48 protein-coding genes (1 of these 48 running past the window's edge) are annotated in these 57671 nt (G+C 65.6%); 34 read left to right on the forward strand and 14 right to left on the reverse strand.

Features of this window, described 5'->3' with window-relative positions:
* From ACFI9K_RS15265 to ACFI9K_RS15315, 11 genes are all read left to right on the forward strand, one after another.
* Positions 1-1268: cytochrome P450 (locus tag ACFI9K_RS15265; protein WP_462664287.1), on the forward strand; the 1268-nt coding region annotated here is incomplete at its 5' end.
* A complete protein-coding gene (locus ACFI9K_RS15270) occupies positions 1265-2284 on the forward strand; it encodes a cysteine peptidase family C39 domain-containing protein (RefSeq protein WP_462664288.1) in 1020 nt (339 codons plus the stop codon). The genes ACFI9K_RS15265 and ACFI9K_RS15270, both read left to right, overlap by 4 nt.
* A complete protein-coding gene (locus tag ACFI9K_RS15275; RefSeq protein ID WP_462664289.1) occupies positions 2281-4596 on the forward strand; it encodes a TOMM precursor leader peptide-binding protein in 2316 nt (771 codons plus the stop codon). Before ACFI9K_RS15270 ends, ACFI9K_RS15275 begins: the two co-directional genes overlap by 4 nt.
* On the forward strand, positions 4593-6830 hold the full coding sequence (locus ACFI9K_RS15280; RefSeq protein WP_462664290.1) for a hypothetical protein: 2238 nt from the start codon (positions 4593-4595) through the stop codon (positions 6828-6830). Before ACFI9K_RS15275 ends, ACFI9K_RS15280 begins: the two co-directional genes overlap by 4 nt.
* Positions 6827-7609 carry a lantibiotic dehydratase C-terminal domain-containing protein gene (locus tag ACFI9K_RS15285; protein WP_462664291.1) on the forward strand — a complete coding sequence of 261 codons (783 nt, stop codon included), beginning with the start codon at positions 6827-6829 and terminating at the stop codon, positions 7607-7609. Before ACFI9K_RS15280 ends, ACFI9K_RS15285 begins: the two co-directional genes overlap by 4 nt.
* 47 nt (positions 7610-7656) lie before the next feature.
* Positions 7657-7845, forward strand: a complete 189-nt coding sequence (locus ACFI9K_RS15290; RefSeq protein ID WP_462664292.1) for a hypothetical protein — start codon at positions 7657-7659, stop codon at positions 7843-7845.
* The gene (locus ACFI9K_RS15295) at positions 7832-8806 is read left to right on the forward strand and encodes an ABC transporter ATP-binding protein (protein ID WP_462664293.1); all 975 of its coding nucleotides are present in this window, start codon (positions 7832-7834) and stop codon (positions 8804-8806) included. The genes ACFI9K_RS15290 and ACFI9K_RS15295 overlap by 14 nt, the downstream gene beginning before the upstream one ends.
* Positions 8794-9579 carry an ABC transporter permease gene (locus ACFI9K_RS15300; RefSeq protein ID WP_462664294.1) on the forward strand — a complete coding sequence of 262 codons (786 nt, stop codon included), beginning with the start codon at positions 8794-8796 and terminating at the stop codon, positions 9577-9579. Before ACFI9K_RS15295 ends, ACFI9K_RS15300 begins: the two co-directional genes overlap by 13 nt.
* Before the next feature lie 2 nt (positions 9580-9581).
* Positions 9582-10997, forward strand: a complete 1416-nt coding sequence (locus ACFI9K_RS15305; protein ID WP_462664295.1) for a SagB family peptide dehydrogenase — start codon at positions 9582-9584, stop codon at positions 10995-10997.
* On the forward strand, positions 10994-14818 hold the full coding sequence (locus ACFI9K_RS15310; protein WP_462664296.1) for an NACHT and WD repeat domain-containing protein: 3825 nt from the start codon (positions 10994-10996) through the stop codon (positions 14816-14818). The genes ACFI9K_RS15305 and ACFI9K_RS15310 overlap by 4 nt, the downstream gene beginning before the upstream one ends.
* Positions 14815-16017, forward strand: coding sequence for a glycosyltransferase family 4 protein (locus ACFI9K_RS15315; protein ID WP_462664297.1), 1203 nt, complete (start codon positions 14815-14817; stop codon positions 16015-16017). Before ACFI9K_RS15310 ends, ACFI9K_RS15315 begins: the two co-directional genes overlap by 4 nt.
* A gap of 1 nt (position 16018) precedes the next feature.
* Here ACFI9K_RS15315 and ACFI9K_RS15320 read toward each other — a convergent pair whose 3' ends face one another.
* A complete protein-coding gene (locus tag ACFI9K_RS15320) occupies positions 16019-16921 on the reverse strand; it encodes a hypothetical protein (RefSeq protein WP_462664298.1) in 903 nt (300 codons plus the stop codon).
* 56 nt (positions 16922-16977) lie between these two features.
* Between ACFI9K_RS15320 and ACFI9K_RS15325 the strand changes: the two genes are divergently transcribed.
* Entirely contained in the window at positions 16978-18285 is a 1308-nt protein-coding gene (locus ACFI9K_RS15325) for a M18 family aminopeptidase (protein ID WP_462664299.1), read from the forward strand.
* 286 nt (positions 18286-18571) lie between these two features.
* Here ACFI9K_RS15325 and ACFI9K_RS15330 read toward each other — a convergent pair whose 3' ends face one another.
* Positions 18572-19336, reverse strand: coding sequence for a nucleoside phosphorylase (locus tag ACFI9K_RS15330; protein ID WP_462664300.1), 765 nt, complete (start codon positions 19334-19336; stop codon positions 18572-18574).
* Positions 19337-19439: 103 nt separating this feature from the next.
* Between ACFI9K_RS15330 and purL the strand changes: the two genes are divergently transcribed.
* The 10 genes from purL to purM all read left to right on the forward strand — a co-directional run bounded on the left by purL (position 19440) and on the right by purM (position 32945).
* Entirely contained in the window at positions 19440-21749 is a 2310-nt protein-coding gene (purL, locus tag ACFI9K_RS15335) for a phosphoribosylformylglycinamidine synthase subunit PurL (protein ID WP_462664301.1), read from the forward strand.
* 5 nt (positions 21750-21754) lie between these two features.
* Positions 21755-23572: an alpha/beta hydrolase gene (locus ACFI9K_RS15340; RefSeq protein WP_462664302.1), complete on the forward strand. Its 1818-nt coding sequence runs from the start codon at positions 21755-21757 to the stop codon at positions 23570-23572.
* On the forward strand, positions 23569-24192 hold the full coding sequence (locus ACFI9K_RS15345) for a CPBP family intramembrane glutamic endopeptidase (RefSeq protein ID WP_462664303.1): 624 nt from the start codon (positions 23569-23571) through the stop codon (positions 24190-24192). Before ACFI9K_RS15340 ends, ACFI9K_RS15345 begins: the two co-directional genes overlap by 4 nt.
* Positions 24193-24194: 2 nt before the next feature.
* Positions 24195-24581 (forward strand): sterol carrier family protein, encoded by a 387-nt coding sequence (locus tag ACFI9K_RS15350; protein WP_462664304.1) that lies wholly within the window; start codon positions 24195-24197, stop codon positions 24579-24581.
* Positions 24582-24706: 125 nt separating this feature from the next.
* Positions 24707-26269, forward strand: a complete 1563-nt coding sequence (gene purF / locus ACFI9K_RS15355) for an amidophosphoribosyltransferase (RefSeq protein ID WP_462664305.1) — start codon at positions 24707-24709, stop codon at positions 26267-26269.
* A gap of 140 nt (positions 26270-26409) precedes the next feature.
* Positions 26410-28053 (forward strand): ABC transporter substrate-binding protein, encoded by a 1644-nt coding sequence (locus tag ACFI9K_RS15360; RefSeq protein ID WP_462664459.1) that lies wholly within the window; start codon positions 26410-26412, stop codon positions 28051-28053.
* Between the two features lie 109 nt (positions 28054-28162).
* Positions 28163-29149: an ABC transporter permease gene (locus ACFI9K_RS15365; RefSeq protein WP_462664460.1), complete on the forward strand. Its 987-nt coding sequence runs from the start codon at positions 28163-28165 to the stop codon at positions 29147-29149.
* On the forward strand, positions 29149-30117 hold the full coding sequence (locus ACFI9K_RS15370; protein WP_462664306.1) for an ABC transporter permease: 969 nt from the start codon (positions 29149-29151) through the stop codon (positions 30115-30117). The genes ACFI9K_RS15365 and ACFI9K_RS15370 overlap by 1 nt, the downstream gene beginning before the upstream one ends.
* The gene (locus tag ACFI9K_RS15375) at positions 30114-31751 is read left to right on the forward strand and encodes an ABC transporter ATP-binding protein (RefSeq protein WP_462664307.1); all 1638 of its coding nucleotides are present in this window, start codon (positions 30114-30116) and stop codon (positions 31749-31751) included. Before ACFI9K_RS15370 ends, ACFI9K_RS15375 begins: the two co-directional genes overlap by 4 nt.
* Positions 31752-31844: 93 nt before the next feature.
* Positions 31845-32945, forward strand: coding sequence for a phosphoribosylformylglycinamidine cyclo-ligase (gene purM, locus ACFI9K_RS15380; RefSeq protein ID WP_462664308.1), 1101 nt, complete (start codon positions 31845-31847; stop codon positions 32943-32945).
* 104 nt (positions 32946-33049) lie between these two features.
* Here purM and ACFI9K_RS15385 read toward each other — a convergent pair whose 3' ends face one another.
* The 3 genes from ACFI9K_RS15385 to ygfZ all read right to left on the reverse strand — a co-directional run bounded on the left by ACFI9K_RS15385 (position 33050) and on the right by ygfZ (position 35248).
* The gene (locus tag ACFI9K_RS15385) at positions 33050-33244 is read right to left on the reverse strand and encodes a DUF3073 domain-containing protein (RefSeq protein ID WP_008719426.1); all 195 of its coding nucleotides are present in this window, start codon (positions 33242-33244) and stop codon (positions 33050-33052) included.
* A gap of 247 nt (positions 33245-33491) precedes the next feature.
* Entirely contained in the window at positions 33492-34130 is a 639-nt protein-coding gene (locus tag ACFI9K_RS15390) for an MOSC domain-containing protein (protein WP_462664309.1), read from the reverse strand.
* A complete protein-coding gene (gene ygfZ, locus ACFI9K_RS15395) occupies positions 34127-35248 on the reverse strand; it encodes a CAF17-like 4Fe-4S cluster assembly/insertion protein YgfZ (protein WP_462664310.1) in 1122 nt (373 codons plus the stop codon). The genes ACFI9K_RS15390 and ygfZ overlap by 4 nt, the downstream gene beginning before the upstream one ends.
* Positions 35249-35403: 155 nt before the next feature.
* On the opposite strand from ygfZ, the gene ACFI9K_RS15400 reads away from it, so the two are divergent.
* The 5 genes from ACFI9K_RS15400 (at position 35404) to ACFI9K_RS15420 (ending at position 42197) form a co-directional block, all read left to right on the forward strand.
* Positions 35404-36270 (forward strand): aminodeoxychorismate lyase, encoded by an 867-nt coding sequence (locus ACFI9K_RS15400; protein ID WP_462664311.1) that lies wholly within the window; start codon positions 35404-35406, stop codon positions 36268-36270.
* A gap of 131 nt (positions 36271-36401) precedes the next feature.
* Positions 36402-37871 (forward strand): cytochrome ubiquinol oxidase subunit I, encoded by a 1470-nt coding sequence (locus ACFI9K_RS15405; RefSeq protein ID WP_462664312.1) that lies wholly within the window; start codon positions 36402-36404, stop codon positions 37869-37871.
* 9 nt (positions 37872-37880) lie between these two features.
* A complete protein-coding gene (gene cydB, locus ACFI9K_RS15410) occupies positions 37881-38918 on the forward strand; it encodes a cytochrome d ubiquinol oxidase subunit II (RefSeq protein WP_462664313.1) in 1038 nt (345 codons plus the stop codon).
* Positions 38840-40603, forward strand: a complete 1764-nt coding sequence (gene cydD / locus ACFI9K_RS15415; RefSeq protein WP_462664314.1) for a thiol reductant ABC exporter subunit CydD — start codon at positions 38840-38842, stop codon at positions 40601-40603. The genes cydB and cydD overlap by 79 nt, the downstream gene beginning before the upstream one ends.
* A complete protein-coding gene (locus ACFI9K_RS15420; protein WP_462664315.1) occupies positions 40596-42197 on the forward strand; it encodes an ATP-binding cassette domain-containing protein in 1602 nt (533 codons plus the stop codon). Before cydD ends, ACFI9K_RS15420 begins: the two co-directional genes overlap by 8 nt.
* A 177-nt stretch (positions 42198-42374) precedes the next feature.
* On the opposite strand, the gene ACFI9K_RS15425 is transcribed toward ACFI9K_RS15420, so the two are convergent.
* Positions 42375-42995 (reverse strand): heme-binding beta-barrel domain-containing protein, encoded by a 621-nt coding sequence (locus tag ACFI9K_RS15425; RefSeq protein WP_462664461.1) that lies wholly within the window; start codon positions 42993-42995, stop codon positions 42375-42377.
* 388 nt (positions 42996-43383) lie between these two features.
* Between ACFI9K_RS15425 and ACFI9K_RS15430 the strand changes: the two genes are divergently transcribed.
* Positions 43384-44958 (forward strand): cutinase family protein, encoded by a 1575-nt coding sequence (locus ACFI9K_RS15430; protein WP_462664316.1) that lies wholly within the window; start codon positions 43384-43386, stop codon positions 44956-44958.
* A 66-nt stretch (positions 44959-45024) separates the two neighbouring features.
* Here the strand turns inward: ACFI9K_RS15430 and ACFI9K_RS15435 are convergent, their stop codons facing one another.
* The 5 genes from ACFI9K_RS15435 to ACFI9K_RS15455 form a co-directional block, all read right to left on the reverse strand.
* Positions 45025-45330: a DUF1416 domain-containing protein gene (locus ACFI9K_RS15435; RefSeq protein ID WP_032376387.1), complete on the reverse strand. Its 306-nt coding sequence runs from the start codon at positions 45328-45330 to the stop codon at positions 45025-45027.
* A gap of 1 nt (position 45331) precedes the next feature.
* Positions 45332-46168 carry a sulfurtransferase gene (locus ACFI9K_RS15440; protein WP_462664317.1) on the reverse strand — a complete coding sequence of 279 codons (837 nt, stop codon included), beginning with the start codon at positions 46166-46168 and terminating at the stop codon, positions 45332-45334.
* A 79-nt stretch (positions 46169-46247) separates the two neighbouring features.
* Positions 46248-46718, reverse strand: coding sequence for a DUF4395 domain-containing protein (locus ACFI9K_RS15445; RefSeq protein ID WP_462664318.1), 471 nt, complete (start codon positions 46716-46718; stop codon positions 46248-46250).
* Positions 46719-46969: 251 nt separating this feature from the next.
* A complete protein-coding gene (locus tag ACFI9K_RS15450; protein WP_462664319.1) occupies positions 46970-47389 on the reverse strand; it encodes a thioredoxin family protein in 420 nt (139 codons plus the stop codon).
* Positions 47386-48165: an LmeA family phospholipid-binding protein gene (locus tag ACFI9K_RS15455; protein WP_462664320.1), complete on the reverse strand. Its 780-nt coding sequence runs from the start codon at positions 48163-48165 to the stop codon at positions 47386-47388. The genes ACFI9K_RS15450 and ACFI9K_RS15455 overlap by 4 nt, the downstream gene beginning before the upstream one ends.
* A gap of 130 nt (positions 48166-48295) precedes the next feature.
* On the opposite strand from ACFI9K_RS15455, the gene ACFI9K_RS15460 reads away from it, so the two are divergent.
* From ACFI9K_RS15460 to pstB, 6 genes are all read left to right on the forward strand, one after another.
* On the forward strand, positions 48296-49057 hold the full coding sequence (locus ACFI9K_RS15460) for a winged helix-turn-helix transcriptional regulator (protein ID WP_462664321.1): 762 nt from the start codon (positions 48296-48298) through the stop codon (positions 49055-49057).
* The gene (mshD, locus tag ACFI9K_RS15465; protein WP_462664322.1) at positions 49058-49963 is read left to right on the forward strand and encodes a mycothiol synthase; all 906 of its coding nucleotides are present in this window, start codon (positions 49058-49060) and stop codon (positions 49961-49963) included.
* Positions 49964-50163: 200 nt separating this feature from the next.
* Positions 50164-51264 carry a phosphate ABC transporter substrate-binding protein PstS gene (pstS, locus tag ACFI9K_RS15470; protein WP_462664323.1) on the forward strand — a complete coding sequence of 367 codons (1101 nt, stop codon included), beginning with the start codon at positions 50164-50166 and terminating at the stop codon, positions 51262-51264.
* A gap of 87 nt (positions 51265-51351) precedes the next feature.
* Positions 51352-52389: a phosphate ABC transporter permease subunit PstC gene (pstC, locus tag ACFI9K_RS15475; RefSeq protein WP_462664324.1), complete on the forward strand. Its 1038-nt coding sequence runs from the start codon at positions 51352-51354 to the stop codon at positions 52387-52389.
* 3 nt (positions 52390-52392) lie between these two features.
* A complete protein-coding gene (pstA, locus tag ACFI9K_RS15480) occupies positions 52393-53301 on the forward strand; it encodes a phosphate ABC transporter permease PstA (RefSeq protein ID WP_462664325.1) in 909 nt (302 codons plus the stop codon).
* A 36-nt stretch (positions 53302-53337) separates the two neighbouring features.
* Positions 53338-54114 carry a phosphate ABC transporter ATP-binding protein PstB gene (gene pstB / locus ACFI9K_RS15485; RefSeq protein WP_032376397.1) on the forward strand — a complete coding sequence of 259 codons (777 nt, stop codon included), beginning with the start codon at positions 53338-53340 and terminating at the stop codon, positions 54112-54114.
* 123 nt (positions 54115-54237) lie between these two features.
* Here pstB and phoU read toward each other — a convergent pair whose 3' ends face one another.
* The 3 genes from phoU to dusB all read right to left on the reverse strand — a co-directional run.
* On the reverse strand, positions 54238-54912 hold the full coding sequence (gene phoU / locus ACFI9K_RS15490; protein ID WP_462664326.1) for a phosphate signaling complex protein PhoU: 675 nt from the start codon (positions 54910-54912) through the stop codon (positions 54238-54240).
* A gap of 66 nt (positions 54913-54978) precedes the next feature.
* The gene (locus ACFI9K_RS15495; protein ID WP_462664327.1) at positions 54979-56913 is read right to left on the reverse strand and encodes an LCP family protein; all 1935 of its coding nucleotides are present in this window, start codon (positions 56911-56913) and stop codon (positions 54979-54981) included.
* A gap of 118 nt (positions 56914-57031) precedes the next feature.
* A protein-coding gene (gene dusB / locus ACFI9K_RS15500) for a tRNA dihydrouridine synthase DusB (protein ID WP_462664328.1) crosses the window boundary here: on the reverse strand, positions 57032-57671 show its 3' portion. 500 nt of this gene lie beyond the right edge of the window; 640 of the gene's 1140 nt are visible here — the last part of the coding sequence; the start codon falls outside the window, past its right edge; it ends in the stop codon at positions 57032-57034.

Raw genomic sequence — 57671 nt, forward strand, 5'->3', positions numbered from 1 at the left:
CGACGAGCAACACCGGCCCCGGCCCGGTGCCGCAGCCCGTCACTGCCACCGTCGTCCGAGTTCCGGGAGCCACCATGAAGTCACTCACTGCGCGTGTTCTCTCCTTTGTTCGTGATCCCGACAGCATTCGCCTGGGCGACAACAGCCTCTTCGCCGAGATCGCCGCCGAATCCCCAGCCATCCACGCCGGGAGCACCTGGATACTGGGCTCGAACGCTCTCATCCGCGAGGCGCTGACCTCACGCTGCCTGCAGTTGCCTTCCCTCGACCGCCTCGGCGATTCCGACAGCGCACGGATCGCCCGCGCGCTTCTCCCCGCACAACCCGATGACGCCCATCGCCGGATCCGCACAGTACTGGGGCCGGCATTCGGCCGCCGCGGTATCGACGGTTTCCGACCCACGATCGACGCCGTGATCGCCGAACTGGTCTCCACCGAGGTCGCTGCACTCGATGCCACCGCGGAGATGGAAATTGTCGAAGGGATATGCCGTCGCATCCCCGTGTACAGCCTCTGCGCACTGCTCGGTGTGCCGCGGTCGGACTGGGACCATCTGCTCGACTGCGCGCGGCACATCAACCATGCCATCGTTGCCTCGATCCACGGTGCCGATCACCCGTCCATCGAATCGCTCGCCCATGTCCACGGCTACATCGACGGCCGACTCGACGACCCCGACGGCATCATGTCGCACCCGGTCCTTCGGGAGGCGTACGAAAGCGGTGATCTGTCACGCTCAGAACTCACCGCTGTCGTTCTGACCCTTTTCACCGGCGGCATCGACACCATCGGTGGGGCAATCGCGAACACGCTGTTGGCCCTCGAGGACCATCCCGAGATCCGCGCCCGCCTGCTCGCCGACCCGACCATCGCCGCCGACGTGTTCCGGGAGGCGAGCCGCCTCCGCACCCCCTTGCCCATGATCGGTCGCACGGTCACCGAAGAAACCACTCTGGCCGACGGCGCAGTGGTCCTCGCTCCCGGCGACACGGTCCTGCTCGTATTCGCCGCAGGTAATCTCGATCCCCTGGCGATCGACGATCCGCTCGCATTCCGTCTCGGTCGAGACCATCGCGCCGACCTCACCTACGGTCGCGGTTCCCACTACTGCCTCGGTTCCAACATCGCCGACGCCGAGGGTGCCGCGCTGCTCGCTCAGTTCGTGCATCACTGCCCGCGGTGGCGGGTGGCGCGGCAGACCGAGGTGATCCGCGCCGAGGGGCGTGCGTTCAACAGTCCCCGCGAACTCCACGTGGCGATGTCATGATCACGAGTCGAGTGCCGCACTACCAACGCACCGCCGACGACTGCGGTGTCGCGTGCATCGAACACGTCGCGCGCCTGCACCGAGTGATCCTCGGCTCCGACGAGATCGAAGGACTTCGGCGGGCGGCACACGAGCGCGGGGCTCTCACCCTCGCCGATCTGTATCGAGTCCTGCTGCGCCACGAATTCTCTCCGCGACCGCTCGCAGTGCGCAATTGGGGCGACTACCTCGGCGCGCAGGCAGCGCAGGGACGAGCACATGTGGCCGTCGCCGGTGGCCATCATTTCGTCGTCGCCACCCCTCGGCCGCACGGCGTCCGCATCGACGATCCCGCCCGCGGCATCATCGACATCGCGAACGACACCTGCGCCGCACTTCTGGATCCCGCGGTCGTGCGGATCGATGCCGAGCCGCGTGGCCTCCGATTCCGAGCACTGAGACCAGCCATGGTTCGGTCCGAACTCCTCGACATTCATTCCGCCGCAACAGCATCGGCCACTCGAATCAGGTCGCAGCGTGCACACGGGAGAGCGCCTGCTCCCGTCGTCGATCCACCGAACGACGTCGACCGGATCGTTGTGCGCCGCTCGATCCGCCTGCTCGCCGCGTTGTCGATCGCCGCCGTTGCCACCTGCATCGCCCGGAAACGGGCTGTACCCGTCGGTGCTCTCGTCGCCATGACAGGGGTCATCACGTACGCCTACAACGGTTCCGTGCGCGATGCGCGAGCCGTTCGCTACCAGAAGCGGGTGGTCCGCGCGTGTTTTGCAGGTCGAGACCGCACCGCCGAGCAATTGATCCTGCGGGATCTGGACACGACGCGGAGGCGTTCGACGAGGTTCCGCGTACTGGCTTCGATGGCCGCGACCGCCGCTGCGACGCCCCGCACCGATCACCCGATGCTCTTCGTCGTCATCGCGTCAGCGGCGGCGACCACGGTCGCCGAGTTCGTCGCGACCGTCGACACGCTGCGCCGCAGCCACGTTGCTCTCGCCCACCGAAAGGACCACCCGTGACCACCCTCGCTGACAGCGCCGCAGGCATCACCGCAGCCCCCGCTGGGGCCGGTTCCCCCGACACCACCGCGCCCATCCGGTACCGCTACCTCGGATCGCTGCACGTCGAACCCGTCGCCGACGAGGGCGTGTTCCTGTTGGGCGAGGAGGGCGGCGCGGTTCGCATCGCAGGATCGGTGATCTCCGCGATCGATCCCTTGCTCCGTCATTCCGGTGCCACTCTGACCGAATTGCGTTCCGCTGTCGGTACCGTGCCTTCCGACCGACTCGACGCTGCCCTCGACGCCCTGATCCGTCGGGGTGTCGTCACCACCGCACCGGCCGACGAGGAACGAAGGCTCTGGGAGCATCGCCCGTCAGGCGACGATTCGTCGGCCCTCCTCACCGACACCCGAGTCGTCGTCGCCACGACCGACCCGGCAGCGGTCGGTGACCTGCCCGACGCCCTCACCGACGCCGGATTCGGAGGTGTCGCGATCTCCGATTGGATCTCACCCGACCCCGACGCGATCACCGTCTACTGCGTGGAGGACTACCAGGACCCCCGGCTCGACGCGATCAACCGCTCGGCCCTGCAATCCGGCGCACGGTGGTATCTGACGAAGCCGGCAGGCAAGTCCGGATGGTTCGGCCCGCTTTTCGACCCTCAGGAGGAGACACCTTGCTGGGGGTGCCTCGAAATTCGGTTGAACTCCAACCGGCTGATCCGGAACTACCTGGTTCAGCGAAACGGCTCGTTCGTCCCTGCCCCCGCGAGTTCCCGATTGTCGCGCTCTCTCGGTGCACGTATTGCCGCACAGCACTTGGCCGATCTCGTCACCACGAAGGAGTCCGCGCGGGAAATCGACATCGTCACGTTCGATTACCTGGACATCTCGACGATCCGCCACCCGGTGGACAAGCGCCCACAATGTTCGGTCTGCGGTGACCCCGGACTCCAAGCTGCCCTGCAGAATCAACCCGTCCGGATAGTCCGTCGCCAGAAGGTCGGCGACGGTGACGGCGGTGACCGCGCAGTGCGCGCAGAGGATCTGGTGAACCGCTTCACGCCGCGCATCAGCCCGATCACCGGCATCATCAAGCAACTCACCCCCATGCCGAGCGCACCGGGCCTGCACGCGTATCAATCCGGACAGAACTTCGCCATCACGATGTCTGCAGTCACGCATCTCAGATCCGGTCTGCGAAGCGCAGCCGCAGGCAAGGGGCGTTCGGCAATCCAGGCCAAGGCCTCGGCCATCGGTGAAGCGATCGAGCGTTCCTCCGGCCGATTCTTCGGCGACGAAGCGCGGATCCGTTGTCGCGCAGATGAACTCGACGAGATGCCGATCATGCCCAACGAGATCGCGCTCTACAGTGATCGGCAGATCGAACGCCGCGCGGAGTGGAACGCCCGAGAGATCGGCTTCCAAGCGGTGTGCGACCCGTTCGACTCCGCCACCGCCATCGACTGGACGCCCGTGTGGTCGCTCACGAGCAACTCGTTCCGGTACGCCCCTACCGCAAATCTCTTCTACAGCTATCCCTATGTGCCCGGCCACCGATACGCGGCCGGCGACTCCAACGGCTGCGCGGCGGGCGCGTCCCTGGAGGACGCCGTCCTGCAGGGCTTCTTCGAGCTCGTCGAACGCGACAGTGTCGCCATCTGGTGGTACAACATGCTGCGCCGACCGTCCATCGACCTCGACAGCTTCGACAACCCCTACTTCGACGTCTGGCGGCGTCGATACCGGGCACAGAACCGCGAGACTTGGGTCCTCGACCTCACCACCGACCTCGAGATCCCCGCTGTGGTCGCGATCTCGCGCCGCACCGACAAGCGGCACGAAGACATCCTGATGGCATTCGGGGCACATTTCGATGTCGAGACCGCCATCTCACGCGCGATGACCGAGATGAACCAGTTCCTTCCCGCAGTGATCGGGTCGCTGACAGACGACGACGGGTACAGCTACAACGATCCCGAACAAGTGCACTGGTGGCGAACAGCGACCCTGGCCAACCAGCCGTATCTCGCGCCCGGCGAGACCGTGCGGACCTCCGCGGAGTTTCCTCGGCGCACCGCATCTTCGCTCGACGAGGACGTCCATGAGGCGCGCCGGCGAGTGGAAGCTGCGGGAATGCAATTCCTCGTCCTCGATCAGACCCGGCCGGACGCCGGTCTGCCGGTGGCCCGTGTCCTGGTGCCGGGGATGCGGCACTTCTGGACCAGATTCGCTCCCGGACGCCTGTACGACGTTCCGGTGGCGGCCGGCGACCTGTCGGTGCCGACGCCCGAGGAACAACTGAACCCGATCGGCATGTTCCTGTGACCGGCGTACCGAGGGCGGTCGCACTCGAACTGTCCGTGATTCGGCGGAACTCGTTGTCGCCGAGCGTCCTCGACTGTTTCGTCGATCCCGATTCGATGGCGTCTCTCGGCGTACTGCGGTATCGCCGGGCCTCGGTGATCAAACGGATCGGAGAGCTCTGCGACCGCATCCACGATGCGGTACCCGGCAAGGACACGAGCGCAGAGCGTGGCCGACTTCTTCGAGCGCGGCGCACGCTGTACGCCTTCCGCGGTGACGACACCGCTGCAGTCCACCGGGCGCTCGCATCCCTGGAACGAGAGCCGGAACTCGCTGACGTGGTGACCGATGTGCGAGACGAGATCGCCGAACTGATCACCGCGTACCGCGATGTGCGGGACTCGGTCGTCCGGCACACGGAGGAGCTCGCCCACCACGCAACCGAGGTCCTGCGGACCGAACCTTTGGCGTCCACCCTTGCGGTCTCGTCGCCGGCGTTCACCTCGGCACTACTGCGGGCACCGATACCGGCCGATGTCGACGACCGTGCGTTTCGAACGGCGACATCGTTTCTCAAGCGCGCGGCCATGAAGACGAGCCCGTTCGGTCGGTTCACCGATGTCGGGTTCGTCACCTCCGACCGGTGCGAACCCGTCGGGCCCACCCGGGTACTGCAGCCTCGAACCCTGTCGACTCGGCTGCTCTTCGCCGCCGTCGCCGATCTGGAGATCGATTCCGCTGCGGTGGTGATGAACTCGATCATCGACACCGATTCCGGAAAGGACTGGATCGTGTGCGCCTATCGCTCGGTGGTCGACGGCGTGGCCGTCCGCTTCGAGGAAATCGGTCCGCGCGACGCGGTGATCGGCCAACCCGACTCCGCCGCCGATGCCGTCGCGCTCGGATACGCCGTTCCCGCCCTGACCTTCGGCGACGGCGACGGCCCCGAGGATCTGCGGGCGATCGCCGATCATCTGCGCGCGCACGCCCGCGGCGGAAACCGACTCGACACGTGGATCGAGGTACTCGAGTCGACATCTCGGATGGTGCGCGCGATGTCGGACGCCGACGCGGCACGCCGATGCGCCGTGCAGCGCAGATTCGATTCCCAGATCCGCCGCGTGCTCCCCGACCACACCGGCACCCGGTTCTTCGAGGCACCCGGCGGCCACACTGCCCGGCCCGGACCTCAGCCCGCCATCGTCGATGCAGTCGGCGAGCTCGCCGCCAACGCCATTGTCTTCGATGCCGAGTATTGTTCTCTCGCAGAGTTTCTCGTGCGGCTCTCCGTCCGGAACTGCGACGGCAGGCGAGGTGGGATTCGGCTCGACACAGCGCTTGCGGCCTACCTCGATGCGTTCGGACATGCTCGCGCACGCCGTACCATGTCCGTCGAACGCTGGAAATCACGCCCGCGCGAGACCGCGAACCACACCGCTCCGACACTCGCATCGCCGATCACCACGACATTCATCCAGACTCAGGGTGAGGATTTCGTCGTCAACGGACTGCACACCTCGGGGATCGGTCTGATCGCGCGACACGCCGACCGGACCTCCACGACTTCGACGACATCGGCCCTGTCGGAGTTCGTGCGCTCCGCGGCCCCGGACACGGTGACGCATCAGTTCACGTGCTGGGACGACTGGTCGTCGATGCAGTCGGTCGGTCTTGCCGACCTTCCTGCCGTTCGGTTGCCTGGAGACCTGACGGGACCCGCAGACCCGCGTAGACCGCTGTCGGACTTCGTGGTGTCGGTCTGCCCGGACGGCACGATCGACGCCCGTACGGCCGACGACCAGACGCCGGTGTCTTTCATCTACACGGGCGTGATGCCCTACCCGATGCTCAGCGGTATCCCTCGACTCCTCGCCCTGATCTCCAGTCCGTGGTTGTGCCGACGAGAAGCTGCCGCGCGTGTTCGCGGCGAGGTGGTCCGCGAGCGCACGACGCCGATCCGACCCACCGACGACTTGGTCCGTCCCGACCCCGTCGACACCGCGCTCGCAACCATGGATTGGCTCACGGATTCGGGAGTGGATCGGGAGTTCTTCGCCCAGGTCGTTTCCGTCGACGGCACGCGCTCGAAGCCTCAGTGGTACTCGCAGGACTCGCCGACCTGTCTGCGTGAGCTGGCCCGCTTGGTCGACGCGCCGACCTCCGCAGCCGTCGACATCGTCGAATGCTTCCCGCGCCGCACGGCCGAGCCGGTCGCCGAACACGTTCTCGCACATCGGATCGAGGGAGTTCGATGAGCGGGGGAGCCCTCCTACAACAGAAGTCGACAGGGGCCGACGGTCGCGCATGGGTCACCCACTACGCCTACCCGCGTGCCGGCGACACCGCCGCGGTGAGTGCGGCGCTCGACGGTGTGCGCGACGTGGTCGACTCCGCACCGTCGTGGCACTACCTGCACTTCGTCAATGCTGCAGGCTTCCACCTGCGGGTCCGGGTGCGGGCTGTCGATCCGGCAGGTCGGAACGACCTGGCCATCGCGGTCCGCGACGTCCTGTCACCCGTGTCCGCGGCACTTGTCCGGACCACCTACTTTCCCGAGACACGCAAGTACGGAACGGGTGATTCGTTGGCTGCCTCGGAGGACTTGTTCTGTGCGAGCAGCAGATTCGCCAGAGAACACCTCCACGAGGGGCTCACCGCACGGGTGGGTGTCGCGGCAAACCTGATGTACGCGACGATCCGGGCTTTCCCGACCATCGACGCGACCTCCTTCTGTCACCACTACGCCTGGTATTGGAACGGCGGTGTTCCGCCTGTTCGCCACCGAGGGGTCACGATCGCCGCCGGCGCGTCGGAGGGCGTTTCACGAGTCGACGAACTCGTCGAGTCATCCCAGAAACTGTTCGCAAAGGTAAAGATGAGTCCGTACGCGTATGTGTTCCACCATCTGCATCTGACGAACAACAGACTCGGTCTGTCGCGGCAACTCGAGGTCTTGGTCGCGCAAATCGTCCGCCACGCAATCGATCAGGGCGTCGGCTCACACGACCGACCGAGCGCAAGAAGCGCCCGGTAACCCACAGAAGGGAATGCAGAACGATGTCGAAGACAACAAGCAGAACGATGGCGAACTCGACCGGCAGAACGGTGTCGAAGACAACCATGAGAATCATCGCCTACATAGCACTGATCATCGGTGTCATAGGAATCGTGGTGGGGAGTGTAGTGCACGTGACCCTTGCGCTCATCGCAGGCGTAGTTCTCGTCGCTGCCGCCTTCGGCCTGTTGGTGATGCGTCGTGTCGAGCGCTGAACGCGACGCTCCGCTGGAGGAACCGGCGATCCGCTTCTCCGGGGTGAGCAAGAACTACGGCGACTTCGCAGCGTTGAAAGATGTCTCGTTCGACGTCCCGCACGGGGAGGTCACTGCGTTGCTGGGACCCAACGGTGCCGGTAAGTCGTCCCTGATCGACATCCTCGGAGGAGTCCTCACACCGACCGCCGGTGAGGTGACCGTCCTCGGCGCACCCGTCCGCGGTCCCGGTAGCGTCCCGCCCGGAACGATGGGGATCATGCTGCAGGACGCCGGTTTCATCCCGGAGCTGACCGTGGAGCAGACGGTGAGGAGTTGGTCGGCTTTCCATCGTGGTTCGCCGGGCGACGTCCTCGATCGGGTCGACCTGGCCGACAAGGCCGGCACACGCGTCGGAACCCTCTCGGGCGGCGAGAAGCGGCGTCTCGAACTCGCACTTGCCATCATGGGCCCACCCGACATCGTCGTTCTCGACGAGCCGACCACTGGAATGGACCTGGACAGTCGCCATCACGCGGTCGCGCTCATCGGCGAACTCGTGCGCACCGGGACGACTGTGATCCTGACGACTCACCTGCTCGAGGAGGCGCAGCAACTCGCAGACTCGGTCGTGATCCTCCGCAATGGATCGGTGGCACTGCAGTGCCGCTCGGCCGATCAGACCGGCTCGGAGACGCACATCCAGTTCCTGGTGCGCCGCGACGACCGGCAGCGACTCGCCGACAGCCTCCCCGACGTCGTGATCACGGCCGACAGAAAGGCGAACGACACGGCAACGCCCGCCGATCGCACCCTCGCGACGATCGTCACGGCCGACTCGCAGCAGACGCTCTACCGGCTTCTGTCCGAGGCGCACGCCATCGATGCACCGATCGAATCTCTCCGCGTCCGTCCACAGACGATCGAGGACTTGTATATCGCCGCGACACTTGATGATTCGGAGGAATCATGGTCACGCTGACCACCACACGACCACGCATTCCGATGCATCAGGCCTACGCGCACCTGAAAATGGTGCAGTTGGCGTTCTGGCGCAGACCTGGACTGGCGGTGGTGAGCGTCTCGCTACCGTTGTTCTTCGGGATCTTCCTACCGTGGAGGATCGCCGGGTCCGGCGACGTCGACCACGAGCACAAGGCCATGATGAGCGTGGTCGGATTCATGTGTTTCGCGTTCTTCTTCGCCACCTACAACCTCGTCCAGTCGATGGCGGCACGACGCGACGCGTTGATCTTCAAACGGGAACTGTGCACCGGTGTCCGACCGTCGGCGATATTCATCGGTGAAATGCTCGGCGGTGTGTTGCCTGCAGTTGCCGTGTTCGCGGTCCTGTGGATCTACGGGGCGATCGCCCTGCACCTGGGGATCCCCGAGAATCCCGCAGCCTTCGTGTCGGCAATTCTGTTGGGTGCCCTCATCTTCAGCGCACTAGGGGTGCTCATCGCCGGCATCGTCCCCGTGGCCGAACTGGGCATGCTCGTGGCGGCACCACTGATGCTTGCCTTCTTCTACCTGTCCGGCCTCCTCGTTCCCATCGACGACCTTCCGCACGCGGTGGCGATGTGGGTGCGGTGGCTGCCACTGTCGCTGATGGTGTCGGTGCTGCGTGATGCCTTCGGGTTGGAGTCCTCCGTCCCTGCCGTGCCCTTGGCCTTGCTCGCCATGATCGCCTGGGCCGGAGTCCTGTTCGTACTCGCACTGCGGTTTTTCCGCTGGAATCCACGGAGGCGTTGACCATGACGACCACACTCACGGCTACCACCTCGGCGACAGAGCTGTCGAAATGCGCGATGATGCTGCGCGCCGACGTGCAGGTCATCGACAAACGCGCCGGGCGCGACAGGTCCGATCGCCCCGGTGCGGTGCTCGTCATCGGCCCCACGGCGCGCGTCGCCCTCCCCGGACTCGACGACGCCGACCTGGCCCTGCTGACCTCGGCCTGCACGCGATGGCACGAGTTCGATTCCGCCGGTGGGGTTCTGGGATCGATCTACGCTCGCCACCCGGCACTGTTCTCGGTCCGGATCGATGGGCCAGGCGGGGCGCGATTCGTCATCGATGCCCTCACCGACGAACCGGTCGGCACCCTCACATCGACGGATTCGACCGCGTCGTTGTGTCGTTTCACGTTCATGCGTTCGGCGTCCGGGGAGACGGTGGTGGAGAATCCGCGGTCGTCGTTCCGACTGCGCCTCTCCGATCTTCGATCGCTCCACACGTTCGCGGACATATCGTGCGGCCGACACGACGGTTCGCCGATCGCACAGGAGATCCAGGGCGCGTTGACGGCGCTCGGCTTCATCGCCGCCGATCCCGAGCCGACCGAACTCGAGCAGTGGGAGTTCCATGATCTGCTGTTCCACACGCGCAGTCGGACAGGCAATACCGATGCACCTTTCGGAGGTATCTTCCCGTACCGCGGCGTGATCGAGCCGGAGCCCGCGGTGAAGGCCCCGCCGAGCGGGGTGTCGATAGCCCTGCCGACCCGTGCCGATCTCACCTACGATCCGCTGTCGGACATGTCGATCGGAGAGACTCTGGCGCGCCGCCGATCGATCCGACGTCATGGGTCGGCACTTCTGGATCTCGCGACGCTCGGGGCCTTCCTCGACGTCACCCTGCGTGTCACCGAACAACACGACCGCGGTCCGCGCATCCCGTACGACTGGACTCGGCGTCCGTATCCGTGTGGAGGTGCCTCGTACGAGCTGGAGTTCTATCTCACTGTCGCCCGCTGCGCCGACCTCGATCCGGGGACCTACTACTACGAGCCGGTCGGTCACCGGCTGATCCGTTGCTCGACGGACGAATCCTTCACGGCACACGTCGTCGACCGCGCTCGGATGTCGACAGCATGGGAGGCCGACCCCGACATCGTGATCAGCATGACCGCGCGGTTCCGTCGGATGACCTGGAAATATCGTGGTCTCGCGTACTCCGCGATCCTCAAGCACGTCGGGGTCGTCTATCAGAGCTTCTATCTGGCCGCGACCGCGTTGGGGATGGGGCCGTGTGCGCTGGGTAGCGGAGACGCGCGGTCCATCAGCGATCACCTCGGACTGGACTACCACTCGGAATCCGCTGTGGGCGAGTTCCTGCTCAGCGCCGTCGACAGCTCCAATCAAGTTACTTCGGCTAACATGATCACATGACCGTCAGCGGTGTCGACTCTGTGTTCAGCGCGAACCTCCGGATTCTGTTCGTCGCTGCCGGAGATCCGACGCTGAAGAGCTGCGCGCGTGCAATCTCGGGTCGCCGGGGGGCGGTGTCTGCGCAACGCGTCAGTGACTGGCGCACCGGTCGCCACAGGCCGAAGGACTTCGCCACCGTGGAGCCGCTGCTGCAATGGCTCACCGAGCGGGCCGTCGAACTCGGCGCGGACGACTCTCTGCTCACCGCTGAGCAGTGGAAGGCGCTGTGGGCCGCCGAGGACCTCGCAGGCGGAGATGATGCGACGACGCGGTCCGCTGCGGTCGAGCCCGTGCGTCGACCATTTCACGGACTACAGACACTGGGTGCCGAGGACAGCGACATCTTCTTCGGTCGCACCGAGATGGTCGACACCCTCGTGTCGGTCATCGCGGCGACCGCAGCGGGGGACCGCGGTCGGATCGTGGTGGTGACCGGGCCGTCCGGGGCCGGCAAGTCGTCATTACTCGGGGCGGGCCTCGCGACCAGTGCCGACGTCACCGTGGTGACGCACCATCGCCCCGACTCGGTGCCGCCCGCCGATCTCATCGACCCCGCCGCCGTCGCGGCCGTCGCGCCGGGGGCGATTCCGGTCGCCGTGCTCGATCAGTTCGAGGAGTTGTTCGCCGGTGATGCCGCCGACGCCGCGGACTATGTCCGCGCTCTCGACGAGAGCATCTCCGCCCACGCAGTAGTGGCCGTGATCGGGGTTCGTGCCGACTTCTTCGACCGGTGTGTCGAGATCCCGGCGCTTGCGCAGGCCTGGCAACACGCCTGCGTGATCGTTCCGGCAATGAGCGAACGGCAACTGCGCGAGGTCATCACCGGCCCAGCGCGGCTCGCCGGCTGTCGGGTCGACACCGGACTCGCCGATCTCATCATCGGCGACGTGAACAGGTCGGCCTGCGGCCAGGACACGGCTGGCCGGCTCCCCCTGTTGGCCCATGTGCTGCAGGCGACCTGGGCTCGTCGAACCAACGGCAGGATGACGGTGTCGGGGTATCGCGCCACCGGAGGCGTGTCGACGGCCGTGGCCGATACGGCCGAACGTGCGTGGGAACAGGTCGCCGAGTCCGATCATGCGCTTGCGCGAAACCTGTTGCTGTCGTTGACCTATGCGGGGCCGGATGGGCGGGCCGTCCGCTCATCGCTGTCACCGGCCGACGTCGGTCGCCGCTTCGGCCGCAGGATGGATCCCGTGATCGATGTGTTCGTCGCCGAGCGTCTCCTCGTCGCCGACAACGATCGCATCGAATTCGCCCACGAGATCGTGCTGGAGGCATGGCCGCGGTTGCGTCGATGGATCAACGAAGATCGCGGTGCCGCGGTCATCCGACAAGAGATCGACACGGCGGTGCGGGCGTGGATCGGAGCCGATCGGCACAACGACTTCCTTTATACCGCAGGCCAACTCGAGATGGCCGCTGTCGCCGACACATCGACGGCCGACGGCTCCAGTCTGCTCTCCGACGAGGCGACTCAGTTTCTCCGCACCTCCAGCCGACACGAGCGCAGGCGTCGTCGGGCTCGCCGATCGGCCGTCGCGTCGGTAGTGGTTCTCGCCGTCGCTGCACTGGTGGCCGCGTCGATCGCGATGGTGCAGACCCACACGGCCGCGGCCGAACGAAACGACGCCGAGTTCCGCTCGATGACCTCGCAGCTGCCGAATCTGCGCACCGAGAATCCCTCCCTCGCAGCAGAACTCGCGATGATTGCGCAGCAGGAGCGACCCGATGACCCGGCCGTGATGGGCGATGTCCTCGCCGCCGCGGGGGTGCCGTTGCAGTCGACCCTCCCGGGTCACCGCGGTGCCGTGTACGGAGTGGCCTACAGCCGCGACAGCACGCTGCTCGCCTCGGCGGGCGAGGACCGCACCGTGCAGTTGTGGCGGATGACAACCGAATCGCCGACGCAGGCGGCGACCCTGAGCGGCTTCGACAACTACGTCACGTCGGTCGCGTTCGACCCTAGTGCTCCGGTACTCGCCACCGGCAGTGGCGACGGCACCGCGCGACTGTGGGATGTGGCCGATCCAGACCATCCCCGCCAGATCGGTCCGTCGTTGAGTCCGGGCCACGGGACCGTCTACAACGTCGCGTTCTCACCCGACGGCCGGACACTGGCCGCACCGTCGGACGACGGCACGGTGACGCTGTTCGACGTCGCCGACCCGACCCGACCCGTCCAGCGCTCGCAGCTGTCCGGACACGCCGGTGCCGTACGCACGGTGGCCTTCTCACCGGACGGCAGACTGGCCGCAACCGGTAGCGACGACCAGACAACCCGTCTGTGGGACGTGACCGACCCGGCCCATCCCGTCGCATTCCCTCGACCCATCCGCGGATTGTCGTCCATCAACCATTCCGTCTCGTTCGACGCCACCGGAACCCGACTGGCGATCGCCGGAGACACAGTGAACGCCCAGATCTGGGATGTGGCCGATCCGGCAGATCCCCGGTCGCTGACCCTCGATGTGCACGGCACGACCGCGAAATCGTGGTCGATCGCCTTCGGGCCACGGCGCGGATGGCTGGCATCAGCGGGACTCGACGGGGTGATCCACACCTGGAACGCCGACGATCCCGCACAGGTCACCGAAACTGCCACCCTCTCGGCCGTCTCGACCCAAGAACCCGGTGCCTTCGGCCTGCAATACAGCCCTGACGGCACCCAGCTGGCCGGTGGATACGCCGACGGCAACGTTCGCATCTGGCATTTCCCCACCGGCGACCTCACCGACCGGGCCGGGGCCGTCGGGACGATCGCCGCCGACGCCGGCCGCCGGATTCTCGCAACCACGGGCACCGACGGGACATTGCACCTCCTCGGTCTCGATCCGTCCATGACCGAGCCACCGACCCCGCTGTCGTCGATCGGGATCGACCACCGTGTGAACGATCGCGCATGGGTTGCAGTGGCGGCCGACGGCACGCAAGTCGCCACCGAGAACAACAACGGCGGGCGAGTGCAGATCTGGGACAGCTCCGACCCGAGATCACCCCGCGAAGTAGCCGACCTCGCCACCGAAACCCGCTACACCGACGCGCTCGCCTACAGCTCCTCCGGCCACATACTGGCTACCGGGCAGACCGACACCACCGTTCAGGTCTGGGATCTCACGGACCCACAGGCACCGGTACGCACGCGGTCGGTGTTGGTGGGGCCGACCGATCTCGTCTCCGGACTGTCCTTCGACCGCACCGGTCGACTTCTGGCCGTGTCGAGCGATGACGGGTCCGTACGCATCTACGACGTCACCCGCCCCGATCCCGGTCCTGTCGCCACCATCGTGACGGGCACGAAGACGCCGCCGATGTTCGAGGCGGATTCCGACGTTCTCGTCGTCGGCACCCCTGACGGCTTGCAGCTCTGGGACGTACACGATCCTGCTGTGCCGGCACTGCTGTCTTCGGTCGACGAGTCGGCACCGGCACCGGTGTCGATCTCTCCCGACGGCACCCGACTGGCGCTGGCCACGTCCGATGCACGCCTGGTAGTCGAGGACATCTCCGACCCCCGGCACCCGAGTCCGGTCACCGGTTCGGTGGTGCAACCGATGTCGTCGAGTGCCGCGTCCGAGGACACCCGGTGGCAGGCGGTCATCGGAGCGCACAACACCGGCCTCGTCGCGGCGATCTCGACCGAGCCGACCCTGCGGGAGCGGACCCTCGACGTCGAGTCCGCCATGAGCGCGATCTGCCACCGCATCGGCGTCCCCCCGAGCCACGACGAGTGGGACCGAGCCATCACCGGTGTCGATTACCAGACTCCGTGCGCCTCATGACAGTGCCGGAGCGACAGCGCCCACGCGTGTGCATCGTCTCGCATCGATTCGGTGGCTTCGACGGAGTCAGTGTGGAGGCCGCAAAATGGATCGACGCCCTGGAATCGTTGGGCTGGAACGTGACCCGGGCTGCCGGGCACATCGAGGGCGAACCTCGGCAGGGCGACGAGATCGTGGGCGGGATGTGGTCGACCAATTTCGGTGATCCACCGCCACCGCCCGATGCGCGCCATATCCGCGCGCTCTGTGCCGACGCCGATCTGGTGGTGCTCGACAACGCCGCCACCCTGTGGACCCTCCCGCACGCGGCGGCGGTGTGGGAGGCCGAGATCAGAGCGGCGGGGGTACCCGCTATCGTTCGGCACCACGATCCTCCGTGGCAGACACCACATACGCCCACCCGCGACGAACATCTGCTTCCTCTGCGCGATCCGTCGATGCTGCACGTGACGATAAATTCGCTGACCCGCGACCAATTCGCCGCCCGCTGGCCGTACCTTGTCGACGCCGACGCGTTGACGGTCGTGCACAACACCGTCGACGTCGTCGGTGCCCGTGGCGGCGACCGGCGCGGCACGCGGGAGCGGCTGGGTATCGCCGAAGCCGAGCTCCTGGTGGTGCAGCCGGCCCGCAACATCGCACGGAAACGAACGAGGATGGGACTCGCCGTGGCCGAGGCACTCGACCGCCCCGGCCGTCGGGCGCACTACTGGTTGACCGATCCGTCGGGACCGATCGGTAATCACCAGTGCGACGGACCGCCCCGGGTACCGATCCATCGTGGGTTCAGCGACTGTTCCGCTGATCTTTACGCCGCCGCCGATCTCGTGGTGTTGCCGTCGTCGTGGGAGGGTTGGGGGCTGCCGGTACTCGAGGCCGCCGCGGCCGGGAAGCCGGTTGCGGCGGGACCCTATCCGGTGCTGAGCGAGATCCGCGCACTCGGCGTGACGGTGTTCGATCCCTCCGACATCTCATCGATTCGGGCACTGCTCGATGACCCCGATGCGCTGCGCTCGATGGCAGCCCGCAACGTCACGGCCGCCTCGGCCCACTCGACCGCGACCCTCCCCGACGTACTGTCGGATCTCATCGATGCCGCACGAGCCTTGAAGCGTGCGCTGCGGCCCGAGGAACCCTGCGCAGTCGCCGCCGCGACGTCGGAACTCTTGATCCCGAATACGTACCAGCAGGAGATCTGAGTCAGGCCGCGCGCGCTCGTAGTTCGGTCACGGTCGAGGCGAAGATGCCGGTGGGTTCGACGGTTGTGCCGTCGGACACCTGGCTGTACTCGCCATCTCGCCAGAAGAACACCGAACGCGACAGTGGACTCGGAGTACTGCGAGAAAACACGTCCGCCAGCTCGGCGAGTGCGGCGGCTGCCGCGACTGCGTCGTCGGCGTCCCGGGGCCGGTGAAACGCGAATTCGTAGGCATTGGGGACGATGAACAGCACTCCGTACAGGCACTCACCCAGGTGCGTCGAGATCAACGCGGTCATATCGGCAATCTTCGATGCGAGGTAAATGGAATCGCCGTCGAGCACCTCGATACGGACGCCGTCTCGATCGAGGACCTGTCCTCCCTCGAACCTGATCGCCGCGGTGTTCTTCCTGCCTGCGGCCCACGCGGCGTCCATGTTGCGTCCCTCGAAGTGGCTGTCGGACAACGTCAGAGCTCGATTGGGAGACGACAGATTCAACACCCGTCTCGGTGCGCCGGGCATCGCGAGCAGCGGGACCGAGTAGTCGTAGGACCCCATCGACTCCAACACGCACGGGGCGACGACGCGTTCGCGCAACTTCGAGTAGAACTCGTCGTCGGACAGGGCTGCGATGAACGCCGGGTCGGACTCGCGCATCGCCTCGATCATGACCTGGACATGGGCGCCGATGATGCCATCCCATGCTGATCGTGGCGCACTCGAACAGCGGGCGAACACGTTGTCGAGCGGAAAATGTGCACCCGAATCGGCGGCCAGTGTGGTTGCGTCCTCGCGGTGCACCACCAGTCCGCGGGTGCGGAAAGCTTCGATCGTCTTCATCCGAACCATTGCGAGTGTGGTTGCGCGAACTGCGTGTTGGTTCGGAATCGGCTGAATTCTCATGATGTTCCCCCGGGTCGTTGTGTGCTCTCGGGGTGTTCGACGCGGCAGCTGCAACAATGGTTCCCATGTCGACTCACGCTTCTGCAACAGGTCTCTGCAACTTCGTCGACGTGTCGCCGTCGCCGTTCCACGTCTGCAACACGGTCTCGGTGCAGCTCGAGGACGCCGGATTCGTGCGTCTGGACGAGACCGCTGCCTGGCCGGCGGAGCCGGGCCGCTACTACCTCGTTCGCGGCGGATCGCTCGTCGCCTGGAGTACCGAGACGGTCAATTCGGGTCGTTCCGCAGGCTCCACTCCTCAGGGCCCCTTCCGCATCGTCGGCGGACACACCGACAGCCCGAACCTTCGGGTGAAGCAACATCCCGATCTCGAATCCGCAGGCTGGCAGATGGTGGGCCTCGAACCGTACGGCGGTGCCTGGCTCAACTCCTGGCTCGATCGCGATCTGGGCATCTCCGGCCGGTTGAGCGTGCGCGACGGCAACGCAGCTCGCGAGGTGCTCGTCAAGGTGGATGAGCCGATCCTGCGAGTTCCGCAGCTCGCGATCCACCTGTCCGAGGACCGCAAGGGCGTCACCCTCGATCCGCAGCGACACGTCAATGCCATTTGGGGCGTGGGGAATTCGCCGAAGTCGTTCATCGCCTACGTCGCCGAGCGAGAAGGCGTCGACCCCCGGTCCGTCCTCGGTTGGGAGCTCATGACGCACGATCTCGCGCCCAGTGCTGTCGTGGGCGTCGAATCCGAGTTGGTCAGTGCGCCGCGTCTGGACAATCAGGGCACCTGTTACGCTGGAACTCAGGCTTTGCTTGCGGCAGTGGAGAATCCGACTGCTGTGACGCCGGTGCTGGCGTTGTTCGATCACGAGGAAGTCGGCAGCATGTCCGATCGTGGTGCGTTCTCGGATCTGCTGAACACCGTGCTCGAGCGTATCGTTCTGGGACGCGGCGGTGGCCGTGAGGAGTTCCTGCGCACGATGGCCGGATCCATCTGCGCTTCCGGCGATATGGCACACGCGACGCATCCCAACTACCCGGACCGGCATGAGCCCGCGCATCGCATCGAGCTCGGCGGGGGACCGGTACTCAAGGTCAACCAGAACCTGCGCTACGCAACCGATTCCGCCGGCGCTGGCGCATTCGCGCTCGCGTGCGATCAGGCCGGAGTTCCGTTGCAGCGGTACGTGCATCGTGCAGACCTGCCCTGTGGATCGACCATCGGGCCGATCACCGCGTCGCGCACCGGGTTGTCGACGGTCGACGTCGGCGCAGCGCAACTGGCGATGCACTCCTCGCGAGAGTTGATGGGTGCAGCAGACGTGAAGTCCTACGCCGACGCCTTGGCGGCATTTCTCGCCCCAGCCTGAGTCCATCGGCGGCGCAAACGCGCGCGGCATTCGTCAGGCGCGCGCGGATTCGCCGACAATTTCGCTCGCGTCTGGCAAACGCGCGCGCGTTTGCCAGGTCCCGGAGCCGAGGGTGAGGCGCGCGCCGAATCCGGGTACGTGAAGCCGTTCATCGGTCGGCGAGTCGCACACGCGCGCGCCTTCGTCAGGTGCGCGCGGATTCGCCGGCTATTCCGCTCGCGTCTGGCAAACGCGCGCGCGTTTGCCAGATCCGGGGGGTGAACCGAAGACCCGGCTACCCGACGACCTATAGCGGATCGAGTTGCAAGCACGCGTCCGCAGCGAGCCAGAACAATTGTTCGCGTATCGTCGTCGCCTTGGTCCAACCTCGGTGATCCCAGTCGGCGGCCAGGGAATCACCCGCGTACAGCAGTTGCGCGAATCGCACTCCGCGGAACTGGGCCACCGCACAGAAGGCCGATGCCTCCATGTCGACGGTTCGGCAGCCCTCCTCGACGCGCCGGGAGACACGGGCACGCGTTTCGCGGTAGAGCGCATCCGTCGTCCAGGAACGCCCGGTGACGAAGTCGATTCCGGCATCGGTCAACACCGACTGAAGTACGGCCACCCCTGCCGGATCGGCGTCGACCACTCGGCCCGGCGGCAGATAGTGGAACGAGGTGCCCTCGTCGCGAAGGGCGCTGTCGACCACCATCACGTGTCCCAAGCCGAGGTCGTCGGACAGGGCTCCGGCACCGCCGACGGCCACGAATTGCGTGCAGCCCATGGCGATGGCCTCTTCGAGGAACAGTGCAGCCAACGGAGCGCCCACGCCCGGGTGAAACACCGCAAGTTTCTGCCCGCCTCGTTCTATTTCGTAGACCGGGTGTTCGCCGTGCTCGGAGCGCATGATCGAGACGACTCTGGCGTCGCCTTTCGCGCAGATACTCTCGATCACCTCGGAGAAGAAGCAGACGATTGCCTTCGCAGGCACGTCGACCCCCTTGGCCACCATGGACGGGTCGATGACGCCCGTTTCGTCCAGATCGTCCTCGGTCAGTGCGATGTCCATCAGGTGATGTTCGCACGAGGCCGATACGTCCGATGCCGTAGATGTCGGTGGCACCTTATAGACTCCCCCTGGCATTTCGCTCCATCGAAGGGACCTATTCCTCGTGTCCGCTAGCTCTGTACCCTCAGGCAGCTCTGTACCCACAGACACTGTCTCCAACGCCGTCGCCACCCCCGACGTTGCGCAGCCGTACAAGGAACTCGGACTCAAGGACGACGAATACGTCCGCATCAAGGAAATCCTCGGCCGGCGTCCCACCGATGCCGAGTTGGCGATGTACTCCGTCATGTGGAGCGAGCACTGCTCGTACAAGTCCTCGAAGGTGCACCTGAAGTACTTCGGCGAGACCACCACCGACGAGATGCGCAAGCCGATGCTCGCCGGTATCGGCGAGAACGCGGGCGTCGTCGACGTCGGCGACGGTTGGGCCGTCACGTTCAAGGTCGAGAGCCACAATCACCCGTCGTACGTCGAGCCCTATCAGGGTGCGGCGACGGGCGTCGGCGGCATCGTGCGCGACATCATGGCCATGGGTGCGCGTCCGATCGCCGTCATGGACCAGCTGCGATTCGGTGCCGCTGATGCACCCGATACGCGCCGCGTCCTGAGCGGCATCGTCGCAGGTGTCGGCGGCTACGGAAACTCTCTGGGCCTGCCTAACATCGGCGGCGAGACGGTGTTCGACTCCTCCTACGCTGGTAACCCTCTGCTCAACGCGCTGTGTGCCGGCGTCATGCGGGTCGAGGACATGCACTTGGCGTTCGCGTCGGGCCTGGGTAACAAGATCATTCTGTTCGGAGCCCGAACCGGTCTCGACGGCATCGGCGGCGTGTCCGTGCTGGCCTCGGAGACCTTCGACGGTGACGAGACCGGTGGGGGCCGCAAGAAGCTCCCTGCGGTGCAGGTGGGCGATCCGTTCACCGAGAAGGTGCTCATCGAAGCCTGCCTCGAGCTGTACTCCAACAAGCTGGTTGTCGGCATCCAGGACCTCGGCGGTGCCGGATTGTCCTGTGCCACTTCGGAACTCGCCTCGGCGGGTAGCGGCGGCATGCACATCGAGCTGGAGAAGGTGCCGATGCGCGCCACCGGCATGACGCCCGCGGAGGTGCTCTCGAGCGAGTCCCAGGAGCGCATGTGCGCCGTGGTGACGCCCGAGAACGTCGATGCATTCATGGCGGTCTGCACGAAGTGGGACGTGCTGGCGACGGTGATCGGTGAGGTCACCGACGGCGAGCACCTGCAGATCACCTGGCACGGCGACACTGTCGTGGACGTTCCGCCGAAAACCGTTGCGCACGAAGGCCCGGTGTACAACCGTCCGGTCCAGCGCCCGGACACCCAGGACACACTGATCGCGAACACCACGGCGTCGCTGCAGCGCCCGGAGACCGGCGACGAGCTGAAGGCGACGCTGCTCAAGATGATCGGCTCGCCGCAGCTGTGCAGCCGACGTTTCATCACCGAGCAGTACGACCGCTACGTCCGCGGCAACACCGTCCTGGCCGAGAACGCCGATGCCGGCGTCATCCGCATCGACGAGAAGACCGGTCGCGGAATCGCTTTGGCCACCGATGCTTCGGGTCGCTACACCGCACTCGATCCCTACCGGGGTGCGCAGCTCGCCCTCGCCGAGGCGTTCCGCAACGTCGCGGTCACCGGGGCGACGCCCAAGGCCGTCACCAACTGCCTGAACTTCGGCTCGCCCGAGGATCCGGGCGTCATGTGGCAGTTCCAGCAGGCCGTACGCGGACTGGCGGACGGCTGTGTGACCCTCGGCATTCCGGTCACCGGAGGCAACGTCAGCTTCTACAACCAGACCGGTTCCGAGCCGATCCTGCCGACACCCGTCGTCGGCGTGCTCGGTGTGATCGACGATGTGCATCGCCGTATCCCCACCGGCCTGGGACTCGAGCCCGGCGAGACGCTGATCCTGCTGGGCGATACCCACGACGAGTTCGACGGGTCCATCTGGGCGCAGGTGGAGCACGATCACCTCGGCGGCGTCCCGCCCGAGGTCGATCTGGCGCGCGAGCAGTTGCTGGCCGACATCCTGCTCTCGTCCTCACGCGACGGACTGGTCTCGGCGGCCCACGACCTCTCCGAGGGCGGCCTTGCGCAGGCCGTCGTCGAAGCTGCGTTGGCCGGTGAAACCGGTTGCCGCATCATCGTTCCCGAGGGTGCCGACCCGTTCGTCACGCTGTTCTCCGAGTCCTCGGGACGCGTCCTGGTCGCGGTGCCGCGTACGGAAGAGACGCGATTCACCGGTATGTGCACCGCTCGCGGTCTGCCGTGGACGCGCATCGGCGTCGTCGACGAGGGTTCGGATTCGATCGAGGTACAAGGGCAGTTCTCCGTCCCGATGGCGGAACTGCGCGAGACGTTCGAGGGCACTCTTCCCAGACTCTTCGGCTGATCGACGTGGGGGGACAGACATCCGTCGGGGAAGAAGAGCGGCAGGACAGAGGCGCCGACGCCTCGTTCGAGCAGCACGAGCATCACCGATACCACCTGCCGACGCTCGAATTCACGGCTCCCACACCCGACAAGCACCCGTTCGTCATGTGGGCGTGGGGCCTGCTGCGACTGGACTTCACCGGAATCGCGTTCAGCGCGTTGTTCTTCTGCTGGTCGCTGACACCGTCGCTGCTCCCTCGCGGGTGGCTGTTCCAGGGCATCATCGGCGGTATCAACGCGGCCATCGGCTACGCATTCGGCGTGGCGGTGGGATGGGCCGTCACCCGATGGTGGCTCTCGTCCCGATCGTGGTGGCCGCTGCCCCGTAGGGTCGAACTCGCGATCAAGGTCGCGGTACCCGTCCTGGCAATCACGGCATCGATGATCATGCTGGCAGTCTCGGCGGAATGGCAGCGTGAGCTCGCGTCATTGATGGACGCCGAAGGCACCACCACCACTGGCTACTTCCGAACCGGAGCACTCAGTATTGCCATTGCGGCGCTGCTGATTTCGGTGTGGCGAGTGTTGCGCGACGTCGTTCGACTGCTGGCTCGCCAGATCAATCGCGTCGTGAAGATGCCACGGGAAGTGGCCAATGCGCTCGGGGTCGTGCTGCTCGTGGTGCTCTCCGTCGCACTGGTTCAGGGTGTGCTGCTGCGGGCAGTCTCTGAGGTCACCAACTCGGTGTTCAGTCTGCAGAACGACGAAACGCGCGAGGGCGCAGAACAACCCGTTGCCGACGAGCGATCCGGCAGCGCGAACTCCCTGGCCCCCTGGGACACCCTGGGCTTCGAGGGTCGCAACTTCGTCTCCAGCGGTCTACGCGCCGACGAGATGGAACGCGCAACGGGCCGTCCCAGCCTCGAACCGATCCGGGCCTACGCAGGACTGGAAACCGCGGAAACCCAGGACGAACGACTCGATATCGTGGTCGCCGAACTCGAACGCACCGGAGCCTTCCAGCGCCAGGCCCTCGTCGTCGTTCCGACCACGGGCACCGGGTGGGTCAATCCCACTGCCATCGAAGCCGAAGAGCTCATGTTCGACGGCGACGTCGCCACCGTCGCATCGCAGTACTCGTATCTGCCCAGCTGGATCTCGTTCATCGCAGAGGGCGACAAGGCCGCTCAGGCCGGTAAGGCGTTGATCGACAAGGTCCACGATCGCTGGCTGCAGGAACCCGAGGCCACCCGCCCCAAGTTCTACGTCTACGGCGAAAGTCTCGGTACTCAGGCCGGGGAGGGCGCGTTCGACGGGTTGGCCGACATCAGGGCCACCACCGACGGCGTTCTGTGGGTGGGGCCGCCGAACAACAATCGGATCTGGAGTCAGTTCGTCAGCCGCCGCGACCCGGGAAGTCCCCAGGTTCGGCCGGTGTACTCCGAGGGCCTGACGGTTCGCTTCGCCGACAACTCGTCGGGCATCCCGCCGGAGGATCAGCCCTGGTACGAGCCGCGGATCCTGTACGTCCAGCACGCGTCGGATCCGGTGGTCTGGTGGTCGCCCGATCTGCTCTTCGAACGTCCCGACTGGCTCGCCGAACCGCCCGGACCGGACAGGTTGCCGAGCATGCGGTGGTTCCCTGTGGTCACGTTCTGGCAGGTGGCAGCCGACCTGACCAACGCCGCGGGTGTTCCCGACGGTCACGGTCACAACTACGGAACCCTGGTGCTCGACGGCTGGGTGGCCGTGGCGGCACCCGACGGCTGGACCGACCGCGACACCGAACGTGTCCGCGGAGTCATGGAAGCTTTCGCCGGCCGAGACGGTCCCGAGAAGTGACAGCCGCCCTGGCAGTAGGAGTGGAGCCCGCGGAACGACCAGTGCTGACCGGACTCGCGACCACGGCGTGGAGTACCTATCTCCTTCCCGCGCTCGGCTTGGGTGCGCGTGGGCGGGCGGTGGCGAATGCGTCGTTCGCCATCGGGGTGGCTGCGCTGTCTCGAACGAGCGCCGACCGACTGGGCCTGCGCAACACGGCCGACGGACTGAAGTGGGGCGCTGCGGCGTCGGCGATTCCTGTCCTCGGGTCCGCCGTCGTCGCGGTGATTCCCGCGCTGCGGCGTCGGGTCCGGCCGTCGGAGGACGACCTGGCCGAGTGGGTACTGTTTCGGATTCCCGTGGGAACGGTGCTCACCGAGGAGCTGTTGTTCCGCGGCGTGCTTCACGCCGCGTCGCCTGTCCTGTCGCCCGTCTTCTTCGGCCTGTGGCACATACACCCGGCCCGCGCCGCCGGAGACACCGTGATCGGAACGGTGCTGGCAACGACCGCGGCCGGCGTGGTCTTCTCCTGGCTGAGGGCCCGAAGCGGGAGTGTGCTCGCCCCGGCGCTGCTGCACTATTTCCTCAACGCGAGTGGCGCGGTCCTGGCGCATCTCGGTGCGAACGACAGGAGTCGGTAGCAGTGCCACCACACAAGGAAGTCAGCCCCGCCGAGGTCCGGGACGCAGTGCTGGCAGTGGGGGAATGGATCAGGGGAGAGGCGGACAAGCCGGCCCGGGCCCAGATTGCCGCGGCCGTGCGCACCACCGCCAGAACTCTCGGCCAGAACGCGCCCGGGTCCTCGGTGGAGGTGCGAGTGCCGCCGTTCGTCGCGGTGCAGTGCATCGTCGGGCCTCGGCACACTCGTGGAACACCGCCGAACGTGGTCGAAACCGACGCTCTGACGTGGCTGCAGGTGGTCACCGGAATTCGGGATTTCGCCGACGCCCTCGCCGACGGTTCCATCGATGCGTCCGGAAGCCGGGCACCCGAGGTGGGCCGCTGGCTGCCACTGCTCTCCATCCGATGACGTCGCGAATTCCGGTGCCCGTTCACCTGGTGGGAATGTGCCGTCCACACGATGCGTTGACTCGGGCCATGTGCCCGTAGACTCGGGCACGGCCCCCCGCCCCGTCCCCCAAGGGAGCAATGCCCGTGACCAACGCCGATTTGTCGGTCGACAGTCCGAATCTTCTGGTAAGCAAACCCCTCGACGAACCGGAGAACGAGCCCCGCGAAGAGTGCGGAGTGTTCGGAGTATGGGCACCGGGCGAGGATGTGGCCAAGCTCTCTTACTACGGCCTCTATGCGCTGCAGCACCGCGGCCAGGAAGCGGCCGGCATCGCAGTGTCCGACGGTTCGCAGGTATTGGTGTTCAAGGATCTGGGCCTGGTCAGTCAGGTGTTCGACGAGCAGACGCTGGGCGCGATGCCCGGGCATGTCGCCATCGGGCACTGCCGGTACTCCACCAGCGGCTCGGTCACGTGGGAGAACGCCCAGCCGATCTTCCGCACCACCACGGCGGGCACCGGAATTGCGCTCGGCCACAACGGAAATCTGGTGAACTTCGCCGAACTTGCCACCAAGGCGCGTGAGGCCGGCCTGATCAGCGATCGTTTGCAGGGCAACGGCACCTCGGATTCCGACGTGGTGACGGCATTGATGGCGCACAAGGCCGCCGATTGCACCGTCGAACAGGCCGCGATGGAGCTGTTGCCGCAGCTCAAAGGCGCGTTCTGCTTGACGTTCATGGACGAGCACACGCTCTACGCTGCTCGTGACCCGCACGGCGTCCGGCCGCTGTGTCTCGGCCGCCTCGATCGTGGCTGGGTGGTGGCCAGTGAAACGGCCGCACTCGACATCGTCGGTGCCGCGTTCGTTCGAGACATCGAGCCCGGTGAGCTGCTCGCAATCGACGCCGACGGCGTGCGTTCGTCGCGCTTCGCGGCCCCCGAGCCCAAGGGCTGCGTGTTCGAGTACGTGTACCTCGCGCGTCCCGACAGCGTGATCGGTGGCCGCTCGGTGCACTCGACGCGCGTCGAGATCGGACGACGGCTCGCCAAGGAGCATCCGGCCGAGGGCGACCTGGTGATTCCGGTGCCCGAGAGCGGAACTCCCGCCGCAGTCGGCTTCGCTCAGGGCTCGGGAATCCCCTACGGCCAAGGGCTGATGAAGAACGCCTACGTGGGCCGCACGTTCATTCAGCCGTCGCAGACCATTCGTCAGCTCGGTATTCGGCTCAAACTCAATCCACTCAAAGAGGTCATTCGCGGCAAAAGGCTGGTGGTGGTGGACGATTCGATCGTCCGCGGCAACACCCAGCGCGCGCTGATCAGGATGCTGCGAGAAGCCGGTGCGCTCGAAATTCACGTTCGCATCGCGTCGCCGCCGGTACGGTGGCCCTGCTTCTACGGCATCGACTTCGCTTCTCCTGCAGAGCTGATCGCCAACGGCGTCGACTCGGAGGACGGGATTCTCGAAGGCGTCCGCCAGGCCATCGGTGCCGATTCTCTGGGGTACATCTCCATCGACGGCATGATCGCGGCGTCCGAGCAGCCCGAATCGCGGTTGTGTGCAGCATGTTTCACCGGCAAGTACCCGATCGATCTGCCCGCCGACAACGCGCTCGGTAAGCACGTCCTCGAGGGGCTGCTGGCGTCGGCGGCCGGCCAGCCGGTAGCCAACGACGCAAATGTGAGCGCTCTCAGCCGTCCTTGACCTGGTCTTTTCCTCCAGGGAACAGCAGGGTTTTCTCAATGCCACATATTGGAAACAGTCCATCGGTACTGTCCCGAGTTACATAGGACACACCGATTTGGATAGAGGCTCAGATGACCCTGTCGCCCGACGACGGACGCATGCAGCGCTACAGCGCGGCATCACGAACAGTTGTGCGCAAGCACGGTAAGAAGACCGCTGCAGTGGCAGCACTGTCGGTACTCGCATTGACGGCCGCAGCCTGCGGCTCGGGACGCACCGACGCCGGTGGATCCGGCGATGGCGGCGGCGGTGAGACCATCACGGTCGGCACCACCGACCAGGTGACCTCGCTCGACCCGGCGGGCTCGTACGACAACGGCTCGTTCATGGTGATGAACCAGACGTACCCCTTCCTGATGAACTTCGCTCCCGGTAGCTCCGAGCTCGAGCCCGACGCCGCGGAGAGCTGCGACTTCGCCGAGCCGACCGTCTACACGTGCACGCTCAAGGACGACCTGAAGTTCGCGAACGGCAATCCGCTGACGAGCGAGAGCGTCAAGTACTCGTTCGACCGGATCGTCGCGATCAACGATCCCAACGGGCCCGCGTCGCTGCTGACGGGCCTCGACAGCATTGCGACACCCGACGAGAAGACCGTCGAGTTCACGTTGAAGGCCGCGAACGATCAGACGTTCCCGCAGATCCTGGCAACACCGGCAGGTCCGATCGTCGACCAGACGGTGTTCCCGGCCGACAAGGTTCTCGACGACGACGCCATCGTGGCCGGTACCCCCTTCGCCGGTCCGTACTCGATCTCGAGCTACGCCAAGAACTCCCTCGTCAGCTTCACCGCGAACGGTGACTACAAGGGCATCCTCGGCACGCCGAAGACGTCGTCGATCAACACGAAGTACTACACCAGCTCCGACAACCTCAAGCTCGACGTGCAGAACAAGGCCATCGACGTCGCGTGGCGCTCGTTGACCCCGACCGACGTCGAATCGCTCGGTGCCGTCGACGGTCTGACGGTGCACGAGGGGCCCGGTGGCGAATCGCGCTACATGGTGTTCAACATGAACACGATGCCCGGCAATACTCCGGATCAGAAACTGGCCGTGCGTAAGGCAATTGCGGCCTCGGTGGATCGTCAGGCATTGTCCGACGGCGTCTACAAGGGCACCTACACTCCGCTGTACTCCGTGGTTCCGGCCGGTCTCGAAGGCTCCAACAAGGCCTTCTCCGACGTCTACGGCACCACGCCGAACCGCGACGAGGCAGCCGGATTCCTCTCTGCTGCAGGCGTTGCCACCCCGGTGCAGCTCAATCTGCAGTACAACCCGGACCACTACGGTTCGTCCTCGAGCGAGGAATACGCCGCGATCAAGAGTCAGCTCGACGCGACGGGCCTGTTCAACGTCAACCTGCAGTCCACCGAGTGGAGCACGTACACCAAGGAACGCGTCGCCGACGCCTACCCGGTGTACCAGCTCGGTTGGTTCCCGGACTTCCCGGATGCAGACAACTACCTGACGCCGTTCTTCGCGCCGGACAACTTCCTGCAGTCGCACTTCGAGAGCCCGGCCATCACGTCACTGCTCGATCTCGAGCGCACGACGGCCGACGAGAATGCTCGGATGCAGATCATCGGCCAGATTCAGACCGAGCTCGCAACGAACTACCTGCCGACGCTTCCGCTGTTGGAGGGCAAGCAGATCGCCGTCGCCACCGATGCGATCAGCGGCGTGGACGAGACGCTCGACGCCTCGTTCAAGTTCCGGTTCGTCACGCTCGCCAAGAGCTGACGCCGTGCCCACTACCGACAGCACGGCGGTAGCGGGCGAGAAGCAAGCACAGCAGGCGAGCGCGCCCTCAAGAAAACGCGCGCTCGCCCCTTATCTCGGGGTCAGATTTCTGCTGATCATTCCGACTGCCTGGATTCTCGTCACCGTCGTTTTCTTTCTGATGCGCGTGATCGGTGATCCGATCACGGCGGCCCTCGGTGGCCGCCTCCCTGCCGAACAGATTGCTCAACGCAAGGCCGAGGCCGGTTACGACCGGCCGATTCTGACGCAGTACTGGGAGTACCTGACCGGTCTGCTGCGCGGCGACTTCGGCCGTTCCGCGACCGACAACCGCGCGATCAGCGATGTGTTGCTCGTCAACGGTGCAGCCACTCTGGAATTGGCGTTCTGGGCGTTGCTGGTGGCGTTCGCCGTCGGCATCCCGCTCGGTTTCTTCGCCGCCACCCATCGAGACCGGTTCGGCGACGCCTCGTTGCGCATCTTCGCGATCCTGGCGTACGCGGCACCGGTGTTCTTCGTCGGCATGCTGCTCAAGCTGCTGTTCGCCGTCAAGCTCGGCTGGCTGCCGGTCGCCGGGCGGGCCAGTACCAATGTGGAACTGGCACTGCAGAACGTCTCTCCCAAGACCAACATTCTGATCGTCGATTCGTTCCTGTACGGCGACACGGGCTACACCGTCGACGTGCTCGAGCACGCGGTGCTGCCTGCGCTCGCCCTCGGCCTGTTGACGGCCGGCGTGTTCCTACGGCTGGTGCGCGTCAACCTGATCCAGACGTTGCAGGCACCGTTCGTCGATGCCGCTCGCGCGCGCGGGTTGAGTGAGGGCACCGTGACGAGGCGTCATGCCTTCCGCAACGCGATGATTCCCATCGTCACCGTCATCGGCCTGCAGATCGCAGTACTGCTCGGCGGCGCGGTGCTCACCGAGACCACCTTCGAGTGGCAGGGCCTGGGATACGAACTCGCCCGGTACCTGCAGCAGCGCGATTTCGTTGCGGTGCAGGGCATCGTGACGTTCCTGGCCGTGGTGGTCGCCGTCGTCAGTTTCGTCACCGACGCGATCGTTGCCCTCATCGACCCGAGAGTGAGGTTCTGATGAGCACCGAAGTCGTGCTGTCCGACGTACCTCCCACCCGTCCACACCGTCGAGGAATTCCCGGCGTCGCGTTCGTGAAATCGACCTCGGGGCTGCAGCGTGTGACGCTGATCGTCGGGCTCGCGCTGATGGTGGCGTTCGTTCTCGCAGCACTGTTCGCTCCGCTGCTCGCGCCGTACGCTTTCTCGCAGACCAGCGACGGTGGTGCGGATTTCGCACGCCAGGCAGCGCCGTCCGCCGAGCACTGGTTCGGCACCTCGGTGCGCGGTGAGGACGTGTTCTCTCGCGTGATCTACGGTGCCAGAACGGCATTGATGGTGATCGCCTCGTCGCTGATTCTCTCGCTCGTCATCGGCGTTCCTCTCGGGCTCGCCTCGGGTTACATCGGCCGCTGGTTCGACCGCGTGCTCGTGCTGTTCATGGATGCGATGTACGCGTTCCCATCCCTGCTGCTGGCGGTCGTCATCTCGATCGTCGTCGCAGGCGGCCAGTCGTCGAGTTTCGGCGGCATCGCATCCGCGGCCATCGCCATCACGGCCATCTTCGTGCCGCAGTACTTCCGCGTGGTCCGCAACGCCACGGTGGCGGTCAAGACCGAACCGTATGTCGATGCCGCTCGAGTCACCGGAGCGGGCACACCGCGAATTCTGTTCCGCCACATCCTCGCCAACGTGGTGCAGACACTGCCGGTCATCATCACGCTCAACGGGGCCGAGGCCATTCTGACCCTGGCCGGGCTCGGGTTCCTCGGATTCGGCATCGAACCGACGTCCGCCTCGGAATGGGGCTACGACATCAACAAGGCGCTGCCCGATATCTCCAACGGCATCTGGTGGACGTCGGTGTTCCCGGGCCTCGGCATCGTGCTGGTGGTACTCGGTCTGACCATGGTGGGCGAAAGTGCCAGCGAGACAATGAATCCGTTGCTGCGCACCCGCAAGAAGTTCAAGAAGGCGGTGAAGGTATGACATCGAGCGTTGTGACTCCACGAGAGTCCGCACTGTCGGTGACGTCGTTGTCGGTCACGTTTCTCACCGATGCCGGTGAAGTCGACGCCGTCACCGAGGTCTCGTTCGAGGTGTATCCAGGCGAAGTACTCGCCGTGGTGGGGGAGTCCGGCTCGGGTAAATCCGTCAGCGTGCGATCCGCGATCGGCCTGCTCCCCGACACCGCCCGCGTCGACGGACACGTGGTGCTCGGTGGCCAGGACGTGACGAGGCTGAGCAGCAAGGCGTGGGCGCAATTGCGCGGCAACAAGATTTCGATGGTGTTCCAGGAACCGGGCAGTGCGCTGGATCCGCTGTTCACCATCGGGTATCAGATCGTCGAAGCACTCCGGGCGCACTCGCGCGACGACGGTAAGCGAATGTCTGCCAAGGATGCCAAGTCCCGGGCAATCGAATTGTTGACGATGGTGGGGCTGCCCAGCCCCGAGCAGCGCTTCTCGTACTACCCGCACGAACTCTCGGGTGGGCAGAAGCAACGCGTCATGATCGCGATCGCCATTTCGTGCGAGGCCAAGGTCATCATCGCCGACGAGCCGACCACCGCCCTCGACGTCACGGTGCAGGCCGAGATCCTCGAGCTGCTGCGTGATCTCAAGGACCGGTTGGGCTGCGCCATCGTGCTGATCACCCACAGCATGGGAGTCGTATCCGACCTGGCGGATCGCGTCGTCGTGATGCAGAACGGCCGAGTCGTCGAGGAAGCGCCGGTGGAGCAATTGTTCGACGCCCCCGCCGACGACTACACCAAGAAACTGCTGGCCGCGGTTCCGACTCTCGCTGCGGTGGAGTCGGACAAGACCGTCGACACCTCCGGCGAACCGGTGCTCGAGGTCTCGCGGCTGGTGGTGCAGTTCTCCGGTGGAGTCGGCTCGCCGGCATTCCGGGCAGTCGACGACGTCTCGCTCACCATCCACCGGGGCGAAACCCTCGGCCTGGTGGGTGAATCCGGCTCGGGCAAATCGACCATCGGCAGATGTGTTGCCGCGCTGCAGAAGCCGACCAGCGGCAGCGTGACGGTGATGGGAACCGGCATCGCCGGGGTCAGCGAACGCAAGCTCAAGCCCCTGCGCAAACGGTTCGGCTTCGTCTTCCAGGACCCGTCGGCGTCACTGAATCCGCGGCTGACCGTCGGGCAGTGCATCGCCGAGCCGATGATCGTGCACAAGTACGGCTCCAAGGACGCGATCGCGGCCCGAACGACCGAGCTTCTCGACGCCGTGCAACTGCCCTCGGGCACCGACAAGCGGTACCCGCACGAGCTGTCCGGTGGGCAGCGGCAGCGCGTGAGCCTGGCGCGCGCCCTGGTGCTGGGCCCGGATCTGGTGGTGGCGGACGAGCCGACCAGCGCGCTCGACGTCTCGGTGCAGGCCGCAGTGCTGGACCTGTTCGAGGCGCTGCAGCAGGAGTTCGGTTTCGCATGCCTGTTCATCAGCCACGACCTCGCCGTGGTGGATCGCGTCGCGCATCGGGTGGTCGTGCTGCGCAACGGCGGAATAGTCGAGGAGGGAACGCCATGGAAGATTCTGCGATCCCCGGAGGCGGACTACACCAAGAAACTGTTGGCGGCGATTCCCGGTAAGCGGCTGCACACGTGAGTTCTTCTCCTGACCGGGCACTCCGGTACCGTTAGGGCGCTATCTGCGCTCTGAACGGGCGCTGACATGAACGAGTACACAGGCTGGAGCCGAATGACCGAGGAATCCCAACCCACGAGCGCAACTCACTCGGGCGGTGCCTCCTACGCGGCGGCCGGGGTCGACATCGCCGCAGGAGACCGAGCAGTGCAGCTGTTCGCGCCGCTCGCCAAGAAGGCCAGCAGGCCCGAGGTGATGGGCGGTCTCGGCGGTTTCGCCGGTCTCTTCGCGCTCAAGGGTGACTACCGTGAGCCGGTCCTGGCGGCCTCGACCGACGGCGTCGGTACCAAGGTCGCCGTGGCGCAGGCCCTCGGCAAGCACGACACACTCGGCCTCGATCTGGTGGCGATGGTCGTCGACGACCTCGTCGTCTGTGGAGCCGAACCGCTGTTCCTGCAGGACTACATCGCCGTGGGCCGCGTGGTTCCCGAGCAGGTCGCAGAACTGGTCAAGGGCATCGCCGAGGGTTGCATCATCGCCGGTTGCGCACTCCTCGGAGGCGAGACCGCCGAGCACCCGGGACTGATGGCCGACGGCGATTACGATCTCTCGGCCACCGGCATCGGCGTCGTCGAAGCCGATTCGGTCCTCGGCCCCGACCGCGTGCGTCCCGGTGACGTGGTCATCGCCATGGGCTCGTCCGGTCTGCACTCCAACGGCTACTCCCTGGCCCGCAAGGTGCTCCTCGAGATCAACCACATGGACCTCGGCGGACACGTCGAGGAGTTCGGTCGCACACTGGGCGAAGAACTGCTCGAGCCCACCAAGATCTACGCCAAGGATTGCCTCGCGCTCGCAGCCGAGACCGACGTGCGCACGTTCTGCCACGTCACCGGCGGCGGACTGGCCAACAACCTCTCCCGGGTGATGCCCGAGGGTCTGGTGGCCGAGCTCGACCGCACCACGTGGAGCCCGGCTCCGATCTTCTCGCTCATCGCTCAGCGCGGCCGCGTCGAGCGGGCCGAGATGGAGCAGACGTTCAACATGGGTGTCGGCATGGTCGCGATCGTGGCACCCGAGGACGTCGACCGAGCGCTGGCCGTACTGACCGCACGTCACATCGATTGCTGGACTCTGGGCACGGTCAAGAAAGCCAACGGCAAGGACGTCGCCGCAGAGCGTGCTCTGCTTCAGGGCAACCACCCGAGGTTCTGAACGGCAGGGTTCTGACTCGGCGCGATATCAATCGCCCGAGCAGTGAACGAACAAGTGAGGGGGAGCCGCAGAGCGGCTCCCCCTCAGTCGTTCAGTGCACAAAACTAGCGTCGCCAGTCCTCGTACTCGTCTTCCTCGACTCGGGAATGCACATCCGAGTCCGAGTGGATGCCACGATGGGAGTTGGACGAACCACCGGAGAGTTCTTTCTGCAGACTCTCCAAGTCCGTTGTCGGCGAGCTGTACTTGAGCTCACGAGCGACTTTTGTCTGCTTTGCCTTAGCCCTGCCTCGGCCCATGGCGGTGCCCCCTCGCGGACTTGCGGGGCGGCCTGGGGAAATTTGGCGGCCCCGTTAGAGTTGGTATTTCTTCCTGGCACACACTCTAGCGCGCGAATCGCCGCGATGCGCATACGGTGCCACGTGTCGGTGATGGGTCCCATGGCGCGACACGCCCGGGACACGTGCCCGCGCTGCCTGTACCTGCACATATCCGTGCACAGGCAAACTATCTTCGCGATTCGACACGAAAACTACGTGCTGCGCGTCATGGCCTCCGCGACACTTTCAGCGCCGCTGCCGCGTCGCGATAGACCTTCGGTGCCAAACCGGGCTCGTCGAGCAGAGTGGCCATCGCGGTCGCGTCGCTGCCTCGGAACAACTCGCGAACCGTCACCCCGTGCTGCGGCACCGACTCCACCGCCACGGCGTCGCCGCTGCGGAAGACACCAGGTTCGACAACCCGGAGATACGCGCCCACATCACCTCGATCCGCGAAACGACGGATCCACTTCGGCTCGTCCATCCACCGCGCGAACGTTCCACAGGGCTTGCGGGCGATCGTCACCTCCAGGGCCACCGTTCCGACGCGCCACCTGGACCCGATCACTGCATCGGTCACCGCTACACCTTCGGTGCGAAGGTTCTCGCCGAATCGACCCGGCGGAACCGGCACGCCGAGCTCGTCGGCCCAGTACCTCGCTTCGGCCTCGTCGTAGGCATACACCGCCTGATCGAGACCGCCGTGGAACTTCGTGTCCCGGCAGTGGTCCCCGCCGATGCCGAGCTCGTGCACATCCACCGGGCCGTCGACGGGCCTCTTGTCGATGCCGCTGGCCACGACCCCGCGACGTCCGAACGGAACATCGGCGTGCACGACGCAGACAGCGAGAACGGTCCCGGTCACCGGCCGCGCAGGCGGTCGACAGCCGCGCGGCCGGCCTGAACGTCGTCGTAGGCCGGAATCGAATCCGGATCGATCGACGCCGCACACGGACCCGCGTCGAGTGCGGTGTCCACCGGAATCGTTCTCTTGAGCAGAGCCAGGGCGATCGGGCCGAGCTCGAAGTGGTCGATGACGGTACCCAGACGCCCCACCGACCGTCCGCCTGCGGTGACCGGATCGCCCGTACTGGGCCGGCCGTCCGCGGAACCGTCGAGATGCAGCAGTACCAGGTGACGCGGCGGCCGACCGAGGTTGTGCACCCGCGAGACCGTCTCCTGGCCGCGGTAGCAGCCCTTCTCCAGATGCACGGCACCGAACTCGGCGGCACTGCCGATCCAGCGAACCTCGTGCGGAATGGTCTTCTCGTCGGTGTCCACGCCCACGCGGGGACGCAACGACTCCACCCGCAACGCGTCGAACGCCCAGGTTCCGGCCGGGGCGGCACCGGCGTCGCGAAGACGGAGGAACCACTCGGTCAGGTTCGCGCGGGGGATCACCACGTCGTACGAGTTGCGGCCGGGCCACGGCATCCGCCTGACGAAGCCACCACCGTCGATCGCCGCTGCCCCGTAGATCTCGCTCGGAGCCGGTACACCGGCCTTGTCGAGAACCGTCGCCGCGTCGGATCCGAGGACGGTGAGAACGGCCAATTCGTCGGCCTCGCGGGGTTCGGCCTTGGCCCAGAACACCATCTTCTTCAGAAACGACAGCAGATCCGGTCCGGCCGCGCGTTCGGTGTCGATGTACGTCACGCCGTCGAGATCGGTCTGGACGAAGTGGTGCTCGATGCGGCCGTTGACGTCCAGGCTGAGGTTCTCGGCCGAGCTGCCGTCGGGCAAGGTGGAGACGAGTTGACTCGAGATGGTGTTCAACCAGCTCAGACGTTCGTCGCCGCTGATGGCGAGAACGAAGCGGTGGGATCGATCGATGACTGCGGCCGCGCTGACGGCGTCGCGCTGTTCGCCGAACGGGTTGCCGTAGTGCCAGGCCACCCCGGCGTCGACGCTGTCGTCCGGAGAAGGAACTGCACCGGGAAGAGTGAGAAGAGGGCTGGGACTGATCGTCACGGAATCGGACACCACCCCATAGTAGGAGCCTGCGACGCTCGACGTTCTACCCACGGTCACCGCGTTCGATACCGCGGTGCCGAACCCGTTGTTGTCGAGGGCTTCGACCCCGGTGCGATGGCGCAGGCCGATCGAGCCGACTGACCGCCTGCTCTACAGTGACGGCCATGCCCGAATCGGTAGTGGTGACGTTGGACGGCCGAGTGCACGATGCCGGACAACCGTTGTTGTTCGCCGACGACCTGGCCGCCGTACGCGGCGATGGGGTATTCGAGACTCTGCTCGTGCGCGGCGGCGCAGCCTGCTCGGTGGAGAGGCATCTGGCCCGTCTGGCAGCGTCGGCGAAGGCCCTGGATCTGCCTGCTCCCGACCTCGGCGAGTGGCGAACGGTGATCGCCACGTCCGTCGGCCTCTGGGCAGAGAGCACGCCGGACGAGGGCGTACTACGGCTGGTGCTCAGTCGCGGACGCGAGAGTGGCGGCGAGCCGACGGCATTCGCCACGGTGGGGCCGTTGCCCCCGCGAGTACGCACAGCACGAGCGGACGGGGTATCGGTGATCACGCTCGATCGAGGCTATTCGGTGAATTTTTCGGCTACTGCCCCGTGGCAGCTCGCCGGCGCGAAAACCCTGTCCTACGCGACCAACATGGCTGCTCTGCGACACGCGGTGACGCAAGGCGCGGACGACGTGATCTACCTCAGCAGCGAAGGCCGGGTGTTGGAAGGCCCGCGGTCGACCGTGGTGCTGGCGCGAGGTAAGACACTCATCACACCGTCGGTGGAGCAAGGCATCCTGGCCGGCACCACCGTCGACGCGTTGTTCGAGGTAGCCGAGACTGCCGGCTGGACCTGCGAGCGCGGTCACGTCTATCCGGCGGATCTCATTGCCGCAGATAGTGTTTGGCTAGTTTCGAGTGTCACTCTCGCGGCTCGGGTCACCACGATGAACGGCGTCGTTCTGGGGCGTCCGGGGAGCGGCGAACAGGTGTCCGAGATGGTCGATCGAGCTGTGGACGTCGCCTCGACGCGCTAGGTGACCGACGACCCTGCGAGCGAACTCTTCCCTACTACTACTCGTAGTAGTACATTCGAATCAGTCGCGGGCAAATGCCCTGACCTGCGGTGTTGCCCGTCACAGCTCGGGTGGAAGAGTTCGGAGTAGCGATGGACGCGTTGGATGTCTCGCGGTGGCAGTTCGGTATCACCACCGTTTACCACTTCATTCTCGTACCTCTCACGATCGGCCTCGCGCCGATGGTGGCCGCCATGCAGACCATGTGGGTGATCACCGGCAAGGACTCCTGGTACCGACTGACCAAATTCTTCGGCAAGCTGTTCCTCATCAACTTCGCACTCGGGGTTGCCACCGGCATCGTGCAGGAGTTCCAGTTCGGGATGAACTGGAGTGAATACTCCCGCTTCGTCGGTGACGTGTTCGGCGCGCCCCTGGCGCTCGAAGGGCTGGTCGCCTTCTTCCTGGAGTCCACGTTCCTCGGGTTGTGGATCTTCGGGTGGAGCAGACTCCCCAAAGTCGTTCACCTGGCGACCATTTGGCTCGTCGCCATCGGCGTCAACGCCTCGGCCTACTTCATCATCGCGGCCAACTCCTGGATGCAACATCCCGTCGGCGCGATCTACAACGAGGCAACCGGTCGCGCCGAGCTGACCGACATCTGGGCACTGCTCACCAACAACACTGCGCTGGCGGCATTTCCGCACGCCGTGGCAGGCGCATTCCTCACCGCAGCGACATTCGTCGCCGGAATCTCGGGCTGGTGGATGGTCCGCGAGAACCGAAAGAAGAAGCTGGACAACTCTGCCCATGATTCACGCACGATGTTTCGATCGGCAGCACGGATGTCCTTCATCGTCATGATCGCTGCAGGAGGTGCGCTCGCGGTCACCGGAGACATTCAGGGCAAGCTCATGTTCGAGCAGCAACCGATGAAGATGGCATCCGCGGAATCGTTGTGCGACACCGAAACCGGAGCTAGCTTTTCTCTCCTGACCGTGGGAACCCACAACAACTGCGAATCCGTGGTGCACCTGATTTCGATCCCCGGCCTCACGTCGTTCCTGGCGGAGAACGACTTCGGTGCCACCGTGCAGGGCGTCAACCAACTACAGGCTCAGTACGAGCAGCAATTCGGTCCGGGCAACTACAGGCCCAACCTGTTCGTCACCTACTGGGCATTCCGGATGATGATCGGTCTGGCCGCAGGCTCGGCCCTGCTCGCCGTGGCGGGACTGTGGGTCACCCGAGGTGGCCGTATTCCCGACCAGAAATGGTTCTCGTGGCTGTCACTGCTGGCCATTCCGACCCCGTTCCTGGCCAACAGCGCCGGCTGGATATTCACCGAAATGGGTCGTCAGCCATGGGTTGTCGCGCCCAACCTGTCGGGAGTGGACCAGATCCGGCTCACCGTCGATCAGGGTGTATCCGACCATCCCGTCGGCCTCGTTCTCGCCTCGTTGGTGACGTTCACGGTGCTCTACGCCGCGCTCGGCGGCGTGTGGTTCTACCTGCTTCGTCGCTACGTGATCGAAGGGCCGCTCGACCACGACGCGCATCCGCACGTCGAACCGCCGGAATCGGAAGACGATGAGCCCAAACAGCTCTCGTTCGCGTACTAGGGGATAGCCATGTCACTGCCCGAAGTCTGGTTTCTGCTCATCGCGTTCTTCTTCGTCGGCTACTTCGTGCTCGAAGGCTTCGACTTCGGCGTCGGCATGCTCATGCCCCTACTGGGACGGCATCCCGATCCCGAGACGGGGGAGAAGCGCAGGCGCGCCGTCCTGAACACCATCGGCCCGGTCTGGGACGGCAACGAAGTTTGGCTCATCACCGCCGGCGGCGCTCTGTTCGCAGCGTTCCCGGAGTGGTACGCCACGCTGTTCTCGGGCTTCTACCTGCCCCTGCTGTTGATCCTGGTGGCCTTGATCCTGCGCATCTGCGCCATCGAATGGCGCGGCAAGATCGACGACCCGGTGTGGCGTCGACGCTGCGACATCGGTATCGGCATCGGCTCGTGGGTTCCGGCAGTGCTGTGGGGCGTCGCGTTCGCCAATATCGTGCGCGGAGTCGCGATCGACGCGAACAAGAAGGTCACCGCAGGTTTCTTCGATCTGATCAACCCGTACGCAGTGCTCGGGGGAGTAACGATGGCGGCGGTGTTCGCACTGCACGGTGCGGTCTTCATCGCGCTCAAGACCTCGGGGGACGTCCACGAGGACGCGGTGAAAATGGCCGTGCGACTGTCGGTTCCGGCAGCACTCATCGGTGGAGCATTCGCGCTGTGGACACAGCTCGCGTACGGCAAGACCTGGACCTGGGTGCTCATCGCGGTGGCAGCAGTGGCACTGCTGCTCGTCGTCGCGCTGACGGCGAAGGTACGCGAAGGCTGGGCCTTCGTCTTCACCTGCATTGCCATCGTTGCCGTCGTGGTGCTGCTGTTCGCATCACTGTTCCCCAACGTCATGCCGTCGAGCACCGATGCCGCCTTCGATCTCACCATCGCGAACGCGTCGTCCAGCCCGTACACGTTGAAGGTGATGACCTGGGCCGCAGCCTTCGCAGCACCCGTCGTCATCGGCTACCAGGCATGGACGTACTGGGTCTTCCGGCAACGCATTTCGAGTGCTCAGATACCCGATTCGATCGGACTGTCGGTGAAATCGTGAGTGCGCCCACTCGACCGAGAGGGCCGATCGATCCCAGACTGTGGAAGTACTCCCGCTCGGCCCGCGGCTACCTCGTCGCGACAGTCGCGCTGTCGACCGTGGGCACTCTGTGCATCGTCGTGAGCGCGCTCGAGATCGGCCGCGTTCTGGCCGGCGTCATCACCGACCCGGCGGCCAGGTCGGTGTCCGACTGGACGGCGGAGCTGGCGGTGCTGGCATGTGCGACGGCAGTTCGCGTGCTCGCCACGGCAGCTCAGTCTCGATACGCGCACCGCTCGGCATCTCGGGTGGTGGCCGAGCTCGAACTCGAGGTACTCACCGCTGCAACCGCGTTCGATCCTCGGGAGCTCGACGCCGAACGTGACGAGTTGGCGGTCGTCGTGACCCGCGCCATCGGTGGATTACGTGCGTACCTGACCGGCTACGTACCGGCTCTGGTGTCTGCCGTTATCGTCACCCCAGCGGTGCTGATCGTCATCTTCGCCCAGGACATCACGTCGGCGGTGATCATTGCAGTGACTCTCCCGCTGATTCCGATCTTCATGATCCTGATCGGCCTGCTGACCAAGGGGCGTGCGGCTGCGACACTCGCCACGATGACTCGGCTGACGGCTCAGTTGCTCGATCTGTTGGCGGGTTTGCCGACGCTGCGCGCGCTGAGGCGCGAACACGGCCCCGCGGCTCGTGTGCGGGCACTGGGCGACGCGCATCGACGAACGACGATGCGCGCGTTGAAGGTTGCCTTCCTGTCGTCCATGGTTCTGGAACTTCTCGCGACCCTGTGTGTCGCGCTGGTGGCCGTCGGTATCGGACTGCGGCTGGTGTTCGGGGAGATGACACTCGAAGCAGGACTCGTCGCGTTGATCCTCGCACCCGAGGTCTACCTCCCGCTTCGGGCCGTGGGCACCCAGTTCCACGCGGCCGAGGACGGCGTCGAGGCCGCGAGTCGAGCCTTTCGAGTACTGGATCGGAGCACGGTTCGGCCGAACGGGGGCAGAACCGTCGACGCCTGGGCCGCGGACATCGAACTCGACGGGCTCAGCGTTGCCAGTCGGGACGGCGAGGCTCCGGCCGGGCTGAGCGCGGTATGCCGTGCGGGGACCGTCACGGTGTTGACCGGACCGAACGGTGCAGGTAAAACGACTGCGCTACAGGCGATCCTGGGACTGACCTCGCCGTCGAGTGGATCGGTGAAGATCGGCGGAGTGCCGGTGGCCGACCTCGACCTCGCCCAGTGGTGGGCACAGGTGGCGTGGCTCCCACAGCGGCCGGTGTTGTTGCCCGGCACCCTCTACGAGAACGTCACCCTGCACGGTCTGCCCGATTCGGATGCCTTGGACGCGGCGTGCCTTTCGGCCGGCTTCGACGAGGTTCTCCGAGATCATCCCGACGGCTGGAACACTCGTATCGGGCAGGGCGGAGTGGGTCTCTCGCTCGGCGAACTGCAGCGTCTGGCGCTCACCCGCACCCTCGTCTCGACTGCGCCGGTGATGATCCTGGACGAGCCGACTGCGCATCTCGATGCAGTGCGCGAAAAGACTGTGCTGCAGGCTGTTCGAGACGCGGCCGACCGGGGTGTCACCGTGGTCGTGGTCGGTCATCGGCGGTCGGTTCTGCACGCCGCCGACCGAGTGGTCGACGTGCGCCGTGACGCCGCCCGGCAACCGGAGTTCGATCATGTCTGACCTGCGCCGAGCCTTGACATTGTTGGGGCTCTCGCCGCGGCGCGTGGCGGTGGCAGTGGCTGCCGGAGTGGCGACGCTCGGTAGTGCGCTGGCTCTGGCCGCGCTGTCTGCGTGGCTGATCACCCGAGCCTGGCAGATGCCGCCGGTGCTGGACCTGTCGGTAGCCGTCGTAGCCGTTCGGGCACTGGGTATTTCGCGTGGCGTGTTCAGGTATCTCGAACGTTTGACCACCCACGACGCGGCGCTGCGCGGAACGACGGCAGCCCGCACGGGAATCTACGAGAGATTGGCGAACGGGAACGGCGCGATCGCTCTGCGACGTGGAGACGTGCTCGCTCGCACCGGGGCGGACGTGGACGTGCTCGGCGACGTCGTGGTGCGGGCCATCGTGCCCATCTGTGTCAGCGTCGTGATGATGCTCGCGGCGGTGGGTCTGCTCGCCAGTATCGCGCCTGCTGCCGCCGCGATCCTGGCCGTGGCACTGCTTGTCGCCGGAGTGGGCGCTCCGATGCTGGCAGCGCAGTCGGCACGGATGGCCGAGGAATCCGGTGCCGAGGCAGACGCGCGGTTCGCCGAGACGGCCGTCCGCGCACTCGACCATGCGGCGGAACTACGAGTGGCCCGGCGATTGGACGCGACACTCGCCGAAGCCGATGTCGCAGCCCGGGATTCGGTGGTGGCACGCGACCGCGCCGCCCGTCCGTCGGCCCTGGCCGATGCCGCTGGGCCGTTGTCGATCGGAGCGTCGGTGATCGGATCGTTGCTCGTCGGAATCGGCCTGTACGGACCGGACGGCGGTACCTCGGGCGGGATGACGCCGATGGCCCTGGCGATCGTCGTCTTGGTTCCACTGGCTGCATTCGAGGCGACCGCAGCGCTCCCCGGGGCGGCGATCGCACTGATGCGCGGACGAATCGCGGCTACCCGAATCATGACCATGCTCGATGCGGCTCCGCCCCATGTGACCAGAAGCTCGACCCCTGCTACGAACGTCCGCGCACATGCGCGAAGCGCTCTCATCGGGCCCAGCGGATCGGGAAAGACGACGATGTTGCGCGCACTCGCCGAGGAATACGGCTCGGAGGCAGCGCTGTTCGCGGAGGACGCGCATCTGTTCGACACGTCGATTCTCGAGAATCTGCGGGTGGTGCGGGGCGATGTGGACGAACACCAGGCAACGCAGGCACTGCGACGAGCGGGTCTCGGCCCGTGGCTCGACGCATTGCCCCGCGGCGTGCACACGAGGTTGGTCGGCGGCGCGCAGGCGGTGTCGGGTGGAGAGCGCCGTCGACTGCTGCTCGCCCGTGCACTGTTGAGTACCGCGCCCGTCGTGCTGTTGGACGAGCCGACCGAGCACCTCGACCGACACTCCGGCGAACAGATACTGCGAGAACTCCTCACCACCGACGGCGGGCTGTTCGGAGCCGAGCGAACAGTGGTGGTCGTCACCCATCAGTTGCCCGAGAACACCGACGCCGACCAGGTGATCGACCTCGGAAAACGGACTGCGAAAAAACCCTTTGCCGACTCCGGATCTCCGGCGTACGTTGGGAGTACACGAGAGAGGAGGTGGTCTGAAGTTGATGAACTCTAGGACGCGTGAGGTGGCTGTCAGCTAGCCGCTATCGCTGACGGATTCACTGCGAAGACCGCGCGAGCGGCAAGCGAATCCCAGGCAGCTACCCGGCCCCCGAGCCCCCGACCTGTCCGGTCGGGACCTGAAATCAGGTATGGCTCGGGGGCCGTTCGCATGCAACGAGCAGAAAGAAAGTCAGCCGATGTAGCGCGACAGACGTGCAGACAACCGCGGTGCGAGTGGGCCATCGGCGACGACACGTTCCTCGACGTACGCCAGATCGCCTCCCTCGACGATTCCGTACAGTCGGCGTGCACCGCCGACCAAGGCACCCGAGGTACTGCGGATGACGACGTCGGTGGCGAGTTCCCAGGACGACTTGGTGAGCGCGTGTCCGTAATAGAGTTCAACGACCCCGGTGCTGTGGCTGAGCAGGAGTTCGATGACCTCTTCGTCCTCGGAACCCTTGAATCCATTGCCACCGCTGACCCGCCAGAATCCGCTCTCGCGGAGGTCGGGGTGCGCGTAGTTTCCGTCCGAATCCAGCCGCCAGGAGCGCGACTCCCAGCTCAAGTAGCTACCACCGTCATGGGTGATCACGATCTGCTGCCCGAAGGGGTAGTCGGTACCCAGCTCGGGATCGTGCCCCTCGCCTTCGCCGCGCCACACTCCGACGAGCGGCAGCAGGGCCAACATCGACGGGTGCAGGTCGGGCCCGAGGCGGAGATTCGCCGTGTCGTCGGGGTGCGGGATGTCCGGTAGCACCGGGACGTTGCGCGTCGACGCCTCGGCGAACTTCTGTTCGGCCGCCGCTATCGCTTCGTCCCCGCTGGTGACGGTGGCGTCGCGACTCTCGTCGCCCCTGCCTTCGTCAGCACTGCCGGGTTGCCCCGCAACCGGATCCGTCACGATTCGTCGTTGACCAGTCGGTAGACGACGTAGAGCGAGAAGGCGATGATGGCTATTGCCGCAAGGACCAGCAACAACTCGAAGAAGATGACCACGGTACGGAGTTTAACCCGCGACCGGCTCGATCGATGACAACGGCCCTTCCGGTGGGCTGTGGCATTGGTGACACACCACGCTCGCGGTGGCGCGTAGTGCTCTGTATCACTCGTAGTGATGGCGAAATCGGCGCGAGCATGTACCTTCTTCCCGGGGGCGTCGGGCTCTTGTGCGCCATTGCCGACGTATCCACCGTCTGGTGAAGGCTGTTGGGTTGAAAGCTGGGGAGGTCTCTGCAGAAATGCTGCGTCGTAAGCGTGTTCTGACATCGTCGTTCGGTTCCGTGTTGCTCCGATCGGCGGTCGTCTCACTGGCGTTAGCGCTTGCAGCTCCCGCTGCTGCGCTGGCCGCGCCGGATTCGGGCTCATCGGATTCTGGCTCGTCGGAGTCGGGTTCGTCGGACTCCGGTTCCGCCGATTTCGGTTCGTCTCGGGGGCCGAACATCGATCCCAACAACTACGCGCAGGACTGCCCGGACGTGCTGCTGTTGGCAGTGTCCGGAGCCACCGACTCGGCCTCGGATCGTAATCCGCTCAACGAAGAAGCTCAGACGATCGCGTCGAACTGGGTCGGTAACGTCACCGTTCCTGTCGGTGAGGCGAATGCGGACAGCCCCGGTTCCGTCGGCTGGCTCTACGTGCCGTATTCCTCGACGTACGGCTTCGATGTGCTCGACAACGTGCCCACCTACCAGGAGTCGATCGCCGACGGCATCGCCTCGACCAATCGCCTGATGGACGAGTACAAGACCAAGTGCGGTGAGAAGACCAAGTTCGCACTGCTCGGGTACAGCGTCGGCGGTGAGGTGCTCGATCGAGTGTCGGTCGACCTCGGACATCGTGATCGAAACGCACTGGTCACGTCCGACGACGTCGTCGGCGTCATCATGGTCGGGTCGCCCTACCGCCCCGCCGGTGTACCGAACTTCGGGGACGAGCCGGGCCAGTCGCTCGGCGGCTTCATGGACCAGTCGCCCCGGGACTACGGTTCGATGACCGACAAGATGACGTGGTCGTGCCGGCCCTACGACCTTGCGTGCGACGCGCCGGACAAGATCGAATTACTTCAGCTGGCGCTCGGCGTGCTGGGTCAGATGCGGTTGACCCTGCTCAACCCGGTACAGACCGTCTCCGATTTCGGACGGACGGTCGCCACCATCGCCACCCGCGCGATCATCGACATCGCCACGAACAAGTCTTGGCTCGAATCGGACGAGACGCTCCTACAGGTCCTGGTCAAGGTGTCCGACCGGCAGTATCAGGTGGACGACGCGCAGGCCGTCGCGGCGCTGTCACCCGACCAGCTCCTGGCCGATCTCAACTGGGCGCTCGGCCCGGGAGCGGAGACCGTGAAGGCGAAGTTGCGCGCCGAGGGCGAAGGCCTGGTGGACAACAACAAGGGCATCGTCGACGTCGTCCTCGGTCCGTACCTGGCGATCGGCTTCCTGCAGCACCTGTCCTACTGGTACAACGATCCCAACGACGGCGTCGAATGGGAGAGCGAGAAAATGGTCGCGTGGGTGACCGATCTCGCGCGCACCGAACGGGAAAAGAAGAACACTCCGCCGGCCGAGGCCCCGGCTGTTCCATCGGCACCCGAAGCACCCGAAGCACCAGCGCCGGCCCCGGAGCCACGATTGCTGCCGGAACCTGGAACGCAGACCCGCGTCAGTGACCTCGGTGCTTTCCTCGAGTCGCAGGGCATCCCGCTTCCGGAGGGACTGTTCCCGCCGCAGTACTCCACCGTTCCCGAACCGGTACCGGCCACCGGCTAGGACCCAACAAAAGAACCCCGCACCTGCCGAGCAGGTGCGGGGTTCTTCTCTTGTACGAGCGGTGAATCAGACTCCGACGGTGACGTCGGCCGAGTGCACGCCTGCGCCCTCGGGCGCTATGACGGTGTCTCCGTTGCCCGACGCGGACAGCGCACGCAGCGTCCACTGACCGGGCGCGGCGAAGAAGCGGAAGTCTCCGGTGCCCGACGCGACGACCTCGGCGGTGAATTCGCCGGTGCCGTCGAGCAGGCGCACGAACGCGCCGGCTACCGGCTCACCGTCGCCGGCGAGGACGCGACCGGTGATGACCGTTTCCTTCTCCACGTCGACGCCTGCGGGGATGGTCTGGCCCTGAACGGGTGCTCCACACATATCAGTGAACCTCCAACTCGATGGGTGCTCCGACGAGGGAGCCGTACTCGACCCAGCTGCCGTCGTAGTTCTTGACGTCTTCCTTGCCCAGGAGCTCCTTGAGGACGAACCAGGTGTGGCTCGAACGCTCACCGATACGGCAGTAGGCGATGGTGGCCTTGTCGTCGTCGTAGCCCTTGGCCTTGTACAGCTCTTCGAGCGCGTCGTCGGACTTGAACGTGCCGTCCTCGTTGGCGGTGGTGCTCCACGGGATGTTGATCGCCGACGGCACGTGGCCACGCTGCTGGGCCTGCTCCTGCGGCAGGTGCGCCGGGGCGAGGATCTTGCCGGAGAACTCGTCCGGCGAACGCACGTCGATCAGGTTCTTGTTGCCGATGGCGTCGATGACCTCGTCGCGGAAAGCGCGGATCGACAGGTCGGGAGCCTCGGCGCGGTACTGCGTGGTCTCCCGGCTGACGACGTCCTTCGACAGTGGGCGTCCGTCCAGTTCCCACTTCTTGCGTCCACCGTCGATGAGCTTGACGTCCTGGTGGCCGTAGAGCTTGAAGTACCAGTAGGCGTAGGCGGCGAACCAGTTGTTGTTTCCGCCGTACAGGACGACGGTGTCGTCGTTGCCGATGCCCTTCGCCGACAGCAGGTCCGAGAACTGCTCCTGGCCCAGGAAGTCGCGGCGAACCGGGTCCTGCAGGTCCTTGCGCCAGTCGAGCTTGACCGCACCTTCGATGTGTCCGCCGTCGTAGGCGCTGGCGTCTTCGTCGACCTCGACGAAGACGATCTTCGGTGCGTTCAGGTTCTGCTCGGCCCAGTCGGCAGAGACCAGGACGTCGGAGCGAGCCATGGTGTTCCTTTCGGTCTTTCTTGTACGGATCGGAGGAAGGGGTGTCAGGACAGGAGTGGAGCCTGCGACACGACCCGGTTCAGGAGGTGCTGCGTACTCGCGCCGCGAGAGGGTAGATCATGCACCCGAGGCAGACTGCGAACGCGGCGTTGAGGAACGCCGCGAACAGGGCGAAGCCCGCTGCCACGGTGCCGACGACAGGAGCGCCCAGCGCGAAGCCGAGAACTCCGACGGCGGCGAACACGAATCCCACCAGCTGAGCGAACTTCAACGGAGCCACCGGCTCGCGTTCGCTGGTCGGGGAGAGCCGTGGTGCGACGAACGTCGCGAAGATCGTGCCGTACGGACTGTGCTTGGGTCCGCGGACGGCTCCGATCGCGAACACGATCGCCTGTAGCCCGAGCAGGATTGCCGCTGCGGGGACCGAGAACGTGGTCAGGAGAAGTACGGCGACCAGGACGGCGGTGGTGATCCACGCTGCGAAGCGCGGGCCGCGGACGTCGACCTGATCGATCGTGGGTGAGTCGGTATGGGTGTCGGGTGTCGACATAGAGAAGTACTCCTGTGCGGGGCCGGGGCACGCCACCTGGGCAGTGCTCGGACGAGGATTCCTGTCTTGGGCCGACATCACGCATGGGCGTGGCGGCAGAAGGAAATCAGCAGCAGCGACAGCAACAACCGCCCAGTCGGCACAGATCAACCGTGCGTCGACTGGTGAGCATCAGCTCGTGGCGGGAGAACACGAAGAGCATCTTACCCGCTACCAGCGGCGCGTCGAACCGCCGGCCCGATCGCGCGTGGTCACAGAGCGTCGAGCGCGGACCGCAGCGCCGCCGCCGACGGAACTCCGGCAATTCGGGAGCGCCGACGCAGGTCTGCGTCGAGCACGAATGTGGTGGGCAACGACAGCACTCCCAGTTCGCGAGCGAGAACCGGGTGAGCATCGATGTCGAGTTCCACTTCGCGGGCCCCACTGCGGTCGTTCAGTACCTGCCCGACGACACGACGGACGGCCGCACACGGTCCGCACCAGTCCGCCGAGAAGTGCAGCACGGTCGCGGTGTCGGTCGTGACGCCCGCCTCGAGCAGAAGCGGTCGTAGAGCGTCCGTGTCCGAGTCGTCGGTGCGCACTGCTCGCACGGCACCGGATCGGCTGCGGAGAAACAATCCGGTAGCCACGGCAAGGGCCGCCACGACCAACAGAACTGTGATCCCTGTCACGGCTTGTCGATCTCGTTGAGGTCGATGGTCACGTTGTCGCCCGAACCCTCGATGACGATCTGCGACCCCTCGGCGTACACGTCGGTCGGAAGCAAGCCGAACGGCAGGTTCTGCCGCTCGATGGTCTTGGTGAACAACCCGAGCACCGTCGGCTTGGCGAAGTCGGGAATCGTGAAGTCCGCTCGACCTTCCGGACCGAAGTAGAAGTCCGATGCCACGATGGCGACGCTGTCTCCTTCGAGCAGCAGGTCGGCTTCCACGCTCACCGTCGTCTGCAGCGGGCCGACCGGCACCGTTCCGGTCAGGACCACGCCTCCGGTCGTCGTCTTGCCCGAGCCGCCGGAGCCGCCCGTACCGTCGGACTTGTCGGCCGGAGGCGCGGAAACCTGCAGGTCGACGATGCCGAGGAACCGGCCGAGGTCGGTTGCCTCGATGCGAACCCGGCCGTCGAGCTCGTCGACCGGAATGGCCCGCACGTTGTTGTCGATCAAATCCGACAGCGCGATGTGCACTCCGCGCAGATTGGCCTCGATCGTCGTCGAGCCGACGTATTCGGTCGGTACGTCCTGAGCCCTGATCTCGATGTTCTGGTAGCGACCGTTCGCCGCCTGGGTCAGGAACGGGAAGCCGTGCACGATCACCTGGGGGTCGGAGGTGAGCTCGCCCCCGGCGCGAATAGCGCGCGAGACCCGGTACTCGGAATAGGCCGCCGCACCGAAATCGACGACGAGTGCGAGGGCCAGCAGGCTGACGAGTCCGATGAGAAGTGTGCGCACGCGTCCATTGTGACCGACGGGTGCCGCACTGCCCGCTTCGGCCGGTTGTACGGACAAGCTAGTCTGTGTCCTTGACGAACACTCCAATCCAGCTCGGGTTGGACCGGCCAGCAGCAAGAATGGAGACGCAGTGGAGCTCCTACTACTGACCTCCGATCCCAATCCGGAGGGCGTTCTTCCGTCCCTTGCTCTTCTCGCCCATCACGTACGCCCGGTGCCCACCGAGGTCTCCTCGCTTCTCGAAGCGGGTTCGGCCGACGTCGCACTCGTGGACGCCCGCACCGACCTGGCTGCGGCACGTGGTCTGTGCCGTCTGCTCGGCAGTACCGGATCGGCCATCCCCGTCGTCGCCGTCCTCACCGAGGGCGGGCTCGTGGCCGTCAACTCCGACTGGGGCCTCGACGACATCCTGCTTCCCGGTACCGGCCCGGCCGAGTTGGACGCGCGGCTGCGACTGTTGGTCGGCCGCAGCGGCGGCGTGGCGAGCCCGGAGACCTCGGGCAAGATCACGCTCGGCGAATTGATCATCGACGAGGGCACGTACACCGCGAGACTGCGCGGGCGTCCGCTCGACCTGACCTACAAGGAATTCGAGCTGCTGAAATACCTGGCTCAGCACGCAGGCCGGGTGTTCACGCGCGCCCAGCTGCTGCAGGAAGTGTGGGGCTACGACTTCTTCGGTGGTACGCGCACCGTCGACGTCCATGTTCGACGCCTGCGTGCCAAGCTCGGCACCGAGTACGAATCGCTCATCGGAACCGTGCGCAACGTGGGATACAAGGCAGTCCGGCCCGCACGCAACTCCAAGGGTGGCCCAGCTGCGTCGGGCGACGCGGGCGGGGATGCCGACGATGCGGATTTCGAGTTCGAGCAGGAGAGTACGCTCTCGTAGATGAGTTCGGATACTGCGTTCGACGTCCACCCCATCGACGGCAACGCACCGTCTTCCCGCGTCTCCTACGAAATTCATCAAATCCTCTCTCGGGCAACCGAAGTCGACGGCACTGCACCGTTGTCCGAGCAGGCCGTCAAGGCTGTCGACGCGGGTGACGATATCGCTCGTCTCGTCGCCACCGACGGTGATCGAGTCGTCGGGTACGTCGGGATCGCCGACGGTATGGCCGAGGCGGTCGTGGATCCGCCGTATCGTGATCGCGGTATCGGCCGTCGATTGGTTTCCGGCGCACTCGATCTCGGATCCGAGACGCGAATCTGGGCTCATGGAAACTTGCCCGCGGCGCAGTCCGTAGCGGCTCGACTCGAGTTGAAGGTCGTTCGGGAGTTGCTGCAGATGCGTCGGGCATCGGCGACTCCTGATCTTCCCGATGTCGTTGTGCCGGAGGGTATTACGCTTCGTACCTATCGTGGTCATCAGGACGATGCAGAGCTGCTGCGGGTCAACAACGCGGCATTCTCGTGGCATCCCGAGCAGGGTGGTTGGACGGACCGCGACATTGCCTCGCGGCGCGACGAAGCCTGGTTCGATCCGGCAGGTCTGTTCCTGGCGTTCGAGGAAGGCAGCGACCACCTGCTCGGCTTTCACTGGACGAAAGTGCACGCGGCGGACAACAACGACCCGGCCATCGGTGAGGTGTACGTGGTCGGTATCGATCCGCAGTCCCAGGGCCGTGGACTGGGCCGGGTGCTGACGCTGGCGGGTCTGCACTATCTGCGCGGTCGTGAACTGGAGCAGATCATGCTGTACGTCGAGGCAGACAACACTGCCGCCGTGCACACCTACACCAAGCTCGGGTTCGAGAACTATCACGTCGATGCTGCGTACGGGCGCACCTCGTAAACGGACATTTCCAGCACGGTGTTCATCTTCCGTTCACCCACGCGGGGGTAAACGTCTACCACCTGCCCCTACCTTTCTCTCTGGGCGGCAACCCACGCCGCCTGGTGCGAGGTTTCTTTCGAGCCGGCACCCACACAGTCACTGCTCGGCCGATCAGGCCCGAGGCGTGAACACGGCCCAAGATTCCTCGGAGGAAACAGGTGAACCTCAAGCGCAACGGTGCTCTCATGAGTGCAGTGGCAGTCAGTGCCATGTTGCTGGCCGCGTGCGGTAGCGACGCGAACGTCGCCACCACGGACGGCGCATCGCAGTCCTCGGCTACCTGTGAAGGCAAGTCCCCGCTGACCGGTGAAGGCTCGTCCGCACAGCAGAACGCCATGTCCAACTTCACCTCGATCTACTCCGGCGTCTGCGCCGGCAAGGCCGTCGAGTACACCACCAGTGGCTCGGGCAACGGCCGCACGCAGTTCGTCGCCGGCCTGGTCGACTTCGCCGGCTCGGACTCGTCCATCAAGGACGATCAGGCCGCGCAGGCAGCCGTGCGTTGCGCCAACAACCCGGCGTGGAACCTCCCGCTCGTCTTCGGGCCGGTCGCAGTGGCCTACAACGTCGACGGTGTCGACAACCTGGTTCTGAACCCGGACGTCATCGCGCAGATCTTCACCGGCAAGATCACCACCTGGAACGACCCGGCCATCGCCGCACTCAACGACGGTGCGACGCTGCCCTCGACCGCGATCACCCCGGTCTACCGCTCCGACTCCTCGGGCACCAGCGACAACTTCCAGCGCTTCCTCGCCGCATCGGCTCCCGAGGCCTGGACGCTGAACCACAGCTCCGACTGGGCCGGTGGCGTCGGCGAAGGTGCCAACGGATCCTCGGGCGTTGCCCAGGCCGTTGCTGCTACCCCCGGCTCGATCACCTACGTCGAGAAGGGCTTCGCCGATCAGGAGAGCCTGGGCAAGGCTGCCGTCGACTTCGGCAACGGACCGGTCGAGCTGAGCAGCGAGACCGCGGGCAAGGCAATCGACGCCGCGAAGTTCAAGGGTGAGGGCAACGACCTCGTCATCGACATCGACGGCCTGTACGCCAGCGACGAAGCCGACACGTACCCGCTGGTTCTGGCGACCTACGAGATCGTCTGCTCGAAGGGCTACGACGCCGACACCACGGCAGCCGTCAAGTCGTTCCTGCTCAGTGCTGCCAACGAGGGCCAGCAGGGCCTCGAGGAAGCCGGCTACGTGCCGCTGCCCGACGCATTCAAGGAACGCCTGGTCACCGCTATCGAAGCGATCGCCTGATTCAATGAGACGTAATCCTGCTTCGGCTCGCGACACCGCGGGCCGAAGCAGGACCGTCCTCGACCCCCACACGAGACAGTGAGCGGTATGAGCGACACCCACTCGATGACCGGCGTCCCCTCCGCGGCTACCGTGCCCTCCGCGGGTGCTGCGCACCAACCGGAAGAACCACAATTGTCAGACAAGAAAACGTCGGGAACCGTCACACGTCCCGGTGACCGGATCTTCTCCGGCCTGGCCACGGGCTCGGGCATCTTCATCATCGCCCTGATCGCCGCCGTGGGTATCTTCCTGCTCTGGCGCGCGATCCCCTCACTGTCGAACAACACGGTCAACTTCCTGACCTACAACGGCGCATGGGACACCTCGAACACCTCGGCAATGGTGTTCGGTGTACTCGATCTGTTCCTGGTCACCGTCACCGTGTCGTTGTTCGCGCTCGTTCTCGCGATGCCCGTCGCACTGGGCATCGCGATCTACCTGACGAACTACGCCCCCAAGCGCGTCGCCGGACCGCTCGGCTACATCATCGACCTGCTGGCCGCGGTCCCGTCGATCGTGTTCGGTCTCTGGGGCCTGTACGTACTCGCGCCCGCCATCAGCCCCTTCGCGGAATGGCTGAACTCGTCGCTGAGCTGGTTCCCGCTCTTCAGTACCGGCTCGGTCTCGATCGCCGGCGGCGGCACCATCTTCACCGGCGGCATCGTGTTGGCCGTGATGATCTTGCCGATCATCGCCGCCGTCACCCGCGAGGTGTTCATCCAGACGCCGAAGGGCCAGGTCGAAGCGGCACTCGCGCTCGGTGCCACGCGCTGGGAAGTGGTGCGCACCACGGTCATTCCGTTCGGCAAGTCCGGCTTCGTCAGCGGTTCGATGCTCGGTCTCGGCCGCGCACTCGGTGAGACCATCGCGCTCTACATCATCATTCGCAGCACTCAGGCGACGTTCGGCGGAACATTGTTCGACGGCGGTTCCACATTTGCGACCAAAATCGCGCTGGCAGCAGGCGAGTTCAACAACCCGCTGCAGGCCGGTGCCTACATCGCCGCCGGTCTGGTGCTGTTCATCCTGACCTTCGTCGTCAACGCCGGTGCCCGCGCCGCCATCGCCGGAAAGAAGGACTGACCCATGACCGCAACCATGGACAAGCCCGTCAAGGAACCCACGTTCCAGGGCGTCAGCGCGCGGCGTAAGGCGTCGAACCTCGCGGCGACGATTCTGGTCAGCCTCTCGGTGCTCATCGCACTGGTTCCGCTCATCTGGGTGCTCTACACGGTGATCTCCCGTGGACTGTCCGCAGTGGTCGCACCGGCCTGGTGGCAGAACTCGCAGGCGGGCATCACCCAGTTCATCGCGGGGGGCGGGGCGTACCACGCGATCGTCGGCACCCTCCTGCAAGGCCTGTTCTGCGCCGTCATCTCCATCCCGATCGGCATCTTCGTGGCCATCTACCTCGTCGAGTACGGCGCAGGGACCCGACTGGCCAAGGTCACCACGTTCATGGTCGACATCCTCACCGGTGTGCCGTCCATCGTCGCGGCTCTGTTCATCTACGCGCTCTGGATCGCCACCTTCGGATTCCAGCGGTCGGGTATCGCCGTCGCTTTCGCACTGGTGCTGCTCATGATTCCGGTCATCGTGCGGTCGGCCGAGGAGATGCTGCGCATCGTTCCGCAGGACCTGCGCGAGGCGTCGTACGCCCTGGGCGTACCGAAGTGGAAGACCATCGCCAAGATCGTCATCCCGACGGCGCTGTCCGGCATCGTCACCGGCATCATGCTGGCGCTGGCCCGCGTGATGGGAGAGACGGCTCCGGTGCTGATCCTGGTCGGCTCGGCCACCGCGATCAACTTCAACATTTTCGAGGGGCCGCAGACGTCACTGCCGCTCATGATGGTCGACCTGCAAAAGGCAGGAACCGGCGTGCTCACCGCGGAGCGCATGTGGGGAGCAGCCCTGACGCTGATCCTGATCGTCGCAATACTCAACATCGGCGCGAAGTTGGTCTCGAAGTTCTTCTCGCCCAAGAACTTCTGACCCACCCGACTCCAGAGAATCCTAAGGAATCAGAACATGGCAAAGCGTCTCGATCTCAAGGACGTCAACATCTACTACGGCAAGTTCCACGCCGTCTCCGACGTCACTCTGGCCGTCCCGCCGCGCAGCGTCACGGCATTCATCGGACCCTCGGGTTGCGGTAAGTCCACGGTCCTGCGCTCGCTCAACCGCATGCACGAGGTCACTCCCGGTGCCCGCGTGGAGGGGTCGGTGCTCCTCGACGGTGAGGACATCTACGGCAACGGCGTCGATCCCGTGGGTGTGCGACGCACCATCGGCATGGTCTTCCAGCGTCCCAACCCGTTCCCGACGATGTCCATCAAGGACAACGTCGTCGCAGGCCTGAAGTTGCAGGGTGGCCGCGGCAAGAAGGAACTCGACGAGATCGCCGAGCGCTCGCTCAAGGGTGCCAACCTCTGGAACGAGGTCAAGGACCGCCTCGACAAGCCCGGTGGCGGCCTGTCCGGCGGTCAGCAGCAGCGGCTGTGCATCGCTCGGGCCATCGCCGTATCGCCTGACGTGCTGCTGATGGACGAGCCGTGCTCGGCACTCGACCCGATCTCGACTCTGGCGATCGAGGATCTGATCCAGGAGCTCAAGCAGGACTTCACCATCGTGATCGTCACGCACAACATGCAGCAGGCTGCGCGCGTGAGCGATCAGACCGGATTCTTCAACCTCGAGGCCACGGGCAAGCCCGGCAAGCTCATCGAGATCGACGACACCGAGAAGATCTTCTCCAACCCGACGCAGAAGGCCACCGAGGACTACATTTCCGGCCGCTTCGGATAACCACACACCACGAAGAGAACCCCCGCCGAGCGAAAGCTCGACGGGGGTTCTTCTCGTTGTGCGTCTGCCTCGATGCGGTCATCGAGTAACGCTGCCGGACAGCGCTACTCGATGACGGGGTTACTACGAGGCGGGAATGTTGTTCTGGTGCAGGTCGGCCGGAAGCTGGCCGGTGACCAGGAAGATCACTCGCCGGCCGACCTCGACCGCGTGATCGGCGAAGCGTTCGTAGAAGCGCCCCAGCAGAGTGACGTCCACTGCGGCGGCGACGCCGTGACTCCAATCCCGGTCCATCAACACGGTGAAGAGGTGACGGTGCAGGTCGTCCATCGCCTCGTCTTCCTCCTGCAGCTTGGCGGCGCGCTCGGGGTCGCGTGTCTCGAGGACCTCGCGCGCGGAGGCACCGATCTGAACGGCGAGGCGGCCCATCTCGGCGAAGTACCCGTTGACGACCTCGGGGAGGGCGTGGTTGGGGTGCCGGCGACGGGTGATCTTGGCGACGTGCAGGGCCAGTGCGCCCATACGGTCGATGTCCGCGACGATCTGGATGCCGGCCACCACGGACCGGAGATCGCCTGCGACCGGAGCCTGCAGCGCAAGAAGTGTGAAGGCCTTCTCCTCGCACACCGCACTGAGCTCGGTGATCTTGTCGTGCTCGGAAATGACCTGCTCGGCGAGCAGCAGGTCTGCTTGGAGGAGTGACTGGGTGGCCTTTTCCATGGCCGCACCAGCCAGGCTCGCCATCTCTCCGAGGAGATCGGCAAGCTCGTTCATCTGTTCGTTGTAGGCGACGCGCATGAGCGAAGTTTAGTAGGTCACACTGACCTGTTCCCTGTCCCGAGGGTTAACGGAGCATGAATGAAGTCAGGCACACGTGTCGTCGGCGGCATTGGTGAACGACAGATCCTCCGGAAGCGGCGCACTTTCGGTCGTGCCCTCCACCTGCGTGGGGTCGATCGACGCGCCGAATGCCGTCGGGGACTGCGTGTAACCGGGGTAGTTGGAGCCGAGCACCACCTCGACGACGTTGTTCAGGCTCGGAGCCAGCTCGATGGCTGCGCCCGGGATCGCCGACGCGACGGTCGCCGCGGCCGCTTCCTGGTCCTGGGAGTAGCGGACGACGGTCTGGGCGGCGGAGCCCGAGAAGTTGCCGACGGTCAGGATCTGAAATCCGTAGGTCGCGAGCTCGTCGGATGCGCTCTGGGCCATTCCGGCGATATCGGACGCGTTGGATACCTGTAGCGAGACCGTGCCCGGTTCGACGGCCAGCAAGGGGGCGTCGGGGGCGACGGCGGGAGCCGAGGACTCGGGTGCCACCGGCTCTGCGCGTTCCTCGCCGGGCAACGGGTCGTCGTCGATGATGGCCTTGAAGATGGCACCGATCGCATCGTCGTTGGGGATCTCGTTGCCGTAGTCGTTGGTTCCGGTGGTGGGGATGGTGAGGAACGTGACTGCGCCTGCGTCGACGTTCTGCAGCGATCGTCCCAGCGTCACCAGGTCCTGGGTCTTGACGTTCTCCACGAACGTGTCCGAGGTGAATGCGTTGACGAACCCGTTCAGCTTGCCCGGGTCGAGCAGAACCTTGTTCGAGAGCGCGGATCGGAGCAGGGAAGACAGGAAGCGCTGCTGCCGTTTGATGCGGCCGTAGTCGCCGTTGCCCTCGGACTCGACGTTGCGGGCTCGGACGTAGTTCAGTGCGGTGCGCCCGTCGATGCGTTGCGTGCCGGGGTTGGGCAGCACGTCTCCGAGTTCGTAGTCGACCAACGGTTGGGCGGTGCAGACCTCGACGCCGCCGACCTCGTCGACCATGGACTCGAACCCGGCGAAGTCCATTCCCACGAAGTGACCGATGCGCAGACCGGAAATCTTCTGGATGGTCTTCACCAGACACTTGGGGCCGCCGAGGGCATAGGTGGCGTTGAGCTTGTCGCCGTACGCCTCGGGGAACATCTCGCCGGTGTAGGTATTGGTGTCGTTGTCGAACTGCTCGCACTCGGGGCGCGTCACGTCGAGATCGCGGGGGAACGAGACTGCGACGACGCGGCTGCGGTCAGCCGGAATGTTGACGAGCATGACCGTGTCCGAGCGGGCTCCCTCGGCGTCGGCGACGGTTCCAGCACCCACCTCGCCGCTCGCCCCGGTGCGGGTGTCGGTACCGACGATCAGGTACGTCTCGTCGCCGTACTGCCCCGCGGCGTCGACGACGTCCGTCGAGTCGGGATCGAGCGCGGCCACCTGAAGAAAACCCTGATCGGTGTTGCGAAGGTATCCCCACACCACGCCGGTCAACGCCACCGCGAGGATCGCGATCATGGACACCAGACTCCGGCCGACCACCCGCAGCCGTCGTCGTCGTCGCACCCGGCTCATCGCCAACCGCGTCAGTGCCGGGCGGTCCGAGGCGGGGGCACCGACCGGTTCCGGAACGGCATGCGGCGGAGGGGGAGCAACTGCCCGCGGGGGTGGGGGCGTGGAATCGGTGACCGGCGCGATGATCTCGGTGGGTTCTTCGGCCTCGGGCCGCTCGGTGGGTACCCGACGGCTCGATCCCGACCGCGACATCTTGTCCACCAACTCGGCCACCGAGACGGTGTCGGCATTACGCGGCGAACGTTTGCCCAGCCTGCCGCTGTCGCCGGGCTGTGGTGAATCCTGGTCCGGTGTGGCGGGACGTTCGGAGCGAGATCGACGCTCCTCGGCTCGTCCGCTCGCGCCGGTGTGTCTGATTGAGGACAGCGGACGCTCCCATGGGGCGCGACCCTCGGGCACAGACGGACCCGACTCTCGATCGTCTCCCACGAATTCGAACCTGGCCTTCCATCACACGCGCGCGCTGCCTACTCGGCAATCCAAGCCATAGTACTGACTCGAGCGGCATGGTCCACTTCGTGCGAGGTGGGGGCCGGTCAGCTGCGGATCAGCCGCCCGAGTGCATCAGGTCTGCACCGGCGGGGACGCAGATGTCCTCCGGGTCGTCCAGCCAGCCGTCGGGCAGGGACACCGCGCCCGGCGAACCCTGTCGTCCGCGAGGTCCCTCGGCGTCCTTGGGAAACGGAACGGTCGGATCGAGTTGTGCCAGAAGGTCGTCCAGTTCGCCCAGCGTGGACACCAGCGCCATGGACACTCGAAGATCCGATCCCGCGGGGAAGCCGCGGAGGTACCAGGAGACGTGCTTGCGCAACTCGCGCAGGCCCTTCATCTCACCGTGGTGTTCGGCGAGCAACTCGGCATGGCGGGCGATGATCGTGGCCACCTCGCCGAGGGTGGGAGGAACGGGTTCGGGGCGGCCGTTCAGGCGGGCGCTGAGCTCGGCGAACAGCCAGGGCCTGCCGAGGCATCCTCGCCCGACGACGACGCCGTCGCACCCGGTCTCGGCCATCATCCGCACTGCGTCGGACGCGGAGAAGATGTCTCCGTTGCCCAGCACCGGGATGCCGGTGACGTGTTCCTTGAGTCGAGTGATCTCGTTCCAGTCCGCGGTACCGGAATAGCGCTGCGACGCTGTTCTGGCGTGCAACGCCACCGCGGCGGCACCCTCGTCGGCGGCAATGCGGCCG

This window comes from Rhodococcus sp. PSi06 (assembly GCF_054960675.1).

Excerpts from the sequence above, each read along its gene's own strand:
- ACFI9K_RS15300 (WP_462664294.1), top strand. The coding sequence starts at position 8,794 with ATGGTCACGCTGACCACCACACGACCACGCATTCCGATGCATCAGGCC.
- cydD (WP_462664314.1), top strand. The coding sequence starts at position 38,840 with ATGGACGTACTGGGTCTTCCGGCAACGCATTTCGAGTGCTCAGATACC.
- phoU (WP_462664326.1), bottom strand. The coding sequence starts at position 54,912 with ATGCGCGTCGCCTACAACGAACAGATGAACGAGCTTGCCGATCTCCTC.
- pstC (WP_462664324.1), top strand. The coding sequence starts at position 51,352 with ATGAGCGACACCCACTCGATGACCGGCGTCCCCTCCGCGGCTACCGTG.
- ACFI9K_RS15290 (WP_462664292.1), top strand. The coding sequence starts at position 7,657 with ATGGCGAACTCGACCGGCAGAACGGTGTCGAAGACAACCATGAGAATC.
- ACFI9K_RS15310 (WP_462664296.1), top strand. The coding sequence starts at position 10,994 with ATGACCGTCAGCGGTGTCGACTCTGTGTTCAGCGCGAACCTCCGGATT.
- ACFI9K_RS15315 (WP_462664297.1), top strand. The coding sequence starts at position 14,815 with ATGACAGTGCCGGAGCGACAGCGCCCACGCGTGTGCATCGTCTCGCAT.
- pstA (WP_462664325.1), top strand. The coding sequence starts at position 52,393 with ATGACCGCAACCATGGACAAGCCCGTCAAGGAACCCACGTTCCAGGGC.
- ACFI9K_RS15305 (WP_462664295.1), top strand. The coding sequence starts at position 9,582 with ATGACGACCACACTCACGGCTACCACCTCGGCGACAGAGCTGTCGAAA.
- ACFI9K_RS15370 (WP_462664306.1), top strand. The coding sequence starts at position 29,149 with ATGAGCACCGAAGTCGTGCTGTCCGACGTACCTCCCACCCGTCCACAC.
- ACFI9K_RS15435 (WP_032376387.1), bottom strand. The coding sequence starts at position 45,330 with ATGTGTGGAGCACCCGTTCAGGGCCAGACCATCCCCGCAGGCGTCGAC.
- ACFI9K_RS15270 (WP_462664288.1), top strand. The coding sequence starts at position 1,265 with ATGATCACGAGTCGAGTGCCGCACTACCAACGCACCGCCGACGACTGC.
- ACFI9K_RS15440 (WP_462664317.1), bottom strand. The coding sequence starts at position 46,168 with ATGGCTCGCTCCGACGTCCTGGTCTCTGCCGACTGGGCCGAGCAGAAC.
- ACFI9K_RS15400 (WP_462664311.1), top strand. The coding sequence starts at position 35,404 with ATGCCCGAATCGGTAGTGGTGACGTTGGACGGCCGAGTGCACGATGCC.
- ACFI9K_RS15285 (WP_462664291.1), top strand. The coding sequence starts at position 6,827 with ATGAGCGGGGGAGCCCTCCTACAACAGAAGTCGACAGGGGCCGACGGT.
- pstB (WP_032376397.1), top strand. The coding sequence starts at position 53,338 with ATGGCAAAGCGTCTCGATCTCAAGGACGTCAACATCTACTACGGCAAG.
- ACFI9K_RS15405 (WP_462664312.1), top strand. The coding sequence starts at position 36,402 with ATGGACGCGTTGGATGTCTCGCGGTGGCAGTTCGGTATCACCACCGTT.
- ACFI9K_RS15445 (WP_462664318.1), bottom strand. The coding sequence starts at position 46,718 with ATGTCGACACCCGACACCCATACCGACTCACCCACGATCGATCAGGTC.
- ACFI9K_RS15375 (WP_462664307.1), top strand. The coding sequence starts at position 30,114 with ATGACATCGAGCGTTGTGACTCCACGAGAGTCCGCACTGTCGGTGACG.
- ACFI9K_RS15320 (WP_462664298.1), bottom strand. The coding sequence starts at position 16,921 with ATGAGAATTCAGCCGATTCCGAACCAACACGCAGTTCGCGCAACCACA.
- ACFI9K_RS15330 (WP_462664300.1), bottom strand. The coding sequence starts at position 19,336 with ATGGACATCGCACTGACCGAGGACGATCTGGACGAAACGGGCGTCATC.
- ACFI9K_RS15385 (WP_008719426.1), bottom strand. The coding sequence starts at position 33,244 with ATGGGCCGAGGCAGGGCTAAGGCAAAGCAGACAAAAGTCGCTCGTGAG.
- ACFI9K_RS15360 (WP_462664459.1), top strand. The coding sequence starts at position 26,410 with ATGCAGCGCTACAGCGCGGCATCACGAACAGTTGTGCGCAAGCACGGT.
- mshD (WP_462664322.1), top strand. The coding sequence starts at position 49,058 with ATGAGTTCGGATACTGCGTTCGACGTCCACCCCATCGACGGCAACGCA.
- ACFI9K_RS15420 (WP_462664315.1), top strand. The coding sequence starts at position 40,596 with ATGTCTGACCTGCGCCGAGCCTTGACATTGTTGGGGCTCTCGCCGCGG.
- cydB (WP_462664313.1), top strand. The coding sequence starts at position 37,881 with ATGTCACTGCCCGAAGTCTGGTTTCTGCTCATCGCGTTCTTCTTCGTC.
- purM (WP_462664308.1), top strand. The coding sequence starts at position 31,845 with ATGACCGAGGAATCCCAACCCACGAGCGCAACTCACTCGGGCGGTGCC.
- ACFI9K_RS15325 (WP_462664299.1), top strand. The coding sequence starts at position 16,978 with ATGGTTCCCATGTCGACTCACGCTTCTGCAACAGGTCTCTGCAACTTC.